We start from the raw sequence: 57,408 nt of genomic DNA on the forward strand, positions 1-57,408 counted from the left end.
GATGCTGGGGAGGACCTGGGCGGCGAAGGCCTCGTTCATCTCGACCAGGTCGACGTCGGCGACGGTCATGCCGGCGCGGGCGAGGGCCTGGCGGGAGGCTTCGACGGGGCCGAGTCCCATGATCTCGGGCGAGAGGGCGGAGACGCCGGAGGAGACGATCCGGGCCAGGGGGGTCAGGCCGAGCTCCTTGGCGCGGACGTCGCTCATCACGACGACGGCGGCGGCGCCGTCGTTGAGGGGGCAGCAGTTGGCGGCGGTGACGGTGCCGGTGGGGCGGAAGACCGGGGCCATGGCGGCGACCTTGTCCAGGGTGACGCCGCGGCGCGGACCGTCGTCGGTACGGACGACGGTGCCGTCGGGCAGCGTGACCGGGGTGATGTCCTTGTCCCAGAAGCCGCGGTCGGCGGCGGCCTCGGCGAGGTTCTGGGAGCGGACGGCGTACTCGTCCTGGGCCGCGCGCGAGACGCCGCACAGGTCCGCGACGTTCTCGGCGGTCTCGCCCATGGCGATGTAGATGTCGGGCAGCTCGCCGGCCTCGCGCGGGTCGATCCAGGGCTTGCCGGCCTCGGCGCGGGCGAGACCGCGCGCCGCCGCCTCGGCGTACGCCGGGTCCTTGGTGTCGGGCATGCCGTCGGCCTTGCCCTGGGCGAAGCGCGAGACGGTCTCGACGCCGGCGGCGACGAAGGCGTGGCCCTCGCCGGCGCGGATGGCGTGCATCGACATCCGGATCGCCTGGAGCGAGGACGCGCAGTAGCGGTGCACGGTGCTGCCCGGCAGGCCGTCGTACCCGAGCTGGAGGGCGGTCATCCGGCCGATGTTGTAGCCCTGCTCGCCGGCCGGCTGGGCGCAGCCCATGACCAGGTCGTCGAGCTCACCCGGGTCGAGCGCCGGTACGGCGTCGAGGGCGGCGCGCACCATCTGGGCGGCGAGGTGGTCGGGGCGCATGTCCTTGAGCGAGCCCTTGTAGGCACGGCCGATCGGAGAGCGGGCGACGGAGACGATCACGGCTTCAGGCACCCCGTCATCCTAGGCGAGAAACCAAGCAAGTGCTAGGTTAACTGGCATGGCGAGTGACACACGCGTCGCGGACGGCGGGGAGGGACTGCCGCTCCACACGACGACCTTCCGACTGAGCTACGCCGACACCGATCCGGCCGGGATCCTCTACTACGGGGCGTGGTTCCCGTGGATGGAGCGCATGCAGAGCGAGTGGTTCTGGCTCAACGACCTGCGCCAGGACCATCTCAAGGAGCGCTACGGCTTCTGGACCGTCACCGCGCACACCGCGTGCGACTACGTGCAGGCCGTGGGGCTCTTCGACGAGATCCGGATCGAGCTGCGGCTCGGCGCGATCGGGCGCCGCTCGTTCGAGATGCTGCACCGGATGGTCCGCACCAGCGACGGCGAGGTCGTCGCGCGCGCTCGCATCAAGATCGTCGCGGTCTCCCCCGAGCAGACCTCGGTAGGCATCCCCGACCTGCTCCGCCAGCACCTCGACTCCTGGGCGCAGGGCGCCCGGTACACCCCCACGGAGGCCCCCGCATGACCTACGGAACCACCCTCGTCACCGGCGCGACCGGCGGGCTCGGCGCGGAGATCTGCCGCCGGCTCGCCCAGGACGGCGCGGAGCTCCTGCTCCTGCACCGCCGTACGGCGCCCGACGCGCTCGTCGCCGAGCTGGGCGCGAGCGTGCGCGGCACCCGTGCCGTCGACCTCACCGACGCCGCGGGCGTCGCGACCGCGGTACGCGAGCTCGAGGCCGAGCACGGCCAGATCCGCACCGTCGTCCACGCGGCGGGTCCGCACGTCCCGATGGTCCACCTGTCCCGCGTCACGCCCGAGCAGTTCGCGACCCAGGTCGACCAGGACGTCGTCGCGTTCTTCAACCTCGCCCACGCGCTCCTGCCGTCGCTGCGCGCGACCCAGGGCTCGCTGACCGCGGTGACCACGGCCGCGACCGTGCGCTACCCGGTCCGCGACGGCCTGTCCTCGACGCCGAAGGCCGCGGTCGAGGCGCTCGCGCGTGGTCTCGCCGCGGAGGAGGGCCGGTTCGGCGTCCGGGTCAACTGCGTCGGCCCCGGCATGCTGACCGACGGCATGGCCGAGCGACTCATCGCCAACGGCGACCTGGACGAGCGCGCGCTCGACGTGGCGCGCACCAACATCCCGCTGCGCCGGTTCGGTACGGCGGTCGACATCGCCGAGGCGGTCGCCTTCCTCGCGAGCGACCGGGCCGGGTTCGTCACCGGCCAGAAGCTCGACATCGACGGCGGCTACGGCATCTAGGAGGCACCCATGGACCAGCTCACGCTCGGCTTCACCCCCGGCGACGGCATCGTCGTCACCGGCGCCGGCAGCGGCATCGGCCGCGCGGTCGCCCTCGGCGCCCTGGCGGCCGGCCTGCGGGTCAGCGCCTGGGACCTGCGTCCCGACGGCCTCACCGAGCTCGCCGACCAGGGCGTGCACACCGCGGTCTGCGACGTCGCCGACGCCGACGCGCGCGCCCAGGCCCTCGCCGTGACGCGCGATGCCCTCGGCGGCGTCCCGCGCTACCTCGTCAACAACGCAGGCCCGTCGTCCCAGGTCCCCCTGGACTTCGACGAGGCGGTGCGGATCAGCGTCGGCAGCGTCCGCGGCCTGACCCAGGACTGGCTCGACGCCGGTACGCCGGACGGCGCCGCGATGGTCGTCACCGCCTCGGTCGCCGGCAACAAGGTCGGCACCGAGAGCGACTGGTACTCCGCCTCCAAGGCCGCCGTCATGGGCTACGTGCGCCACCTCGCCGCGCACCACGCCGACCGGATCCGCGCCAACGGCATCGGCCCCGGCATGACCGACACGCCCCGCCTGGCCGGCTTCGCCGAGTCCGAGATGGGCCACCGGATCCTCGCCCGGGTGCCGTTGGGCCGGATGGGCCGGCCCGAGGAGATGGCCGGCCCGATCCTGTTCCTGCTCTCGCCGCTGGCGTCCTACGTCAACGGCGTCTTCCTGCCGGTCGACGGCGGCTGGACCGTCACGCAGTAGCGGCCGACCAGCCCGGGCGCTCCGGTCGGCGCAGGCCGACGAGCGTCCGGGCGCGCTCGTCGAAGAGCTGGGCGGTCCGCTCGGGGTCGGTGAAGCACCAGAACTCCCCGCGCGCCACGGCGTCGAGCAGCAGCGCGGCCGCCTCGTCGGGATCCATGCCCTGGGCCTGGATCGACTCCGCCATCCGCAGGAACGTCGCGCGGGCGTCGGGGTCGGCGGGGACCCCGCGGCGGCGTAGGTCATCGAAGATGCGGGTGCGCACCCAGTTGGGCAGCAGCGCCGACACCTGCACCGGTACGCCGGACGCGCGCACCTCGAGGTCGAGGCACTCGACCAGCGCGAGAGCGGCGTGCTTGCTGGCGACGTACGCCGATTGGTAGGGCAGCGAGGTCACCGCACCGGTCGACGCGACGACGGCCAGCACGCCCGGACGCCCCTGGTCGGTCATCCGCGGCACGGCCGAGCGCGCGCAGTGGAAGGCGCCGTCGGTGTTGACGCCCTGGACCTTGCGCCACTGCGCGGGGGTCAGGTCCCAGGTCCGCTCGCCGGACTCGATACCGGCATTGCTGACGACGAGGTCGACCGCGCCGTGCGCGGCCCAGGTCCGGGCGAAGAGGTCGTCGACCTGGTCGCCGTCGGCGACGTCGAGGTGGTGCGCCTCGGCCCGGCCGCCCGCGGCGACCAGTGCGTCGGCGACCGCGGTGGCCCGCTCGGCGTCGACGTCGGTGACGACGACATGGGCGCCCTGGGCGGCCAGGTGGGCTGCCATCGCCTCGCCGAGGCCGGCTCCGGCACCGGTCACCAGGGCGACGCCGCCGCCGAACCGGTCGGCCACTGCTGCATCGGTGCTCATCGGTCGCTCTCCTCGGGGGGATCGGGGTGCTCGGGGTCTTCGGGGTTCAGCTGCTCAGCGAGCAGCGCCCGCACGGAGGCGCGGGAGAGCTTGCCGGTGGCGGTGTGCGGCAGGTCGTCGGCCCAGACCAGGACGTCGGGCACCTCGTAGCGGGCCAGCGCCGCGCGGGCCGCGGCCAGCACGGCCGCGTCGTCGCGAGCCGCCCCCGCCGCCGGTACGACGACCGCCGCGAGCCGGTGCCCGCGCCGCGGGTCCGGCAGGCCGACCACCGCGGCCCGCGCGACGAGCGGCGAGTGCTCGAGGGCGATCTCGACCCGGGCCGGGTCGACGTTGAAGCCGGAGACGACGAGCTGGTCGTCGAGCCGTCCGGTCACGCAGAGCCGGCCGTCGTCGTGCAGGTGCCCCTCGTCGCCGGTCACGAACCAGCCCTCGGGATCGGCCACCGCGACGGCGACCTGGTAGCCGCGGGTCACCACGCGCCCGGGCACCCCGGTCGGGACCGGCGCGCCCGCGTCGTCGAGGATCCGCACCTCGACGCCGGACACCGGCACCATCGGCGCGTGCCCGCCGACACCGGTGCGCGCGATGTCGGGACAGACCGCGACGGTGCCGCAGGTCTGGGTGAGCCCGTAGCCCGCCGAGACCCGCGGGATGCCGGTCTCGCGGGCCAGCGGCAGCAGGACTTCGGGCCGGATCTCGGTCGCGCCCGTCATGAACAGCCGCACCCGCGGGCCGAGGTCGGCACCCTCGCGGACGGCGGCGGCGAGGTCGTGGAGCAACGTCGGCGGCCCGCAGACCACGCTCACCCCGGACTCCCGCACGATGCCCGGCAGCGCCGCACGGCTCCGGTCGGGCACCAGGCGCAGCGAGGCGCCCGTGAGCAGGGCGATGACGAGCAGCCCGTTGAAGCCGAACGAGTGCGCCAGCGGGACCACGCCGAGCAGCCGGTCGCGGTGGTCGATGTCGAGCACGTCGGCCACGTCGGCGTACAGGCGCAGGAGGACGTCGTGGTCCATCGGCACGGCGGTCCGGTGCCCCGCCGTCCCCGACGTCGCCAGCACCACCGCCGGTCCCCCGGCCCCGCGAGGTGCGGGGGTTGCTGCCCCGAGGTGCGGGGGTTGCTCCAGCGAGATCGGGAGCTCGCCCGCGCCGGGCGCCTCCGCGACGACGACCCGCGCCCCCACCCGCCGCCCGTACGACGCCCGCTCGGCCGCGGACTCCTCCTGCCCCAGCGGCGCGAGCGTGGCGCCCAGCAGGTGCGTCGCGGCCGCGACGACCACCCACTCGACGGTGTTGCGGCCCTGGAGCACGACGACATCGCCGGCGGCCACGCCGTGCTCGGCCAAGCGCGCCGCGGCGCCCTGGGCACGGCCGAGGGCCTCGCTCCAGGTCAGCCGGGTCGTGCCGTCGTCCACGGCGATCGCGTCGGGCTCCCGGAGTGCGCGTGCGGACCAGAGGTCGGCGAGCGAGGCGGCCACGGGCACCAGCCTGCCGAACCCGCAGCGCGAAGGCACCCGGGCGACCACACTGTGACCGAGACCGTCGGCCGGGCGCCGACGCCGCATCCCCGAGCGGGTGCGGCGGCGGGCCGGGACGGTGGTCGGCGACATGGGTCCTCACGGGTCGATGGCGTCATTTATGACTAACAGTCATAGTCCTAATAGCCAAGCAAGCGGTAGGATGTCTTCGTGCCGACCAATGGAACCGACGCGGCGTCCGACGCCGCGCCCTCACTCCCTCCGACCGGCTGGGCCGTGCTGGGTCTCCTCTCCTTCGGCGAGGAGCTCTCCGGGTACGACCTCAAGCGGTGGGCGGACTGGAGCCTGCGGTTCTTCTACTGGTCGCCGTCGTTCTCGCAGATCTACAGCGAGCTGCGCCGGCTCGAGAAGCTCGGCCTGGCCACCTCGCGGATCGAGACCCGCGACGACGTCCGCGGCAAGCGGATGTACCAGATCACCGACGCCGGACGCGACGCCCTGGGCGGCTGGGCGGCCGACGACCACGTCGACCCGGTCGTGCTCAAGCACGGCGTGATGCTGCGGCTGTGGCTCGGGCACCTCTCCGAGCCCGACAAGCTGCGCACCGTGCTCGCCGAGCACCGCGACCAGTCCGAGCGGATGCGGGTGCGCGCCGAGGTCGACCGCGAGGGCGCCACCGCCGAGGCGGGCTGGGCCTATCCCGAGCTCGTGCTGCGGTGGGCCGAGCGCTACTACGCCGACGAGCGCGACCGGGCCGAGCTGATGCTCGCCGAGCTCGACGAGGCCAGCCGCACCTGGAGCACGTCGCGCGGGGCCACCGAGGCCGCCCGGCGTACCTCCGAGGAGCTGCGGCAGCACCGGGCATGAGCCACCCGCCGACCCGGCTGGGGGTGCTCGAGCGGGCGACCATGATCCTCGACGCCTTCGAGGACGCGCCGGGCCCGCTCGGGCTCGACGACATCGCCGAGATCACCGAGCTGCCGCGCACGACGGTCTTCCGGCTGCTCACCACGCTCAAGGAGCTGGGCTGGGTCCACCACGACCGGCGCGGCTACTCCCCCGGACGCCGGCTCAGCGGCCCCGGCGGCGAGTCCGAGCACCTCGACGTCCGTGCCGCCGCCTCGGTGGCGCTCAACGAGCTGCAGCTCGCGACCGACGCGGTCGTGCACCTGTCGGTACTCGACGGCCCGATCGTGCAGTACCTCGACAAGGTCGGCGGCGCCCGCGCCACCACCATCCCCTCGCGGGTCGGCGGCCGGATCATCGCGACCGACTCGGTGAGCGGCCTGGCCATGCTCGCCGCGCTCGCCCCCGAGGAGGTCGACGCGCTCGTCGGTCACCTCGACCGCACCCCCGGCGGGCTGGAGTCCGTGCACCACGAGCTGGCCGCCGTACGACGGCGCCGCGGGATCGCGATCCTCGACGGCCTGCCCGGCACGGGGATCAGCTCGATGGCGGTCGCCGTCCCGGGGCCGCGCGGCCCCCTGGCCGCGATCTCCGTCGTCCGCCGCGGCCACCTGCCGCTGCCCGTGGTCGGTCCGCTGCTGCTCGCGGCCGCCCGGACCACGAGCCGCACCCTGCACCCCGACTGGGGTCCGCCACGACGCAGTCCGGCCCTGCGGCTCGCGTGAGCCACAGGGCCGGAGGCCGCGCAGGTGCGTCCTAGGACGCGGTCTTGCCGAAGTAGGCGTCCTGCAGCAGCGTCATGTCGCTGACCTCGCTGGCCGGCGACGACAGCATCGTCTTGCCCATGTCGAGGACGGTGACGTGGTCGGCGATCGCGAACGACGCCTCGACCGCCTGCTCGACGAGCAGGATGCCGATGCCGGTCTCCTTGAGCTGGTGGACGCGCTCCATCACCTCGTTGACGATGACCGGAGCCAGACCACCGGACGGCTCGTCGAGCATGAGCAGGCTGGGTTGGGACATGAGCGCCTGGCCGATGGCGAGCATCTGCTGCTGGCCACCGGACATGCTCGACGCGGGCAGCGCCCGCTTCTCGGCGAGGATCGGGAAGAGCTCGTAGATCCGCTCGACCTCCGAGCGCAGCTCGGCGCGCTTCATCTTGCGGGTGTAGCCGCCCAGCAGCAGGTTCTGCTCGATCGTCTGGGAGTGGAAGACGCGCTTGCCCTCCTGGACGTAGGCGATGCCCTGCCGGACCCGCTGGTGGGCGGGCACCTTGGCGAGCGACTCGCCTCGGTAGCGCACCTCGCCGGCAACGATCTTGTTGAGCCCGCTGATCGCGCGGATCGTCGTGGTCTTGCCGGCGCCGTTGCGGCCGAGCAGGACGGTGATCTCACCGGCCCGGACGTCGAAGGAGACGTCCCACACGACCCGCAGGTCGCCGTACCCGGTGCCGAGGCCGCGGACCTCGAGCAGCGGAGTGCTGTCGGACTGCGTCATCGGACTCCTCCCGCCTGCTTGTCGGGATCGATGCCGAGGTACTCGGCCATCACCCGCTCGTTGTTCTGGATCTCCTCGGGCGTGCCCTTGGCCATCAGCTCGCCGTGGGCGAGGGCGACGATCTCGTCGGCCAGCGAGAGGACCAGCTGGAAGTTGTGCTCCACCAGGACGACGGTCCCGCCGGCATCGCGCACCCGGCGGATCACCTCGGCCAGGCGGTCCACCTCGTGCTCGTCGAGCCCGGAGGCGGTCTCGTCGAGCAGCAGCACGCCGGGGTTGCTGATCAGGCAGCGCGCCACCTCGAGCAGCCGGCGCTGGCCGAGCGGGAGCGCGGTCGCCTCAGCGTCCTCGAGGTGCCGGATGCCGACGAGCTCGAGCACCCGGTCGGCCTCGCTGAGGTCGGCCTTGCGCACCTTGCGGTAGCGCGGCAGGCGCAGCACGGCCTCGAGCACGGTGGCGCGGTTTCCGGCGTACCGACCGGCCATGACGGCCTCGCGGACCGTGATGCCCTCGGGGATGTTGGGCGTCTGGAAGGTCCGCGCGACACCGGTCCGGGCGACCCGGTCGGGGCCCATCCGCTGCAGGTGCCGGTCGTCGAGGGCGATGACCCCCGCGTCGGTGCGGTAGAAGCCGCAGATCATGTTGAGCAGCGTGGTCTTGCCCGAGCCGTTGGGGCCGATGAGGGCGGTGACCCGGCCCGGCGAGGCGACCAGGTCGACGCCCTTGAGCGCCTGGTTGCCGCCGAACGACTTGGCGACGCCCTCGACCTTGAGCACCTTGCCGGGGACGGCGGGCACCTCGTCGTCGGGGCGGGCGTCCAGTCCGGCGGCGCCGGCCGCGACGGCCGGGTCCTCACCGAGCGTCTTCTTCCACAGCGAGCGGGCCAGACCGGACAGACCGCCGGTCAGGAGCACGCCGCCGATGATGAGGAAGGCGCCGGTGACGACCAGCGAGTAGCGCTGGAACTCGGTCGACTGGTTGAGCCCGAACTGCAGGATGAACGCGCCGAACACCGCGCCGTAGACGCTGGCCGAGCCGCCGAGCACCGAGGCCGCGAGAATCGTGGTGGCGACGGTGAACGAGAAGGCCTCGGGCGAGATGTAGAGGTCGAGGCTGGCGAAGAGCGCGCCGGCGAGGCCGGCCGGGACGGCGCCGAGGGCGTAGGCCATCAGCTTCATCCGGAACACGTTGATGCCCATGGACGCGGCCAGGACGGGGCTCTGCTTGAGCACCCGCAGCGCGGTGCCGTGCCGGGAGACGGCGATATTGCGCATCACCGCGAACCAGGCGACGGTCACCACCGCGATGACCATGAAGTAGTCCTCGGGCGTGAGCATCCGGCCGAAGAGCGTCGGCGACAGGATGCCGGTCAGGCCGTTGCGGCCGCCGGTGTCCTCGCGGAAGATCGCGAGCACGTCGGGCAGCAGCAGCACCAGGAAGAACGACGTCATCGCCAGCGACCAGCTGCCCAGGCGCAGACCCGGGATACCGGTGACGATGCCGACCAGCAGCGCCGCGACACCGGCCGCGACGAGCTGGAGCAGGATGTCGGTGTGCCCGCGCTGGGACAGCATGCCGGCGGTGTAGGCGCCGGCGGCGTACATCGCGACCTGGCCGAGAGCGAGCTCTCCGGCGAAGCCGAGGCTGAGGTTGAGGCCGCTGACGAGCAGCGACAGGATCATCGCCAGCTGGAGCTGGCGGACGATGGAGTACTCCAGGTTGAAGTACGGCACGAGGATCAGCAGGATCCCCAGCACCAGCGGGACGAGCCAGAGCGGTCCCGCGGCGATACGACGGGCGAGCGGCAGACCAGCCATGAGTCAGACCACCCTTTCCTTCGTCCGGACGAACAAGCCCGCAGGGCGCAGCATCAAGATGGTGACGAGGATGAGGAAGACCGCGAGGTTGGCGTACTCACCGCCCAGGTAGCGCGAGGCGAACGCCTCGGCCAGGCCGACGAGGGTGCCGCCGACCAGCGTGCCGGGCATCGAGCCGAAGCCGCCGATGGCCAGCACCACGAAGCCCTTGAGCGCGAGCGCCGCCCCCAGCGTCGAGACCGCGAACGTCTTGGAGCCGACGAAGAGGCCGACGAAGCCGGCGAGCGCACCCGCCGCGACGAACGCCATGAACGCCAGGCGGCGGACGTTGACGCCGCGCAGCAGGGCGGCCTCGCGGTCCTCGGCCATGCCGAGCAGGGCGAGACCGGTGAGCGAGCGACGGCTGTAGATGCCGAGCCCGACGACGAGCAGCACCGCGATCGCGATGAGGAAGATCTCGACCGGGTAGACCCGGCCGCCGAACAGCGAGATCGCCTTGTCGCCGGCGAAGAACGGCACGCTCAGCGGCTGGCTGCCCCAGGTCAGCTGGGCGAGGCCGTCGAGCAGGATCGAGGCGCCGAGCGTGGTCACCAGGATGTTGTGCATGTCGCCGACGGGACGGATCGCGATCCGCTCCTCGATCGCGGCGACCAGCGCGACCGCGGCGGCCGCGATCACCAGGACCAGCAGGGTCGGCAGGTGCCACTTGACCAGGCCGGTGTAGGCCACGAAGGCGCCGACCATGGTCAGCTGCGCGTGGGCGAAGTTGAAGGTCTTCGAGGAGATGAAGACGATGTTGTAGCCGATGGCCACGATCGCGTAGATCGCGCCCAGGGACAGGCCACCCCAGATCAGAGTCACGGTGCTTCCTCGGGTCGTCGAACGGGTGAAAGGCCGGTGGGGCGGGAGATTCCCGCCCCACCGGCACCTCAGGTGGTTACTGGAACTGGCCGTCCACGAGCGGGCCCGGGGCGATGAACGCGAACTCCTCGGGGCCGGGGTTCGCGGCGTGCGAGTCGGCGCTGAAGAGGTAGGTGCCGATCACGGCGGTGGTCGCGTCCTGCTGGACGGAGGAGTCCGTGAGCGCCTCGGCGAGCTTCTTCGGGTCGGTCGAGCCGGCCTTCTCGGCCGCGGCCTGGACGAGCGCCAGGGCGTCGTTGTTGTAGGCCACGATGAGGGTCGACTTGATCGGGTCGATGGCCTTCATCCGGGCGACGAGGTCGTTGACGTCGGTCGCGGCCGGGTCCTTGGCGGTGCTCTTGTAGACCTGCATGACCAGGTTCTTCACGGCCGGGGTGCCCAGGACGCCGGACGGCGGCTCGGTGGAGATCAGGCCGGTCGCGGCGACCGAGGTGTTGCCGACGATCGGGATGTCCCAACCGAGCTTCTCCACGCCCTTGAGGACGTAGCCGAGCGGGGCGCCGTACGCGTCGAGGACGAGCGCGTCGGGGTTCTTCGAGCGGATCGCCTCGAGCTGGGCGGTCATGTCGAGCGCCGCGACGTCGTACTCCTCGTTGGCGACGACGTCGAGGCCGGCCCCGTCGAAGGTCTTCTCGGCGGCGGCGCCGTAGACCTCGCCGTAGGAGCTGGAGCCGTGCAGGATGCCGACCTTCTTGTAGCCCTTCTCCGCGAAGTACGGCGGGAAGGCGTCGAGCTGGTTCTGCGCGCTCGCCGACAGGTCGAAGTTGAGCGGGAAGGCCTTCGGGTCGGCCGAGGTCTCCGTCGGGCCGATGTTGAAGGACAGGATGTTGTTCTGCTTGAGGATCGGCAGGGTCGCGTCGGCGACCGTCGACGGGCCCGAGTTCAGGACCAGGTCGGGCTTGCCCTTGGCGATCGCCTCGCGCAGCTTGGTGACGGCGACGGTCGGGTCGGCCTGGTCGTCGACGACCTTGATGGTGACCTTCTTGCCGTCGATGCCGCCGTTCTTGTTGACGAGCTCGACCCCGGCCTTGGCCGAGAGCACCGAGGTGGAGGCGTTGTCCGCCAGCACACCCTCGGCCGAGACGCCACCGAGCACCAGCACGTGGTACTCGTCGTCGCTTCCGCTCGAGTCCTCACCGGCACAGCCGGCGGCGACGAGAGCGAGGGCAGCGAGGCCACCGACCACCTTGAACAGACGTGTCTTCATCCCAGTTCCTTCTGATGACTTCCAGCAAACCAAGCGCTTGCTAGTTCGACGCTAGATGACCTCTGTCACAACGGTCAAGCAAGCGCTTGATTGTTTGAGGCGACAGACGTCGGCGATCCGCGAACCCGAGACGGCGCGGTCCGACCGAGGTACCCCGGGGGCGAGTGCCGGCGAGGGCCCGAGCTCCTCGCTGTTTCCTTCCGGGGTATTTCGAGTAGTCATAGTACGAGGGAAACCGAGCGAATGCTAGGTAGGGAATTTCGGGCGTCCGACGGGCGCGCGCGTGGCCTTCCGACCCGGGGCGTGCACCGGCAAGAAGTGCCCCGATCGCCAGTCCTGGAGGGCGATTCCTGACGATCCGGCCCTCGGGCGCCCCTCAAGGTCTTGACACATGTCTGACATGTGGGGAATCTCATGTCTGACAGATTCTCCGCCCTCAGGGAGGTCCCCCGTGACCGCTGAAACCACCGTGGCGTCGGCCAACCGCGATGTCGTCGTCCACAGCCTGACCAACTACGCCTCGCTCGCCGTCGTCGGCGGCGAGCACACCGTCGTCATCGACGAGCCGCGCGAGTTCGACGGCGACGGCACGGCGCCCAACCCGTTCGGCCTCGTGCTGTCCGCCCTCGGCGGCTGCATGGCCGGCACGCTGCGCGGCGTCGCCCGGCAGGGCGGCTTCGAGTACGACGACGCGACGATCCGGCTCTCGCTGCGGGTCAACCGCCCGACCTCCGGCCCGCTCGACCCGGGCGAGCGCGAGCTGCGGATCTCCCGGATCATCGCCGAGGTCACCGTGCGCGGCGACCTCACCGCCGAGCAGCAGGACGCGCTGCGCCAGGGCATCGAGACCTGCCCGGTCGGCAACACCCTGCGCCGGGCGCTCAACCTGCAGGAGAGCGTCGCGTTCGAGGTGGCGGCATGAGCGCCCCCGAGCAGGTCGACCTCCTCGTCACCGGCGCCCGGCTGACCGACGGCTCCGTCGTCGCGCTCGGTGTGCGCGACGGGCGCTACGTGTTCGTCGCGCCCGAGCCGCCGGCGGGCACCACCGCGACGACCACGATCGACGCCGAGGGTCGGCTCGTCACCCCGACCTTCGTCAACGGCCACCTGCACCTGGAGAAGGTGCACTCGCTCGACCGTGCGGGCGACGGCGCCCTGGCGGCGTACACGTCGGGGAACATGGGAGCCGCGCTGCGCTCCATCGTGCGCGAGGCCAGCCAGGTCAAGCGGCAGTACGACCGCTCGTGGCTGGTCCCCAACATCCGTCGCGCGCTCGACGCCGCCGTCGAGAACGGCACGCTGCACATGCAGACGTTCGTCGACGTCGACACGACCGCGCGCCTGGTCGGCATGGAGGCGGTGCTCGAGGTCCGCGAGGAGTACCGCGACCTGCTCGACCTCCAGGTCGTCGCCTTCCCCCAGGACGGGCTGATCCGCGACCCCGGCGCGGCCGAGCTGTGCGAGGAGGCGCTGCGGATGGGCGCCGACGTCGTCGGCGGCATCCCCTGGATCGAGATGACCGACGCCGACGCGCAGGCCCACGTCACGTGGGCGTGCCGGCTCGCGAGCGAGCAGGGCAAGCGCGTCGCGATGCTCGTCGACGACGCCGGCGACCCGAGCCTGCGCACCACCCAGATGCTCGCCCAGGCGATGCTCGACCACGGCCTCCAGGGCCGCGGCGTCGCGTGCCACGCCCGGGCCCTGGCGGAGTACCCCCAGCCCACGCTGCAGCGGCTGATGGACCTCGCCCAGGCGGCCGGCCTCGGCTTCGTCTCCGACCCGCACACCGGGCCGCTGCACCTGCCGGTGCGCGACTTCGCCGAGGACGGCATCGCCGTCGCGCTCGGGCAGGACGACGTCGAGGACGCGTACTACCCGTTCGGCCGCAACAACATGCTGGAGGTCGCCTTCCTGGCGGCGCACACCCTGCGCTTCCTCACCCACGAGGACCAGCGGCTGCTGCTCGAGCTCATCACCACCCGGGCGGCCGACGTGCTCGGCGTACCGGACCACGGGATCGCGGTCGGCCACACCGCCGACCTCTGCGTGCACCCGTACGAGTCGGTGCGCGACGTCCTCACCGAGCACGCCCGCCCGCGGTGGGTCGTGCGGCGCGGCCGCGTGATCGCGGAGTCCGAGACCCGGACCCGGATCCTGCGCTGAGCGCAGCGTGCGCCGCGCGGACTACCAGTCCGCGCGGCGCACCATCGCGTAGCGGAACGCCCCGCGCAGGTGCACCTCGCGGGTCCAGTAGCAGACCCGGCCGGTCCGGCTGATCCCCGTGGCGTCCAACGTCATCGCGGGCTCGCCGGCCGGCCGCCCGGTCAGCGCGGCCTCGTCGTCCGAGAGCCCGTCGGCGCCGGGGAACACCAGCTCCCACCCGACCCGCTCACCGGTCAGCGCGATCGCCAGGTCGACCATCGGCGTCGCGGGGTCGAGGCTCTCGGGATCGGTCCGGGTCAGCACCGGCACCACGTCGCGCGCGACGAGCACCGGCTCGCCGTCGGCCGACCACACCTTCGTCGTACGGAGGACGGTCTGGCGGGGCGACACGTCGTGCTCGTGGGCCTCGTCCAGCGTGACCTCCTCGACGCGCACGTCGACCACGTCGAGGGACGGCGTACGGCCCATCGCGGCGATCAGCTCAGAGCTGTCGAGCCGCTGCTCGAAGCGCGCCGGGATGCCGAGCAGCGAGCTGTTGACCGTCGTGTCGGCGCCCTTGCGCCGATGGATGAACCCGCGCTCCTCGAGCCGTACCAGCGCCTCGCGCACCGCCGGCCGGCTGACCTCGAGCGACGAGGCCAGCGCGATCTCGCTCGGCATCGCCGCGCCCCGCTCGGCGGCCTCGGTCCAGAGCCGCTGCAACCGGCGCTCGACCGGCTCCGGCAGCTCGGACCCCGTCATGGCGCCACCCTAGAGGAGGCGTGCCGTGCCGCCGCACGGTGTCCGAGGGAGTGGACCGGGCAACCCTGCGCCCTCGGTGCCGCAACCCTGCGACTTCGGGGTCGAACCGTGCCACTTCGGCGGGGGGTGGGGTCAGCCGAAGCGGGTCCAGCCCTCGAGGATGACGAGGGTCTTGGTGCTGGCGATGGGGCCGCTGGAGCGGAGCTGGCTGACCACGCGGCGCAGGTCCTCGACGCCGTCGACGCGGACCCGGACGAGGGCGTCGGGGTCGCCGGCGAGGGTGAGGACCTCCTCGACCTCGGGGATCTGGGCGACGTACTCCATGATCTGAGCGAGGTCGAGGTCGTCGGCGAACTGGAGCTCGGTGACGGCCTCGATGCCGGTGGCGATCCGGCCGTGGTTGACCTGGACGGTGTAGCGCTCGATGACGCCGACCTTCTCGAGGCGGGCGATGCGGCGCTGGACCGGGGCGACGGTCAGGCCGACGGCGGTGGCGATCTCGCGGAGGGGGCGCCGGGCGTTCTCGCGCAGGAGGTCGAGGATCGCGCGGTCGGTCTGGTCGAGGACGGCTTGCTCGCTCACGCAACGAAGCGTACGCCTGACAGCGCCTTTGTTGCGCCTCGGGCGCAGGCGCGGGAGCAGAGGTTGCGGATCGTCGCCAAAGTGCGGGATCGAGGTTGTGACCCGGCGCACCTGGGCGCCAGGCTCGTCCCTGCGACCCGCCCGCACTCCCCCTGCCCCCTGGAGAGCCTGATGACCATCACCGCCCCGTCCCCGTCCGCCGAGCTCGTCTTCGAGCGCACCGACGAGCTGAGCACCGCCGGCCACGAGCAGGTGGTCTTCTGCCGCGACGAGGCGAGCGGTCTGCGGGCGATCATCGCGCTCCACGACACCCGGCTCGGCCCGGCGCTGGGCGGCACCCGGTTCTACCCCTACGCCTCCGAGAGCGCCGCGCTGACCGACGTCCTGCGCCTCTCGCAGGGCATGACGCACAAGGCCGCGGCCGCGGGCATCGCGCTCGGCGGCGGCAAGGCCGTCATCATCGGCGACCCCGCGACGACCAAGACGCCCGACCTGCTGCGGGCCTACGGCCGCTTCGTCGACACGCTGTCCGGGCGCTACTTCACCGCCGCCGACGTCGGTACGACGGCCGAGGACCTCGACGTCGTCGCCACCACCACCTCGTACGTCGTGGGCACCAACAGCGGCTCCGGCGACAGCGGCTTCTCCACCGCCTACGGCGTCTTCTCCGCGATGCGCGCCGCCGCCGAGCACCGCTGGGGCCCCGAGGGCCTGCGCGGGCGCACCGTCGGCGTCGAGGGCATCGGCAAGGTCGGCACCCACCTGGTCTCGCTGCTCCTCGACGCGGGTGCCCGGGTGTCCGTGGCCGACCCGTCGGCCGACTCGGTCGCCCGCCTGGTCGGGCGCCACCCCGAGGTCGCCGTGCTGGCGTCGGTGCGCGACGCGGCGCTCGACGTCTACGCCCCCTGCGCGCTCGGCGCGACCCTGACGCCCGCCTCCGTCGCGGCGCTGCAGGCCGCCGTCGTGTGCGGCGCGGCCAACAACCAGCTGCTCGACTCCTCGGTCGCCGGCCTGCTCCAGGGCCGCGAGATCACCTGGGTCCCCGACTACGTCGCCAACGCCGGCGGCCTGATCCAGGTCGGCGGCGAGATCTGGAAGCGCTCGCCCGAGGAGGTCCGTGCCGAGGTCGGCACGATCGCCGACACGGTCCGCACGATCCTGGACCGCTCGGCGGCCGGCGGCCGGAGCCCGCTCGACGTCGCGGCCGAGGTGGTCGCGGAGCGACTGGCAGCGGCCCCGGCGCGGGAGGCGCGGGGATGACCGAGCTCATCGACCGGCCCACGACGAGCCCCGAGCCCGCGGCGTCGTACGACCTCGCGGACCGGTACCGCCCCGGCGGCCCGCCGATGCTGCTCACCGGCGTCCAGGCGATCGCCCGGCTCCTGGTCGAGCACCGCGCCCTCGACCGGCGCCGCGGCCTGCGCACGGCGTCGTTCATCTCCGGCTACCAGGGCAGCCCGCTCGGCGGTCTCGACAAGATGCTCGGCGAGATGCGCGACGTGCTCGACGAGAACGACATCCGCTTCGTGCCCGGCCTCAACGAGGAGCTCGCGGCCACCTCGATGTGGGGCAGCCAGATCGAGCTCCCGCTCGGCCGGCGCACCCACGACGGCGTGACCGGCTTCTGGTACGGCAAGGGCCCCGGCCTCGACCGCGCCACCGACGCCCTCCGCCACGCCAACATGTACGGCGTCCACCCGCTCGGCGGCGCGCTGCTGCTGGTCGGCGACGACCCGGCGTCGAAGTCGTCGACCGTGCCGGCCGTCAGCGAGCGCTCGCTGGCCGCGCTCGGCATCCCGGTGCTCTTCCCGCGCAACGCCGAGGAGATCGTCACCCTCGGCCTGCACGGCATCGAGATGTCGCGGACCTCGGGCTGCGTGGTCGCACTCAAGATCGTCGCTGACGTCGCCGACGGTGCCTGGGTCGTCGACCCGTCCGTGGGCGACCTCGCGCCGGTCATCCCCTCGATCGAGTGGAACGGCGCCCCCTACACCTACCGCCAGCAGCCCCTCGTGGTCAGCCCGACCGCGATCGTGGCCACCGAGGCCGAGCTCGTCGGCCCCCGCACCGAGCTGGCGCGCGCCTACGCCGCGGCCAACGGGATCGACCGCGTCGAGATCGACCCGCCGCACGCGACGACCGGCTTCGTCGCCACCGGCAGCTGCTACGACTCGATGCGCCAGGCGATGACCGACCTCGGCATCACCGACGAGGCGCTGCACGCGGCCGGCATCCGGGTGCTCCGGCTGGGCCTGATGAGCCCCGTCGAGCCCGGCGTCGTACGACGGTTCGCGGCGGGCCTCGACCGCCTCGTGGTGATCGAGGACAAGACGTCCTTCGTCGAGACCCAGATCCGCGACATCCTCTACGGCACGGCCGGTGCGCCCCAGGTGCTCGGCAAGAAGGACAGCACCGGCCTCACGCTGGTGCCCGCCGACGGCGAGCTCACCTCGGGTCGCCTGCTGGCGCCCATGCGCCACCTGCTCCAGGGCACCGTGGCGCTCCAGCCGCCGCCGGCCAAGCGGATCCCGCTGCCGCTGCTGTCGACCAGCCGGTCGGCGTACTTCTGCAGCGGCTGCCCGCACAACCGCTCCACCGCGATCCCCGACGGCTCGATGGGCGGCGGCGGCATCGGCTGCCACGCCATGGTCACGGTCTCCGACCGCGACGACAGCGCGGTCACCGGCCTGACCCAGATGGGCGGCGAGGGCGCGCAGTGGATCGGCCAGGCCTGGTTCACCGACGCCGGCCACGTCTTCCAGAACGTCGGCGACGGCACGTTCTTCCACTCCGCCCAGCTCGCCGTGCAGGCCTGCATCGCGGCCGGCGTCAACATCACCTACAAGGTGCTCTACAACGACGTCGTCGCGATGACCGGCGCCCAGGACGCCGAGGGCGCGCTCAGCGTCCCCCAGCTCACCCGCAAGCTGCACACCGAGGGTGTGCGCAAGATCGTCGTGTGCGCCGACGAGCCGAGCCGGCACAAGCGCCGCGACCTGGCTCCCGGCACCCTGCTGTGGGACCGCACCCGGCTCGACGAGGCGCAGAAGATGCTGCGCGAGGTCCCCGGCGTCACCGTGCTGATCTACGACCAGCACTGCGCCGCGGACGCCCGCCGCCAGCGCAAGCGGGGCGCCCTGCCCACCCGCACCAAGCGCGTCGTCATCAACGAGGCCGTGTGCGAGGGCTGCGGCGACTGCGGCGTCAAGAGCAACTGCCTCTCGGTGCAGCCCGTCGAGACCGAGTACGGCCGCAAGACCCGCATCGAGCAGACCTCCTGCAACACCGACTACAGCTGCCTCGAGGGCGACTGCCCGTCGTTCGTCACGGTCGAGACCGCCCCCCGCCGCCGGCGCAAGGCACCCCAGGCGGGCAAGGCGGCCAAGACCCCCAAGGCCAAGCGCTCGTACCCGACCCCGCCGAGCGCCGCCCCCAGCGTCGCCGAGCAGCGGGTCACCACGACCCAGAACGTCTTCATGGTCGGCATCGGCGGAACCGGCATCGTCACCGTCAACCAGGTGCTCGCCACCGCCGCCCTGCGCGCCGGCTACGGCGTCGAGTCGCTCGACCAGACCGGCCTGAGCCAGAAGGCGGGCCCGGTCACCGGTCACCTGCGGTTCGCCGACGGCGAGCTCGAGCCGGCCAACCGGCTCACCCCGGGCTCGGCCGACTGCTTCCTCGGCTTCGACCTGCTGACCCTCGCCGAGGACCGCAACCTCGCCTACGGCGCGACGGCGCTGACCCGCACGGTGGTCTCGACCAGCCGCACCCCCACGGGCGCCATGGTCTACGACCCGTCGGTGCAGCACCCCGACGACGGCGACCTCCTCACCCGGGTCCGCACGGCGAGCAAGGAGCTCTTCGACTTCGACGCGCTCGAGGCGGCGGACCGGATCTTCGGCAACACGGTCGCGGCCAACTTCCTGCTGGTCGGCGCCGCCTACCAGACCGGTGCGCTGCTGCTGCCGGCGGCGGCGATCGAGGAGGCCATCGAGATCAACGGCACCGCCGTCGCCGCCAACGTCGCCGCCTTCCGCTGGGGACGCGTCGCGGTCACCGACCCGGCCGCCTTCCACGCCGCCAACGCCGGCGCCGCTGCGGCCGCGCCGGTCGCGGCGAGCACGCCGGTCGTGCCCGCGTCGGTTGCCGCCTCGGGCCTGCAGGGCGAGGTCCTGCGGCTGGTCGAGCGCCGCGCCGCGGACCTCGTCGGCTACCAGGACGAGCGGCTCGCCGACGCCTACGTCGACGTGGTCGCCGCGATCGCCCGGGCCGAGCAGGCGGTGACGACGGAGACCCGCTTCAGCGAGGCCGTCGCGCGTCACCTGTTCAAGCTGACCGCCTACAAGGACGAGTACGAGGTCGCCCGGCTGCTCACCGACCCGGCGTTCGTCGCGTCGACCGGTGCGGCGTACCCCGGCGGCACGGTGTCCTTCCAGCTGCACCCGCCGGCGCTGCGCGCCCTGGGCCGCAAGAAGAAGGTCGGCTTCGGCCCGCGCTCGCACGTCACGCTGCGGGCCCTGGCCCGGATGAAGTTCCTGCGCGGCACCGCGGCCGACCCGTTCGGCTACGCCCACGTACGGCGGGTGGAGCGCGACCTGCGCGACCACTACCGCACGCTGGTCGCCGACCTGGCCCGGGAGCTCACGCCCGCCGGGTACGACCGGGCGGTGCGTCTGGCGGAGCTCCCGGACCTGGTCCGCGGCTACGAGGGCGTCAAGCTGCGCAACGTGGAGCGCTACGTGGCCGAGCTGGCCGAGCTGGGCGTGACGCCCCCGGCCGTGAAGCTCGCGTAGGCCCGCGCGAAGGTACGCGCCGCCGCGACCAGCTCGCCGACCTCGACCCACTCGTCGGCCGTGTGGGCCTGACGGATCGAGCCCGGACCGTAGATGACGGTCGGGATGGCGAGCTGGTTGCGGAGGAAGCGCCCGTCGGTGGCGAGCGAGAGCCCCACGAAGTCGTCGGCACCCGTCAGCCCCGCGACGAAGCGGGGGAACGGATGGTCGGCGGGCACCTCGGAGGGCTCCACCACGACGAGCGTCTCGAGGTCGTAGACCGCGCCGGGGCAGGCCGCGTCGATCACCCGGCGCAGCCCGGCGAGGACGTCGGCGACGCTCTCCCCCGGCGCCGTACGTCGGTCGAGCACGAACGTGCACCACGGCGCGATGACGTTGCGCGCCACCCCGCCCTCGACCAGCGCGACATTGCACGTCGGCGTACCGACGTAGGGGTGGGCGGCGGCGGAGACGGCGCCGTCGTGCAGGGCGGTGATCATCCGCGCCGCGTCGGCGATCGCCGACCGGGCGGCGCCCGGCTCGGAGCCGTGCCCGGCCTCGCCCTCGACCCGGACCCGCACCTGGACCGTGCCGCGCTCGGCGACGGAGATCGCGAGCTCGGTCGGCTCCGGGACGAGGCAGGCGTCGGCCTGGACCCGGCCGGCGGCGACGAGCGCCTCGGTGCCGTGGGCTCCCCCGGTCTCCTCGTCGGCGACCAGGTGCAGCACGATCGTGGCCGGTGGCTCGACGCCCGCGTCCCGGCAGGCGGCGAGACCCTCGATGGCGGCGGCGATCCCGCCCTTCATGTCGGCCGTGCCCCGGCCGTGGAGGCGGGTGCCGACCAGGGTCGGCTCGAACGGCGGGTGGGTCCAGTCCGCCGCGACCACCGGGACGACGTCGATGTGGCCGTTGACCAGGAGGGTCCCCGCCGAGCCGGCCCTGGGGCGGTAGGTCGCGAGGACCGACGGCCGCCCGGGGACGGGCTCGACGACCTCGACCGCGCAGCCGAGGCCCTCGAGGACGCCGACCAGGGCCGGGACGACGGAGGTCTCGCGGCCCGGCGGGTTCTGGGTGTCACACCGGACCAGGGCCTCGGTCAGCGCGACCACGCGCTCCGGGGAGACAGCGGCGGCGGCAGCATCGGCGCTCATCGGAGGTCCGCCGCGTCCAGGATGCCGACCTCGACCAGACCGTCGACGAACCCGCTCAGTGCGGGGCGCTCGCGGAGCAGGGCGGTCAGGACCTCGCGGCCGAGCGAGGTCCGCCCGGCGCGGAGGGCGACCACCGCACGCCACAGGGCGGCCTCGCGGTTGTCGCCCAGGAGGTCCTCGGCCGCGGCGAGCCGGTCGAGCATCGCGTCGGCCAGGGCCGGGTCGACGGCGGCGCGGGCACCGATCACCAGCGGGGCCGCGAAGAGCGCGGCGCCGACGGCTCCGAAGCCCTCGTGGAGCGGCAGCATCCGCTCCAGCTCGGCCACCGGGTCGGGATGGTCGTCGACCCGGAGGTCGGCGAGGACCTCGCGCCACGGCGTCGCCGTACGGCGGCCGCTGACGACGGAGACGACCGCCGACTGCGAGCCGCGGACGTCGCCGCCCGCGTCCTCGCCGGCGCGCAGGGCGGCGACGAGGCGGTGGGCGAGGGGCGGCGCGTCCGGGCCGGCCGGGGTTCCGAGCAGCAGCGCGGGCGCGACCTCGGCCGAGGCGAGCATGTTGCCGCCCGCGACCGAGGTCACGTCGGCCGCGCTGCTCACCGCCGGGGCGCAGGCCCGGCCGTGGTGGGCGGCGCTGCGTCCGGTGGCGTCCATGACGAGGAGCTGGCGGTGCTCCGCGAGGTCGTCGCCGGCGACGAGGAGGCGCACCACCTCGTCCGGCGAGCCGCCCTCGCGGAGCAGGCCGAGGCCCAGGTGCGGCCAGTCGGTGTTCGCGAACGCCTGGCTGACCACGGCGCCGACCCCGGCCTCGGCCCGGCCCACGACCGAGCCGACGCCGAAGAAGTGCGACTGCGAGGCGAAGCCGAGCGAGCCGTCGCGGGGGTCGAACCCGATCACCGAGAACGTCATCGGGCGCCCACCCTCCCGGCTCGCCGGGCCGGGCGCGGCGCGGCCGCCTCCCGGACCCGGAGGCCGACGAGCGCCAGGCTGGCCCCCGGGATGATCCCGGTCATCGCTCGCCCCGGACCCGCGGGAGCAGCTCGGTCGCGAGCCGCGCCACCTCGGCCTCGGCGTCGTCGCCGGGGACCAGGCAGAAGCTGACCGCCGTGGCCCCGGCCTCGCCCAGCCGCCGGATCTTGCGGGCGCAGGTGTCCGGGTCGCCGACGATCGCGAGGTCGTCGATCCAGGCGTCGGGGATCTTGGCGACCGCCTCCTCGAACGGCAGCGTGGCGAGGTGGGCCGCCTCGTCGGCGATCCCGTGCGCCTCGGTCATCGGGTTGCGCGGCCCCGCCAGCAGGTAGATGGCGAACAGCTCGCGCAGCCGCTCCCGGGCCTCCAGCGCGTCGTCGGCCATGCTCACGAAGGTGTAGGCGACGAGGTCGAAGTCCTCCCCCGCCCCGCCCTCGGCGACCGCGGCGGCCGCCCAGCGGACGTACTCCTCACCGGCGAGGACCGAGAGGATCGCGCCGTCGGCGATCCCGCCCGCGGTGCGCAGCGCCTTGGGGCCGCCGACACCCAGGAAGAGCGCGGGCGGGGTGGCCGGCGCGTGCTCCAGGCGTACGCCGGAGGCGACGAAGTCGTCGTTGGCCGTGGTGAGCTCGCCGCCCTCGAGCAGGAGGCGCAGTGCGCCGAGGGTGTTCTTGAGCGCGGTCAGCGGCTTGGCCGGGCCGATGCCCATCTGCTCCAGCCAGTCCGGCACGCCGACGCCGACACCGGCGGTGAGCCGGCCCGGGTAGATCTCGGCCATCGTCGCGAGCTCCATCGCCAGGAGCGCGGGATGGCGCGAGGTGGTCGGCAGGATGCCGATGCCGACCGGCAGGGTGGTGTGCGCGAGCGCGGCGCCGGCGGTGGCGATGCCGCCGGTGAAGAAGTAGTCCTCGCCGACCCACAGCTCGTCGAAGCCGCCCTGCTCGGCCGCGCGGGCCAGGGCGACGGTCTCACCCGGGGGCTGCGCGCTGCCGAGGACCAGGCCGATGCGGGGGCCGCGGCTGCTCGTCGTCCCCATCTCAGACCCCCTCGGGAAGCGGGTTCCACGGCACCCAGCCGAGGCCGCGCGACGCCGTCGAGCCGCCGAGGCCGGGACGCTCCTCGTCGAGCTCGGGCAGGGCGGTGATCTGGGTGTGCCACATCCGCCACTCGGGCGCGCCGGAGCCGTTGTCGCGGTGGTAGATCTCGGTGGCCCGCCCGACCGTCGCATCGACGTTGTCGGCGGTCCACTCGCCGCCGTCGCGCATCTCGGCCTCGATCGAGAACTCGCAGGCGAGCCAGGCCATGTCGCCCTTGATCTCCAGGCGCATGACCCGGGTGGTCATGCCGCCGGACTGGTCGATGAGGTCGCGGTAGAACTCCCAGAGGGCGACCTTCTCGCGCAGGCTGAAGTAGGGGTGCCCGTTGAAGTTGAACATGAGGTACTCCTCGCCGGGCTCCGGGAAGACCTTGCTCATGCGCGGGATGTCCCAGTCCAGGTTGGACTCCCACCACTCCCGGTGCAGGTGCAGGATCTGGTCGATGTCCTCCTGCGGTGCGGTACGGCGGGCGAAGGTCGGTGCGGTCATGCGGGTGGTTCCTCTCTGATGGGGGTGGAGCGGTCGGTCAGCGGCCGGTGACGTGGGCGCGGACCAGGTCCGCGACGTCGCCGGCGGCGCCGTAGAGGGGGAGGTGGCCCTGGCCCGCGAGCACCGCGAGCCGTCCTCCGGTACGCCGGGCGAGCTCGGCCGAGTCCGCGACCGGGCAGCCCTGGTCGTGCTCGCCGACGACGGCGAGCACCGGGCAGGTGATCCGGTCGGCGTGGTCGAGCGCGGCGCTCGCAGCCGCAGCCCGCCAGATCGCGGCGACCTGGGCGCGGACCGCGCCGGGCACGGTGTGCGCGACCGCGTCGGCGGCCTGCTCGGGGGTGAGCCCGGGCTCGCCGGCGACGATCGCGCGGAGCAGCTCGCCAGCGCCGAGGCGGTCGAGCTCGGCCAGGAACTCCGCGGTGTCGGCGGCGCTCGCGGCCCGGCAGGCGCCGCCCACGGTGGTGAGCGTGCGGACCCGGGCCGGGTCCGTCGCGGCGAGGGCGGCGAGCACCGCGGCGCCGACCGAGGCGCCGACGCCGTGGGCGGCGGGCCAGCCGAGCTCGTCGAGCACGTGCCGGCAGGACGCGGTCCAGGTCGCGAGGTCGTAGTCGGCGCGCGGGGCGGAGCGGCCGTGGCCGGGCAGGTCGACGGCGGCGCAGGACCAGTCGGCGGGGAGGCGCGCGACGACCCGGTCCCAGCTCGCCGCCTGCATGTTGGCCGGGTGCACGAGGAGCACCCGGGGGGCCGCGCGGCCGGCCGGAGCGGCCGCCTCGCGGAGCAGGACGGACACGCCGCCGCGCAGCTCGACGCGTCGCGGGAGGACCTCGGCGGGGGTGCGCATGGTTCGAGACTCTACATCTTTCTTGTAAGTTTGGTCCATGACGAGTCACCAGGAACCGGCCGATAGGGTGGCGCGATGACCGACCCCGCGGAGAGCTGGCGCACGATCGGTGACGTCGCCGCCGAGATCGGCGTGAGTCCCCAGACCCTGCGCGTGTGGGAGAAGCAGGAGCTCCTCGTCCCCGACCGCACCGGCGGCGGCCAGCGGCGCTACGCACCCGAGCACGTCGCCCGGGCCCGCCAGATCGCCGAGCTCCGGCGCCGGCACGGCTGGAACCCCGCGGCGATCCGGATCTCGCTGCCCGACGACGGCACCACCGACCCGGTCGAGCAGCAGCCCGCCGCGGCGCCCCAGCCCGACGGCGCCCGGCTGCGCCGCGCCCGGCTCGCCCGGGGGCTCTCCCTGGCCGCACTGGCCCGCGAGGCGGAGACCTCGACCGCGCACCTGTCGTCGATCGAGCGCGGCCTCGACCGGCCCTCCACCCAGCTCGTCGCCCGGCTCACCGACGCCCTGGGCATCCCGATGAGCGGCCTGGCGGACTTCCACGCGACCGACGCGACCGTCGTACGCGAGGAGGACCGGGCGCCCGTCGAGCTCGAGAACGGCGCCCACTGGGAGGAGCTCTCGATGCCCGGGCACCAGCTCGAGCCGGCGATGCTCACGATCGCGCCGAGCGGATCGAGCGGCGGCCCCTACTCCCGGCCGGGCGAGACCTTCGCGCACGTGCTCGTGGGCGAGGTCGAGTTCCGGCTCGGCGGGACCTCCCACGACCACGAGCAGGCAGCCGACACCGCGACCGTCGGGCCCGGCGACTCGATCACGGTGCCGCCCAACATCTTCCTGTCGTGGCGCAACCCCGGCGACATCCCGGCCCGGTGCCTGTGGATCGAGCTGCTCCCGCCGCACGCGTGGTCCGACCCGATGACCCAGCGCATCGTGCGGGCCGCCTCCGGCGTCACGCCGGTCGGCTGAGCGGCGCCTCGAACAGCTCGCGCGTACGGCGTCCCGCCGTCGCGCGGGCCATCCGGCGGCGCTCCTCGGGCGTGGTGCCACCCCACACCCCGAACTCGGCACCCAGCTCGAGCGCCATCCCCAGGCACTCCTCGCGCACCGGGCAGCGGGCGCACACCGTCCGCGCGATCGCCGCGAGGTTGCGCGCGGTGCGCCCCAGGCTGCCGTCGGGGAAGAAGAGCTCGGGGTCCTCCCACAGGCACTCGGCCGCGTCCCACCACACCGCTCAACGCCCCCGGCTCACGCCGAGGTCCCCGTCGAGCTGGTGCCGGCTGCGCGCCACGGCCGCCTCCTCGCGGGCCACGTCGTGGCCGCGGGTGAGCAGCCAGTAGACGAGTCCCGGCACGACGAGGCCGATCACGAAGGCGAGGTCGACCCCGCCCACGTCGTCCAGCAGCGGACCCTCGATCGTCCCGACCCGGACGAAGGGCGCCAGCGCGAGCAGACCGAGGACGTAGGCGAGGAGCCCGCGCCAGCCCCACAGGCCGTAGATCCCGTCGGGACGGAAGATCTCGGTCACCGCGTAGTGCCCGCGGCGCACGAAGTAGTAGTCGACCAGGTTGACCGCGGTCCACGGCACGAGCACGTAGAGCATGATCGTCACGAAGTCGTTGAAGCTCCCGAGGTACGACGCCGGCAGCCACTGCGCGACCGCGAACACCGCGACGGCGCCGCCCACGATGCCGAGCGCGCGGTTGCGGGCCGAGACCTGCAGGCTGGGGCGGAACGACTGGACGATGCTCAGCGAGGACAGCATGGCGCCGTACAGGTTGACGCCCATGAGCGCGATCGCGCCGGGGATGAGCACCAGCACCACCGCGAGCTCGCCGAAGCCGTCGAACCACTGGTCGCCGACGTACTGGAGGTTGGTCAGGGCGTCGGGCACCGGCACCGACGCCGCGATGAAGTTGCCCAGCGACATCAGCCACAGCGCGGACAGGCAGGCGCCGAGGTAGGTCCAGCCGATGACCGCGCGCTGCGAGGTGTCGGCCGGCAGGTAGCGCGAGTAGTCGGAGACGTAGACGGCGTACCCGAGCTGGTAGCCGGTCGCCGCCACGAACTGCGCGAGCAGCCCCGCCCACGAGAAGCCGTCGCCCACGGCCGGAGCGGCGGGCGTCAGGTTCGCGAGCGCGAGCACCGTGAGGATGCCGAAGACCGGCACCACGAGGTAGGGCAGCCAGCGGAGCACGACGTGGAGCAGGTCGTAGCCGAAGATCGCGAGCCCGGTCGCCAGCCCGACGATGACCACGCTCCAGCCGAGCGTCGTCCAGCCGAGGTACGACGCCAGGACCTGCGACCCGAGAAGCACGCCGAACGAGCTGAACCCGAGGTAGACGCCGATCACCGCGATCATCGGCACGCTCGCGCCGCGCAGGCCGAACTGCGCGCGGGACTGGATCATCTGGGGCAGGCCCATCGTGGGGCCCTGGTTGGCGTGGAACGCCATGAAGCAGGTGCCGAAGAGCACGCCCGCGATCGTCGCGACGAGCGACCAGGCGAGCGAGAGCCCCAGCACCGGACCGACGAAGCCGACGACCATGGTGGTCGGCACGAACTGGCCGGTGAACCAGAAGGGCGCCTGCTGCCAGGCCTTCCCGTGCCGCTCGGACTGCGGCACGTAGTCGATGGACCGGGTCTCCGGCTCCATCCTGCGTCCCGCAGCCGGCCGCGTCGTCCCTGCGTCGATGTCTTCGGTCGCCGCCATCGCTCCACCTCTCGCTCGGCCGTACCGTTCAGCCGTTCGGCGATAACCTACAACCTTCTTGTAACTTTGTCGCCAGGTTCGGGCCGCCGAATTCTCCGGCGCCCCGAGACCTGGCTCAGCCGATCACCAGCTGATCTCGATCTCCAGCTCGTTCTCGTCACCCACCTCGATCTCGACCTTGAGCTCGACCTCATCCGGCACGCTGACCGTGATCCGGCGGCCGTTCTTGTCGATCTCGAGGGAGTTGTGGCGCGAGAGCGCGTCGGCGATGGCCCGGAGGCGGTCGGCGGCGGCCTCACGGCTGAGGCGCTCGGCGTGGTCGGTCTCGAAGAGGTCCATGGGCTCACCCTCCCACGGGGCTGGTCACCGCGATCCTGCGAGCGCGCAGGGCTCCGGCGAGGGTCGGGACGAGGATCACCAGGCCGGCGACCAGCAGCGCGACACCGAGTCCCGCCTTGAGCAGCGCGGCGCCCACGAGCGCCCCGACCAGGATCAGCGCGACCGCCAGCACCCGCCGTCCCGAGCCCTTGCCGTCGCCGCTGCCGAAGACGGAGTCCGAGGCCAGCCCGGTGATCGTCGAGGTGACGACGACCGTCGTGACGTCCTTGACCGCGAGGAAGCGCGCGGTCGCGGCCTGCACCCCCATCGCCGTACCGAGGACGGTGGTGAGCACCACCTGGATCTCACGCCCCGGCTCGTCCCCGACCACCATCAGCACCACCGCGAGCCCCAGGACGACGACGCCCACCGCCGCGAACAGCGCCGTCGTACGCCCGCTCCAGCCGGCGGCGGCCGCCCGCAGCACCCGGCCGGCCAGCGCCGCGCCGACCATGAAGCCCACCAGGGCGAGCAGCGGGCCGACCACCGGCAGGTCGTCGGCGCCCGCCAGACCCATGCCGAGGATGACGACATTGCCCGTCATGTTGCCGGTGAAGACGCGGTCGAGGCCGAGGTAGCCGACGGCGTCGATGATCCCGGTCGAGAAGGTCAGCACGAGCAGGGCACCGAGGTGGAAGCGCTCGTGGGGGACGGCGGAGAGGCGGGCGATCACCGATCGAGGCTAGCGCCGGGCCCGGGGACGCCGAGGCCCCCACCGGATGGTTCCGGTGAGGGCCTCGTCCCGACGGCTGGGGATCAGCCGATCGGGGTCGCGATCACGACCTGGTTCTTCGTGTAGTGGAACCGGCCGTTGCTGTAGCGGACCTTGCCCGTGCAGGTCACCAACGTGAGCTGGTGGGCACCGGTGGTCGACACCGGTCCACCGGTGAAGCCCTTGGTCCGCTTCTGCGTGTAGACCTTGGTGATCCGGTACCTCTGCACCTTGCCGTCCGTGCCCCGCACGGTGACGACCTGACCCACCTTGGCCTTGTTCAGCTTCCCGAACGCACCCGGCCGGTCATGACGATCAGAGACGTGACCCGCGATCACGGTCGCACCGACCACCTCACCAGGAGCAGCCGACTGCTGCAGCCAGCCACCACGGCGCACGTTCTCCGGGATCACCATCGACCCCTTCGACACACCCACCACGTCCAACGGAGCCCGCATCCCGATCGCCGGGATCGACACACTCGCCGGACGCACCTTGCGACCCGCCACCACCGGACCGGTGAACCCGGTCTCGATCTTGACCTTGCCGACCTCCGCACGGTGCACCAGCGTCGTCTCCGCCGCCAACCCACACGCATGCGAAGCAGCGTCGTTGCGCCGGTCCTCACTGGTAGCGACCACCCAGGTGTAGTAGCCCGGCTTGCGGACCGTGATCGCCGGCGTACGCACCGTGCCGTTGCGCGGCACGAACGTCACCGAACCGACCTTGCGTCCCGGGGTGCACATCGCGGCCGAACGCTTGGCGACCGGTCCGTACAGCGTGGCCGTGCCCGTCGCGTCACCACCGGTGACGAAACCGCTGATCGTCACCACGTCGTGCAACCGCACCGCGTTCGGGACACCGCCCTTGCCGACACTCATCGCGACCTTGGCCGACGACGCCTTCGTGGTCAGCGTCGGCGCACCGATGCTGCCGGTCGGGGTGGTGACGGTGTTGGAGTCGTTCGTGACCGGAGCCGGCTGCTGGCCGCCGCGGACGGGGCCCCGGTAGGTCACCGACGCGGTGTTCTCGATCCCGCCCCGCTTCACGTCCGCCCGCTTCACCGTGTACGTCGCGGTGAACTCGGTCTCCGCGCCCGGGGCGAGCGTCGCCACCGAGGCCGGCGAGACCGCCGACAGACCCGGCAGGGCGTCCGCGACCGAGACGTCGAACGCGGTCGCCAGACCGTCGTTGCGCACCGTGAAGGTGTAGGTGACGACGTCGTCCACGTCGGCTTTGCCGGCCGTGGCCGCGTCCACCGTGATCTCCGCGGACTTCACGACACCCAGGTCCGGGTGGGCCTCGACGGTGTCGACGTCGTCGACGTCCTCGCTGGTCACGGTCGCGCCACCCGGCACCTTCGCCGAGGCGGCCGCGACGTTGTGCACGACGCCGTCGTCGACGTCACCCTGCGTCACCACGTAGGGATCGGCGGTGAACACCACGGTGTCGTCCGGGGCGATGGTCGCGCTGGCCGGCGTGATGCCGGTGACCTCGGGGTCGGTGACCGCGACGTCCGTCGCGGTCACGTTGCCGGTGTTCTCCACCTCGAACGTGTAGGCGATCTCCTCACCCACATCGGCCTTGCCGTTGCCGTTGGTGTCGTCGAGCACCGACTTCTTGTCCAGCACGATCCCCGGCGCACCGGGCACCAGGTTGGTGCTGGTCGTGTCGGGGACCGAGGTCACCGGGTCGTCGTTCGGCGCCTTCGCGGACGCGGTGGCGGAGTTGTCGATCGAGCCGCCGCGGTCCACGTCGCCCTGGGTCGTCGTGTACGACGCGGTGAACACCGCGTCCGCACCCGGGGCCAGCGTCGCGACGCTCCCCGGGCTGACGGCGCTCAGGCCGGGCAGCAGGTCGGTGACCTTCACGCCGCTGAGGGTGACATTGCCGGCGTTGTGCACCGTGAACGTGTAGGCGATCTCCTCGTCCTTGTCCGCGGCACCGTTGCCGTTCGTGTCGTCCAGCACGGCGGTCTTGTCGATCGACAGGTCCGGGTCGGCTGCCACCACGGAGGTGTCGGTCGTGTCCGGCGTCGAGCTCGACGTCGTGCCGTCCGGCGCCTTGCCCTGGGCGACGGCCGAGTTGTGCACCGGCGTACCGGCGTCCACGTCGGCCTGGGTCACCGTGTACGTCGCGGTGAACGTCGTGTCCGCACCCGGCGCCAGCGTGGCGACCTGCAGCGGCGACGTCGGCGAGAGACCCGGCAGGGCATCGGCGATCGCGACGTTCGTCATCGTCACGTTCCCGGTGTTCTCCACCACGAACGTGTAGGTGATGACGTCGTCCTTGTCCGCCTTGCCGGCCGCACCGTGATCGGTCGTCAGCGCCGCGGACTTGTCCACCGACAGACCCGGCGCACGGGCCACTGTGTCGGTCGACGTGGTGTCGTCCGGCGAGGTGACCTCGCCACCACCGGGCGCCGTACCGGAGGCCGAGGCCCGGTTCACGATCGGACCACCACTGTCGATGTCGGCCTGGGTCACCGTGTAGTCACCCGCGGTGAACACCTGCTGACCACCCGGCGCGATCGTCGCCGACGCCGGGCTGATCCCCGACACCATCGGGTCATCGACCGCGACACCGCTCACCGTCACGTTGCCGTTGTTGCGCACCGTGAACGAGTAGGCGATCTTCTCGCCCTTGTCGGCCTTCCCGTTGCCGTTCGTGTCGTCGAGCTCGGCCTCCTTGTCCGTCAGCAGGCTCGGCGCCGCCGTCACGACGTTGGTCGACGCGGAGTCGGGCGGCGAGACGACCGCACCGTCGTCCGGGTCCGTCGCCTCGGCGGTCGCGGTGTTGGTGATCGTCGTGCCGTTGTCGACGTCCGCCTGCGTCACCGTGTACGTCGCGGTGAACACCGCGTCCGCACCCGGAGCCAGCGTGGCCACGCTCGCCGGCGTGATCGCCGAGAGGCCCGCCTTGGGGTCGTCGATCGACACGTCGGACAGCGGGACGTTGCCGCTGTTGTCGGCGGTGAAGGTGTACGTGATCACGTCCCCCTTGTCGGCCACCCCCGGCGTGCCGTGGTCGGTGGTCAGCGCCGCGGTCTTGGCGAGCGTGAGGCCCGGCTCCCCCGCCGCGCGGATGACGCACACCGCGAGCGGCTCGGCCGGCAGCGTCTCGTTCGAGTCCGCGGCGACCGTGTTGCAGGCGGTCTTGTTGGTCGGCGAGCCCGGCGCCACGGCGGCCACGAGGACCACCTCGGCGGTCGCGCCGGCGGCGAGGTCGCCGTCGACGGTCATCCGGATCGCCTTCTTGCCGGCGGCACCGGCACCCCAGTCGTCGACCGTGCCGGCCGCACCCGGGTTGACCTGCGGGCGCGCCGGGTTGGTCGAGGCCGAGTAGGCGAGCTGGAGGTTCGGCGAGCTCGAGGCGATCGAGTCGACGAGCAGGTTGAACTGCGAGCCGCGGGCCGGCGGGTTGGCCAGCAGGCCGGTGTCGCCGACGTACGGCAGGACGTCGTACGCGATGACGTCGTGGAGGGTCGTGTTGCCCGCGTTGCGCAGCGTGATCCGGTACTTCACGGTCGACTCCGCGACCGGGATCTCGTGGACCTGCGACGGGTCGGCGACCCACGCGCAGCCGTCGGCCGCGTTCTCGTCCGGGATGCACAGCTCCTTGAGGACGCTCAGGCCGTCGGAGGCGCCGACAGCGAGGTTGAAGGTGTTGTTCTGGACCGCGTACTCCTCGGTCGTGTCCCCGTCGGCGTCGACGTCTCCGGAGTCGGCCGCCAGCGCGGTGACCCGGAACTGGTTCGGCCCGGACACGAAGCCCTGGCCGGTCGCGTCGCGCCAGGTACCGCTCTGGTCACCGGCCCAGACCGCGCCGATCGGCTGCACGCCCGGCACCGCCGCGAGGGTCGGCTTCGCCTTGACCGACAGCGTCGGCCAGTAGTCGTTGGTCGCGGCGCTCAGCGCGACCTGGCTCGGGTACGTCGCCACGGCGACCGAGCGCTGCTCGCCACCGATGGTGACGGTGCGGTAGTCGTACGTGACGCCGGCGGGCGCCGTCGCCGTCACGCCCGTGCCGTTCGCGGTGAACGACGCCGAGCCCGGGACGACCTCCCAGCCGACCGGCGCGACGAAGACCAGCTGCGGCTGGACCGACGTACCGGGCCAGACGTTGGAGGTCAGCGCGCGCATCGAGAAGGTCACCTCGGTGCCCGGCATCGGGTTACCACCGCCGGCCACGACGGGGGTGCCCACGAAGCCCGGGGTCAGCGTGGCCAGCGGCTGGGTGTAGCGGACCGTGCGCGAGCGCGACTGCTCGACCTTCCGCGTCGGCAGGGGCTGACCCTGCAGGTTGGTGTAGTCGTCCGGGGTGCCGTCGCCGTCGGCGTCGGCCGGGTAGGACATGGAGACGTCGGCGGTGTTGGTGCGCTCCTGGCCGGTCAGCGGGATGGCCCCGTCGTCGATCTTGAAGCGGTAGCCCATCTGCATCGTGGTCGCGGTGTTGTCGCTCGGCAGGATCCGCCCGGCCGGGAGCGGCGCGGTGGTCCTGGCGCTGACGAACCAACGGCCCGGCTGCGCGTCGACGAAGGCGGCGTTGCCCAGCTGGGCGGTGCCGGTCGCGCCGGTGTTGTCGACCCAGTCGACGCTCGCCTCCCAGCCCGCGGGCGCGCCCGCGTACTGGTACGCGATGATCCGCTGCACCTTGATGTGGTCCTGGTCGAGGTTCGGCTCGTCGATCACGGCCGTGGCGTCGACATTGCCGACGTTGCCGGCCGAGACCCGCCACTCGCGGTTGCCCGTGTCGGCCTCACCCGGAGCCGGGGTGTTGACGGCGAGGATGCCGCCGCCCAGGTCGCCGTCACCCTCGTTGGTGGTGACGCCGTTGGAGACCGTCTTGGCGGTCAGGATCCCGCCGAACGGGTTGGTGCAGGCGACCTTGGTGGTCAGGTCGCGGTTGAGCGTCCGCTGCGTGCGGGCGCTGTCGAGGTAGTTGACCGTGACCGCGAGGTTCGACGTCACGTCCTTGACGAAGTTGCAGCCGGTCGGGTCGGCCTCGGGGAAGTTGCTGCCCGGGAAGGTCACGCTCACGGTGCGCGGCCCCCAGGTGGCCGCGTCGGCCGGGCCGACCAGGCCGTTGTTCGTCGCCGCGCCGCCGCTGTTGAAGCCGCTGAGCGCGGCCAGACCCCAGCCGCCGCGAGCGCCGTACGACGGGCTCGCCGGCGCGCCCTTGGTCCAGGTGACCGTGTGGTTGACGTTGTCGATCACACCGTCGTCGCTGGCCTGGTCGATCACCGCCTCGGCCGGGACGGTGTAGACGATCTTGTAGTTGCCCGTGGCGACCAGCGACGCGTCACCCGCGACGTTGGAGCCCGGGTTGGTGCGCATGTTGCCGGGGTTGACGGCGATCCGGTACGACTCCTGGACGTCGGTGTCGAAGGTCGGGTTCGAGACACCGAGGCCGGCCGTCACCGCGGTCGGGGTGCCGATGTGCCAGGTGACGGCGCTGTTCGAGGTCTTCGGGCCGGTCGCGGAGTCGGAGCTGATCGTCGCGGACATCGGCACCGAGGTGCCCTCGGGGTAGAAGGAGCCGTTCGGGATCTCGCGGTTGCGCGAGGCCTGGTAGCCGTAGGTCACCGAGAAGGTGCCCGACGTACCGGCGGCGAGGTTGCCGAGGTCGACGACCTTGCCGGTCGCGTCGGTGCCGCCGATGGTGCCGCCCGCGCCGGGCTGGACCCACGAGCCGTACATCAGGATGAACTGACCGGCCGGCAGCAGCCCGTGGGGGTCGGTGGGCGGCGTGGAGAACTGCACCTGGGTGCCGTCGCACGCGGCGGTGGTGCAGGAGTACTGCACCCGGTAGGTGACCTTGTTGTCGTGCGTCCCGTCCTCGATGTCGGTGATGGTCGCGCCGTTGCTCAGGTCGACCGGCGTGATCACGATGTCGAGCACGCCGGACCCCGCGGCCGACGCGGCGGAGGGCCACAGCAGCCCCACGCCTGCGGTGACGACGGCGAGCACCATCGTCACGACGAGCGGGACGCGCGAGCGCGCCGCGGCGCGCCTCGCCGTCCCGCGTTCGGGCACGGACATCTTCATGGCAGGAGACCTTCCACCGGGGGGCATGAGAGCGCGGCGAGGCGGCCTCTCCCCTCGGACGGCCGTTCTCGTCGCAAGGTGAAGAATCGATCGGGAAGGTCTCAGGACACGGGCGAGGCGGGAACCTCATCCCGCATCTCACCCCCCTTTCGGGGGTCGCGGTGGTCCGGGACGGTGAGCCGGGCGAGGAGCACCAGCGCGACCAGCGAGAGCACGCTGCCGAACGCGAAGAAGGCGAAGTAGTTGCGCGACCGGTCCGCACCGAGCAGGTCCCCGGAGCCGAGCGCCAGGAAGAGTGGGCCGAGTGCCGGGACCACCGACTGCGGCAGGGTCCGGGCGATGTTGAAGTAGCCGAGGAACCGGCCGTTCGCGGTCGGCGGGAGCACGGTCAGCGCGACGGCGAGGTCGAGGGCGACGTAGGTGCCGAGGCCGGTGCCGGCGCAGAGGAGGGCGATCACGAACGCAGGGGTGCTGGCCGACAGCGCGAGCAGCACGTTGGCGCCGAGCAGGAGCAGGATGCCGGCGGCCATCACCGGGCGGTAGCCGATCCGGCGGGCCAGGGCCCGGGAGCCGCCGACCGCCATCACCATGCCGAGCGCGGCACCGATGGCCGTGACCAGGGCGACCGTAGCGGCCGCGTCGTGGGCTTCCTCGCCCGCACGGCGGATGAGGAAGAAGACGCCGTAGACCGTCAGGCAGCTGTAGGAGGCCTGGGCGAACAGGCGCTGCAGCCACAGCCACCAGTACGCCGAGCCGGCGCCCGCCAGCGGCGCGGCCACCGGCGCGGGCTCGGGCTCGGCGACGCGGGTCCGCGGCGTGAGGGTGCGCAGGTGCAGGCTCGCGACGATCGCCACCGGCACCGCGACGAACGCCAGGAGCACGAACGCCACGCGGGGCTCGCTGAGCGCGACGCCGAGGTGCCCGGTGAGCAGCGCGTAGCCGACCAGGCCGCCGAAGCTGATCGCTCCGGTCGCCGCAGCCGCGAACCAGCCGGACACGCGCGCCCGGTCTGCCGGGTGCACCACGTCGGAGAGGGTGCCGTAGAGCGCGGCGAAGGTCGCGCTGTAGGACATCTGCGCGCAGGCCCACACGAGGACCAGCGCGGGCAGGGTGGTCATGTAGGTCGCCGTCACGACCGCGGCGCAGCCGACGACGGTGCCACCCACGATCCACGGCGTGCGGTGGCCGCTGCGGCGCACGGTGCGGTCGCTGAGCCAGCCCCACACCGGGTTGAGCGACATCGCGGTCAGGGCGCCGGCCGTCTCGACCCAGCTGAGCCGGGTCTCCAGCGCGAGCCCGGACTCGACCCCGCGCACGAGCAGGCTCAGGCCCACCACGAGCGGGATGACGAGCGCGCCGAGGGCGCAGAACTCGGTGACGCAGAGGGCCGCGACGGTCGTCCGGCTCAGGCGTTGCTCGGTGTCCACGGCTCTCCTGACCAGGCGGGGGGCGACGGTCGCAGCCGCACGCTAGCGCCCGTCGGGGCGCCGCGCACGCGCATGTCCAGGGCCTCATCCCGGTCCAGACCATCGTCCAGAGTCCGAAAGTCACCGCGGGCGAGGGCGGTCCCGGACTACCCTGGACAGGCCCTTGTTCCGGTGGTGGGGAACCGCGGACATAAGGAGTGCACCCGTGCTCGAGGTCGACCTCGAACCCGCGATCCCGACGGAGACCCAACCGGTCGCCGCGCGGGAGCCTGCCGAGATCGCCGAGCTCGAGCAGCAGGCCGACCACCGCTTCCGGACCGGCACCGACGACTGCGGCCTCACCGCGGCCCACGCGCTCGGCGACCCGGACCGGATGGGCCGGATCATCGACCGGTGGGGCGTCGACCTGGCGCACAGCGCCCACGGCGCGCTGATGTTCGAGATCGCGGCCGAGCTGCCGCTCGACCTCGCGACGTCGCTGCCCGGCCTGGGCTTCCGGTTCGAGGACATCGGCCGGTTGCCGATCGGCACCACCCCGATCGGCCTGCCGCGCACCGCACGGGAGGCCGAGGCGGAGTTCGCCCGCCACGGCGACCTGCGGCTGCGCCAGGCCCTGCTGCCGCTGGTCACCCGGCGCCGCCTGGGCCGGTTCGACGAGGCGATGGCGATCGTGCGGGCCGCGGTGCCGCTGGCCGAGGCCAGCGTCTACCCCTGGTACGGCGAGCGCGGCCGGATCCTTCCCTACTGGCACCTCCAGGCGGGCATCACCGCCCAGGTCGCGGGCGACCTCGACGCCGCCCGCCGCTGGTTCCTCAGCGCCTGGACCCACCACACGCGGGACCCCTACGGCTTCGTCGCCCGGGCCATCGCCGGCAAGCTCGCCCTCGTGGACGCCGTCCGCGGCGACCACGTCGCGAGCGCGACCTGGCTGGAGCGGGCCGGGGAGCAGACCCGCCGTCCGGACCTGTGGATCGACCGCTTCGTCGAGTCGAACCTGACCGCGACCGCGGCCATCCGGGCCAGCGACGCCCTGGACCCGCAGGCCGAGAGCCGGCTCGGCGCGATGCCCCACCCGACCCAGCGCGGCGAGCAGTGGGCGGTGTTCCTGTGGATCCACGTCAGCCACGCGCTGGCCCGCGGGGACGCCGGCCGGGCGAGCCGGCACCTCGACGACGCCCTGGAGGCCCAGCGGGACGAGGTGTCCGGGAGCGGCCTGGCCGCCGGTCTCGTCCGCCTGCTGCGCGCCGACGTCCACCTCGCGCTGGGCCAGGCGAACCAGGCGCTCGCCGAGCTCGACGGGGCGCCCGACATCGCCGGTGCGGCGCGCGTCGTCCGGGCCCGGACCCTGCTGCTCAGCGGCGACCCGACGCCCGCGCTGCACGAGGCCGAGCTCGTCGTCCAGGACGACACCGCGAGTCCGCGGGCCGCCACCGAGGCGCTCCTCGTGGTGGCCGCCGCCCGGCACGCCGCGGGCGACCGGCCCGGTGCCGTGGCGGCCCTGCGCCGGGCCGTCGGGCGGGTGCAGGAGCAGGACCTCGCCCGCGCGCTCGCGACCGTGCCCCGTACGGCGCTCGACGACCTCGCCTCCGACGTCCCCGCGCTGGCGGCACTGCTGGCGGTCCTCGACGAGCGCGGGGTCGTCGACGTCTATCCCGCGGCGGTCTCCCTGATCACGGTGACCAAGCGCGAGCGCGACCTGCTGAGCGACCTGAGCTCGGGGATCTCCCTCACCGAGATCGCCAAGGCCAACTACGTCTCGATCAACACCACGCGCACCCACCTGGCCAACCTGCGCCGCAAGCTCGACGCCCGCTCCCGCGACGAGGTCGTCGTCCGGGCGCGCCACCTCGGCCTGCTCCAGCAGCCTCCACGCGACTGAGGCCCCCACCGGGCGAACCCGGCGGAGGCCTCGTCGTCGTGCCGTGCGGCTACTTCACCTTGACCTTGGCGGTGGTCCGCACCACCGGCGCGTAGCCCTTGAGCGTGTAGGTCACCCGGGCCTGCACCTTCTTGCCGCGGTAGAGCACGCTGCCGAGCTTGAGCGCCTTGCCGGTGGCCTTCGGGATCGCCTTGCCGCCCACCAGCCACTGGATCGTGACGGTCGCGCCGGCCGGCGCCGTCGTCCGGGGGACGACGACCTTGAGCTTCTTGCCGACCTTGGCGGTGCCGGTCAGGGTCGGGCGACCGGTGACCGTCAGGGTGCCGAGGGCGACCGGCTTGGTGGCCGCGCTCCACTCCCAGCCGATGGCGCCGGGGACGCTCGCGCCGACCAGGACCTGGATCACCTTGCCGGCCAGGGCCGGGGTCAGGGTGAGCCGGTTGCCGGTGACGTCCTGGAGCCGGACGCCGTTGGCGAACCACTGGTACCCGTGGGTGGTCGGGGTCGGCGACCAGGTGCCCGGGTTCACGGTGAGCGTCTTGCCGACCTGGACCTTGCCGGTGATGGTCGGCTTGACCGTGTTGACCGGCGGCTGGGCCGCGGGCACCGCCACCGAGAGCGGGTCCGAGCTCGCCGAGGCGTCGGTGTAGCCGGCCTTGGTCGCGGTCACCTCGACGCGCAGGGTCTTGCCCGCCGCGCCGCTCGGGATGACGAGCTGGCGGTCGGTGCTGATCGGGGCGCTCGCGCCGGACAGGAACCACTTGTAGGTGTAGCTGTCGGGCGTCTGCGACCAGGTGCCGTCGTTCGGCTGGACCGTGCCGCCCACCGCCACCGTGCCGGTGACGGTCGGCTTCGCGGTGTTGGCGAGCTGGCCCTTGGCGACCGCGGCGGTCGGCTCGGAGACGGCGGCGCTGTCGGCGTACCCGGCGGCGGAGGCGGTGACCTCGACCGTCAGCGTCTCGCCCGCGGCGGCGGCCGGGACGACGAGGTCCTTGCCGGTACCGATCGGGTCGGTGGCGCCGGAGCGGAACCAGCGGTAGGTGTGACCCTCGGCGGCCGGCGTCCAGGTGCCGGGCTCCGCGGTGACGGTCTTGCCCACCTGGACGGTGCCGGTGATCGTCGGCTCGGCCGAGCTGGCGAGCTCGCCCAGGGCGACGTCGTCGGTGGCGGCCGAGGAGGCCACGCCGTCGGCGTACCCGGCGGCGGTCGCGGTGACCTCGACCCGCACCTTCTTGCCCGCGGCGCCGGCCGGGACGACGAGGTCCTTGCCGGTGCCGATCGGGTCGGTGCTGCCGTCCTGGAACCAGCGGTAGGTGTGCCCCTCGGCAGCCGGCGTCCAGGTGCCGGGCTCCGCCGTGACGGTCTTGCCCACCTGGGCGGTGCCGGTGATCGTCGGCGCCGCGGTGTTGGCCAGGTCGCCCTTGGCGACGGCGGCCGACGGGTCGGACGACGCCACGCCGGCGGTGTAGCCGAGCTTGCGCGCCGTGACCTCGACGGTCAGCTTCTTGCCGAAGGCGCCGGCGGGGACCACGAGGGTCTTGGTCGTGCCGATCGGGTCGGTCGAGCCCTCCTGGAACCAGCGGTAGGTGTACGAGCCGGCGGTCGAGGACCAGGTGCCCTCGACCGCGGCGACCGTGCCACCGACCTTGACCGCGCCGGTGATGGTCGGCTTGGCCGTGCTGGTCAGCGTGCCGAACCCGACGGCCGCCGACGGGTCCGAGACCGCCGTGCTGTTTCCGTAGCCGGCCTTGGCCGCGGTGACCTCGACGGTGAGCGTCTTGCCGACCGCGCCGACCGGGATCACGAGGTCCTTGCCGGTGCCGATCGCGTCGGTGCTGCCGGCCTGGAACCAGCGGTAGGTAAAGCCGTCCGGAGCCGGGGCCCAGGTGCCGTCACCCGCCGTGACCGTGCTGCCGACCTTGAGGTCGCCGCTGATCGTGGGCTTCGCGCTGTTGACCAGGCCGCCGGGGGCGACCGCCGCCGTCGGGTCCGAGGTGGCGACACCGTCGGTGTGGCCGGCCCGCTTCGCGGTGACCTCGACGCTGAGGGTCTTGCCGACCGCGCCGACCGGGACCACGAGCTCCTTGCCGGTGCCGATCGGGGTCGCCGTACCGGACTGGAACCACCGGTACGTGTAGCTGTCGGGCGTCGCGGACCAGGTGCCCTCGAGAGCCTGGACCGTGCTGCCCACCGTCACCGCACCGGAGACCGTCGGCTTGGCCGAGCTGGTCAGCGTGCCGAGCGCGACCGCGGCGGACGGCGCGGAGGTCGCGACGCCGTCGGCGTGCGCGGCCTTCTTGGCCGTCACCTCGACGGTCAGCGTCTTGCCCAGGGCGCCCGCGGGGACGACCAGGGCCTGCTCGGTGCCGATCGGGGCGACCGTGCCGGACTGGAACCACTTGTAGGTGTAGCTGTCGGGCGTGACCGCCCAGGTGCCGTTGCCGGCGGTGATCGTCTCGCCGACCTGCGGGTCGGCGTCCGGGATCGTCGGCACCGCGGTGTTGACGACCTGCAGCCCGAGCGTGGCGTTGATGTTCGGCACGTCGGCGCCGGTGACGGCGATCGTGTCGGCACCGGCCAGGGTGCGGCTGTCGTCGTAGAACTCCTCGGTGAAGCGGGCGTCGGCGTCGGAGAAGCCCACGCGGACGTTGCCGCCTGCGACCAGGACGGCGTACCGGCCGTCGGCGCCGGACGTGACGCTGGTGAGCGGCTTCCAGGCTCCGGCCTGCTGGGTGTAGACGGTGACCTTGGCGCCGGCGACCGCGGCGTCGGCGGCACCGGTCAGCTTGCCGGAGACCAGCGCGCCCGCGGCCAGCTCGGCGTCGATGCCCGAGGTGGTGGCCCCGGGAGCGGTGATCGTGACACCGGCGCCGGTCTCGGCGGACGCCGCGTCGTCGTAGAACTCGCCGAGGTAGCGGCAGCCCGCGCCCGAGCAGGTCTCCGCGAACTCGATCTTGTGGGTGCCCGGCGCGGCCGGCAGCGTGTACTCGCCGTCGACGTCGGTCGTCGCGCGGCCGGCCACGACCCACTCGGTGCGGGTCTGGCCGCCGGCCTGGTAGGTCTTCTGGTCGAGTGCGGTGACGGCGATGCCGCGCAGCGGCGCGCCGCCGTCCGCCGCGGTCACGGTGCCCGTGATGTGGCCGTTGGCGGCCAGGGCCGCGTTGCGCTCGGGGTAGGTGCCCGAGCCGGCGACCACGACGTTGTCGGCGTCCTCGACGTCGGCGGCGTCGTTCCAGTACTCGGCCTGGTAGACGTCGGCACAGGCCGTCGGGTCGCACGGGTCGTCGAACGAGACCCGGTAGGTGCCCGGCGTGACGGCCAGCTGGTAGGCGCCGGCGCCGTCCGCGGTCGCCCACGCGACGGCGTCCCACACGGTGCGGGGCTGGCCGCCGACCTGCTTGGTCACCTGACGCAGCGCCGCGACCTGGGCGCCGGCGATCGGCGCGCCGCCGTCCTCGGCGGTCACCTTGCCGGTGATCCGGGCGTTGCGCGCGAGCAGCGGGCTGATGCCGGAGACGGTGGCGCCGTTGGCGACGACCACGTCGGTCGCGGTCTCGACGGTGGCCTTGTCGTTCCAGAACTCCGCCTGGTACGTCGCGCCGCCGTCGAAGGAGAACCGGTAGGTGCCGTTGGCGAGGTAGAGCTCGTAGCCGCCGGCCGCGTCCGCGGTCGCCGTGTGCGTCGGCTGCCAGGCCGAGCCGACGAGCTCGAAGGCCTTGACCTGCGCGCCGGGAACGGCGGCGTTGGTGCCCTGGACCCGGACCGAGCCGGTGACCTTGCCGTTGCCGACCATCTTGACGTTGATGCCGGTGCGCCCGGCGCTGGTGAGCGCCAGGTTGGTGGCCGCCGCGACCGTCGCCGCGTTGGGGTAGAACACCTCGCGCATCCGGTTGTCCGCGACCGAGAAGCCGACCCGGTAGGTGCCCGGCTTGGCCCACACCGTGTAGGTGCCGTCGGAGCGCGTCGTCGTCTTGGCCTCGGTGAGGCACTTCCACGAGGTCGTGCCGCCCGTGGTCACCTGGCCGTAGAGGCACACGTCGACGTTGGGGACCGCCGCGTTGAGCAGGCCCTGGCCGACCCGGCCCTTGACCGAGGCGTTGCGCGCCATCGCCAGGTCGATGTCGCTCGCCGGCGGGACGACGTCCGCGGCGTTCGCGCGCGTCGTACCTCCGAAGAAGGTCTCGGCGAACTGGTTGTCACCGCTGCTCGCCCCGATGCGGAACGTCCCGGCCGGCAGCGCGAGCGTGTACGCCCCACCCGCCCCGCTGGTCGTCTCCTCGCACCGGGCCCACGCCCCGCTCTCCTGGCAGTACGCCACCACGGTCATGCCGACCAGCGGCGCCCCCGTGTCCGCGGCCGTCACCGTGCCCCGCACGGTCCCCGCCGCGGCGTGCGCCGCCGGCGCGGTGGCGGTGGACAGCGCCACCAGCCCGGCCAGGGTCAGGGCGGTGGCCAGCACCGCGGTGAGCAGGCGGACCACCGGTCCGCGGGCGTACGTCAGCATCATGCGAGTCCCCATCGTCATCTGCGCCGTCCGAGGTGGAGCAGACGACTGCTCGCGGAGGCTAACCCTGCAACGAGCGTCGCTGTCCGAGGTTCCGCGCAATTGACAGAGGGGTCGACAAAATCAGTTGGGCTCCGGGCGGTGCGCCCGGCCGCTCCCCTACGGTGACGGCCATGCACACCATCGACGTGCCCGGGATCGGGCAGCTCACCTTCGACTCCGACCGCGAGGTGGCGGCGATCCTCCGCGCCGTGCACGCCGCGATCAAGGCCGGCGAGCCCGGCATCTGGCTGCGCGCCCCAGGCAACGCCATCCTGTGGCTCCCGGTCGGCACGCCGCTGGCGTTCGGGTTCGAGGTGCGAGGCGACTTCGCCCCCGAGGGCGAGAGCCTGCTCGTCTCCTACGAGTAACGCGCGTCGAAGCCCGCCAGGAACTCCTGGTACGGCGCGAGGTCGAGCTCCTGCTCGCGCAGCCACGCGTCGTTGTAGTAGGTGTGCGCATAGCGCTCGCCGCCGTCGCAGAGCAGCGTGACGATGCTGCCGGTCTGACCGGCGGCGCGCATCCGCTCCACCACCTGCAGGCTCGCCCACACGTTGGTGCCGGTGGAGCCGCCGACGGTGCGGCCCAGGACGCCGGAGATCCAGCGGGCCGCGGCGATGGAGGCGGCGTCCGGGACCCGGAGCATGTCGTCGACGACGCCGCCCACGAACGACGGCTCGACCCGCATCCGGCCGATGCCCTCGATGCGGGAGGGCACCGAGGTGGTCGCGTCCGGGGTGTCCCGGGTCCAGCCGTCGAGGAACGCCGAGTTCTCCGGGTCGGCCACGAGGACCTGGGTGTCGAAGCCGCGGTAGCGGACGAAGCGGCCGATGGTGGCCGACGTGCCGCCGGTGCCGGCGCCGACCACGATCCAGGACGGGCACGGGTGCCGCTCGGCGCGCATCTGCTCGAAGATCGACTCGGCGATGTTGTTGTTGCCGCGCCAGTCGGTCGCCCGCTCGGCATAGGTGAACTGGTCGAGGTAGTGACCGCCGGTCTCGGCCTCGAGACGGCGCGCCTCGTCGTACACGGTGGACGCGCGGTCGACGAGGTGGCAGCGGCCGCCGTAGAACTCGATCAGCGCGATCTTCTCGGGGCTCGTCGAGCGCGGCATCACCGCGACGAACGGCAGCCCGATCAGCCGGGCGAAGTAGGCCTCGCTCACGGCCGTCGAGCCGCTGGACGCCTCGATGATGGTGCTGTCGCGGTGGATCCAGCCGTTGCACAGCGCGTAGAGGAACAGCGAGCGCGCCAACCGGTGCTTCAGGCTGCCGGTCGGGTGGACCGACTCGTCCTTGAGGTAGAGGTCGATCCCCTCCACCGGCAGCGGTACGACGTGCAGGTGCGTGTCCGCGCTCCGGGTCGCGTCGGCGTCGAGCCGCCGGACCGCCTCGGCGATCCAGGCCCGCTGCTCGCTGCTCTCCCTAGCCATGAGGCATCGAGCCTACGGGGTCGGCCTGCCACCGGACGTTGCACACGAGGCCGTCGAGGAGCACGTGCGGCTCGGGCGGGGCGATCGCCCAGTCGACGGCGACGACGCCGGCGCTCCCCTCGCGCAGCCGGACGGTGAGGTCGCCGTCGGTCACCGCCGCGGTCCCGGGCACGCTCTCGTCGGGTGCGAGCCCGCAGCGGACGAGCACCTCCCGCAGCCAGGCCGGGTCGGGCACCTCCAGGTCCATCGAGCTGATCACCGGACCGCCGACCGGACCGAGCGGCATCCCCGACTTCCAGCGGATCAGGAAGGGGACGAACGGGTGCAGGGTGTGTCCGGCGATCTCGCAGGTCTCCCAGACGTAGGTCTCGCCGTCCGGGGCGACCCGGCTGCTCTCGACCGGCTCACCGGTCTCGAGGCCGAGCTCGAGGAGCCGCTCGCGGCAGACCTCCAGCTCGGGCACGCTGATCGCCCAGGTGAGCGGGCCCGGACGTGCGCGGACGGCGCGCGCCGTGGCGTGCTCGGAGTCCTCGACGACGACGTCGATCAGCTCCAGGTACGCGTCCCGCGGGCCGCGCACCAGGGCGTTCGCCGTACCGGTGGGGTGGGCGCCGCCCGGGACGGCGGGAAGGCCCGCCCGGCTCCAGCGTCCGATGGCGTCGTCGAGTCCGCGCACGGAGACGACGACGTGGTCGACCTTGCTCTGCCTGCCTGCGGCATCTGTGCGCCTCACCGGTCCGGAGCCACGACGATCTTGCCGAGGACCTGGCGCTGCTCGAGCAGGTCGAACGCCGTCCGGACCTCCGAGAGCGGCAGCACCCGGTCGACGGGCGGACGCAGCTTGCCGACCCGGACCAGCTCGATGAGGGCCTCCAGGTCCGAGCGGAGCCAGCCGTCGGAGCCACGGATGTCGAGCTCGTAGGACCAGACGTAGCGCAGGTCCGTCTCGACCGCGAAGCCCGCGGTCGCACCGCAGTTGAGCAGCCGGCCGCCCTTGCGCAGCGAGCGCAGCGAGGGACCCCAGGTGTCGCCACCGGTGAAGTTGACGACCACGTCGAGACCGCCGGTCCCCGAGACCCGCGGCTTGCCGTGGCGCTCGTGGACGACCTTCATGAAGTCGGCGTCCTTGTAGTTGATGCCCTCGTCGGCACCGAGCGCCGCGAGCTGCTCGAGCTTGGCGTCGGTCGACGCCGCCGCGATGACGTGCGCCCCGGCCAGGCTGGCGAGCTGCACGCAGCCCGTGCCGACGCCGCCGGACGCACCGAGGACCAGCACCTTGTCGCCGGGCCCGACCTCGCCGCGCGTCACCATCATCCGGTACGCCGTGCCGAAGGCCACCGGCAGCGCCGCGGCATCGGCGAACGAGACGTCGTCCGGCAGCCGGATCAGCGTCCGGGAGTGGACGGCGACGAGCTCGGCCAGTCCGCCGTCCATCATCTCGCCGACGAGCTTGTTCTCGACCGCGTCCCAGGGGTCGATGAGGACCCGGTCGCCGACCTTCCAGTCCGCGACCCCGGCCCCGACCTCGGCGATCTCGCCGGCGATGTCGATGCCCATGATCAGCGGGAAGGGGATGGTGATCCCGGGCATCCCGTGCAGGGTGAACAGGTCGTGGTAGTTCAGCGCACAGGCCCGGACCCGGACGACGACCTGGCCGTCCCCGGCGACCGGGTCCGCCCAGTCGTCGTGGACCGTGATCAGGTCCGAACCGCCGTGCTCGCTGATGACTGCAGCCCTCACGCTGCTTCCTTTCCGTGGATGGTGCAGATGCTGGGGTGGTGCGCGGGGGGCTAGCCGGTGGCGGTGCTCAACGTGGCCCGCCCGATGGCGGTCAGCCGGCCCTGCTCGTCGGTGACGTCGACGTCGGCGACGCCGACGCTGCGGCCCGCCCGTCGTACGGTCGCCGTGGCGATGAGCCGCGACCCGCTGGAGGGCCGCAGGTAGTCGACCCGCAGGTTCACCGTCGGCGGTACGACGCCGGTCGCCACGATCGTCGCGAACACAGCCGCGGTGTCGATCAGCGAGGCGACGGGGCCGCCGTGGAACTGCGGCTCGCCACCGATGCGCTCCAGCTCGGGGCGCAGCGGCATCTCCAGCACCAGCGTGCCCGCCTCGGGGTCGGCGGCCGTGCACCGCAGTCCCAGGAACTCGTTGTAGGGCGAGGTCCGGAGCAGTGCGTCCAGCCCGGCCGGGCTGCGGTCCAACGTCTCGGTGCTCGTCATGCCAACCATCCTTCGTTGCTCGTCTCCAGCTGCTCCGCGATCTCGTGGAGCCGCCGCTTGTCGATCTTGTTGGTCCCGGCCAGGGGCAGCTCGTCGACGATCGCGACGCGCCGCGGGTACAGGTACGCCGGCGCCTGCTCGATCACGAACGCCTTCACCGCGTCGGCGGTCAGGTGCGAGCCCGCGCTCGTCACGAGGAAGGCGACCGGGATCCGCCCGCGCTCGTCGTCCGGGAGGGACACGACGGCCGCATGGGCGATGGACGGGTGCCGCTCGAGGATCGTCTCGAGCTCACCCGGGTAGATGTTCTCGCCGCCGCACACGAACATGTCGTCGGCGCGGCCCACGAAGTAGTAGAAGCCCTGCTCGTCGCGGCGCATCACGTCGCCGCTGTAGTACCAGCCGCCCGCGAACGCGCGCTCCGTCAGCTGCGGCAGGCCGCGGTAGCCGCCGGTCACGGCGGGGTTGCGCATCGTCAGCACGCCGTGGTCGTCGTCCGGGCCGTCGACGAGGCGCACCTCGGAGCCGGGGAGCGGGTGACCGAGCGCGAGCGGCGGCCGTGGGATCCCGTCGGGGTGCGCGCCGAAGATCGCCGGTCCGGTCTCGGTCGTGCCGTAGGAGACCACGACCGCGGCGTCCGGGATCGCGTCGGCGATCCGGCCCACCTGCTCCTCGGTGATCGGCGCCGAGCCGAGCGACAGCGCCCGCACGGACCGCAGCGGGGACGGGTCGTCGCCGACCACGCGCAGCACCCGGATCCACATCGTCGGGACGGCGGCGACGGCGGTCACGCCGTACCGCTCGATGGCGTCGACATAGGCCGCGGCGTCGAACCGCGGGCAGATCACGGTCGTGAAGCCCAGCGCGAGACCCCGGCCCAGGGTGACGAGGCCGTTCATGTGGAACAGCGGCTGGGCGATGATCTGGGTCTCGATGCGGCGGGGCTGCTCGGCGGAGATGGTGCGGAGCGCCCACAGCTGACCCTCGTGGGTCAGCGGCACACCCTTGGGCAGTCCGCTCGACCCGGACGTGTAGAGGATCTCGGCGAGGCCGTCCGCGGGCAGGCCGACCCCGGCGAGGGCGGCGAGCGCCGCCTCGTGGGGGACGGCGGCCAGGTCGGCGAGGAGCGGTTCCTGCGGGTCGTCGAAGTCGATGCTCGGCGTCCGCCCGGCCAGTGCCTCGCGCCCGGCGGCGTCGACGAACGTCAGCACCAGGCCGGCGTCCTCGACGACGTGGTCGAGCACGTCGCTGCCGGCGCGCACGTTGATCGGGACGGCCACCAGGCCGGCCTTCATGATGGCGAGGTACGCCACGACGTACTCGAACCGGTTGGCCGACATGATCCCCACCCGGTCACCGCCGGCCCAGGGGCCGCCGGCGAGCCGCGAGGCGAGCGCCGTGACCATCCTGCTGAGCTCGGGGTAGGTGTAGCCCACCGGTGCGTCCGGGACCCGCAGGTCCACGAACGCGAGCCGGTCCGTTGATCCTGCGTGCACCTCGGCGAGATCGCCGAGGTTGGCAACCGTCTCCATCAACCCTCCTCCTGTGCTGGGTGACGCCGGTGTGCCGGTCCCCGCGCGGGGACCGGCACACCGACGCCTTGCTGCGATGCCTACTTGATGTAGAGCGGGTACGGCGAGCCCATCGCGTACTGCGAGAAGCCCTCGAACGACAGCTTCGGGTCGTGCGCGAACACGGCCTGCTGCGTGTAGATCGGGATGTACGCCGCCTCCGACGCGTTCGCCTTGAGCGCACCCACGACCGCGGCGAGCTGCTCCTTGCTCTGCGCCGTCGTCGTGCTGGCGGCCCGGACGAACCCGTCGAGCCCGGGCGCGTCGAGGTTGGCGTAGTTCGAGCCGCCCACCGGGATGCCGTCGGCACGCATGAGCGTGTTCGGGTAGAAGTTCGGGTCCGGCGAGAGGCTGGAGTACGTCGACACCGTCATCTCCGTCGTGTGGTTGCTCGAGTTGGTCAGCCACTCGGCACCGGGCAGGCCCTTGATCTCGATCTCGAGACCGATCTTGGCAGCCTCCTCCTTGAGGATCTCGGTCGACCGCACGAACGACGGGTAGGTCGAGATGACCTCGGCCACGACCTTGTCGCCCTTCTTGTACGACGACTGCTCCAGCTCGCTCTTGGCGGCGTCGAGGTCGTAGTCGTAGGTCTCGATCTGGTCGTAGGCCGCGGAGACCTCGTCCTTCGGCAGCTCGGTCCAGACCCGCTCGGAGACCATCTGCGTCGCCGGGTCACCGAAGCCCTTGAGGGCCGACTTGATGATCGCCTCGCGGTCGACCAGGTGGGCGATGGCGCGACGCACGTGCACGTCGGCCAGGGGGCCCTTGTCGGTCAGCAGCGTGATGTAGCCGAGGGTCTCGGTCGGCGCCTTGGTGAGCTTGACGTTCGAGCCCGAGAACGCCGTGCCGTCGCCACCGACGACACCGTCGACGTCGCCCGCACGGACGGCGGCCGCACCGGGGACGGCCGCGGCGAAGACGAGCTTGACCGTCTTCCACGACTCCTTGAAGTCGGTGCCGGCCTCGCCGGCACCCCACCACGCGTCGTTCTTGACGAACGTCATGCCGGCGCTGGAGTTGAAGTCCTTGGGCTGCCACGGGCCGGTGCCCATGGTCAGGACGCCCGGTCCACCGAGGTCCTTGTCATGGGCCTCGCCGAACTTCTTCTCGACGATCTGGCCGGCGTACGCCGGGGTGTACTGCCAGGACGAGTCGGCCTGCTTGAGCTTGACGGTGACCTCCATCGGTCCCGTCGCGGTGACCGAGGCGACCGACGCGTACTTGCTCGCGGTCTGGGCGGTCTCGTCGCGGTAGCGGTCGAGCGAGTAGACGACGTCCTCGGGGGTGACCTCGGCGCCGTTCCAGAACTTCACGCCCTCACGCAGGGTGTAGACGTAGGTCAGGGGGTCGGGGTTGTCGACCTTGGTCGCGAGCGCCGGCTGCACCTTGCCGGTGCTGTCGAGCTTGATCAGGCCCTCGAGCGCGAGCCCGTTGACCCAGAGCGCCGGCTGGTCGTACTGACGCGCGGGGTCCATGCTGCGGATGCCACTGGTGGCGATCGTCAGGGTGCCGTCGGAGTGGTCTCCGCCGGTGCTGTCGTCCGAGGACGAGCCACATGCACCTGCGATCAGGACGATCCCCAGGGCAGCGATACCCATGCGGAGCGTGCGGACGGATCTTTTCATGCCTTACCCATCTGTGAGCGCTTCCCCAGCCAGTCGGATGACGTTCTGGGCACTGCTTCGAGCAGCTGCTTCGTGTATCCCGAGGTCGGAGAGTCCAAGATCTCCGCGGACCCCGTCTCCACGACCCGGCCCTTTTCGAGCACGTAGACGGTGTCCGCAACCTGGCGCACCACGGCCAGGTCGTGCGTGATGAAGAGCAGGGCGATGCCTGTCTCCCGGCGGATGTCGTTGAGCAGGTTGAGCACCTGCGCCTGGACCGACACGTCCAGGGCGGAGACCGGCTCGTCGCAGATCAGCAGCTCGGGGTTGAGCGCCAGCGCGCGGCCGATCGCGACCCGCTGGCGCTCACCGCCGGAGAGCGCGGAGGGACGCCGGGCGGCGTACTGGGGCCGGAGCCCGACGCGCTCGAGCACCTCGGGCACCGACAGCACGTTCTCGTCGCCGAACAGCGCGGCCTGGCGGCCGGCCTCCGCGAGGGTCTGACCGATGGTCATCCGCGGGTTGAGCGAGGAGTAGGGGTCCTGGAAGACGTACTGCACCTTCGAGCGCCAGGCCCGGACGTCGGAGCGCGGCAGCCGGCTCCCCTGGGTGATGTCGATCCCGAACACCTCGGCCGCGCCGGTGGTCACGGTCTCGAGCCCGACCAGGCAGCGGCCCAGGGTGGTCTTGCCCGAGCCGGACTCGCCGACGAGGGCGACGGCCTGCCCCTTGCGGACCGTGAGCGAGACGTCCCGGAGGGCCGACACCGCGGTGTTGCCGTGGCCGTACTGCTTGGAGATGCCCTGGAGCGAGACGATGACGGGCGCGGACAGGTCCTGCGCGACGACCTCCTCCGCGCCGTGCTCGACCGTCGTGAACCGGGTGTCGAGCTCGGCACCGATCTCGCCGACCCGCAGGCAGGCCGACGCGCGGTCGTCGCCGATCGGCGCCAGCTGGACGCGCTCCTGCGAGCAGTCGGGGGTCGCCCACTCGCAGCGCTCGGCGAAGCGACAGCCGACCTGGCGCTCGCGCACGCTCGGCAGCTCGCCCTTGATCACGGGGAGCCGGGCGAGCCGGCGGTCCAGCGGGGGCTCCGAGGCCAGGAGGCCCAGTGTGTAGGGGTGTCGCGGCGAGCGGGAGAGCTCGTCGGAGGGACCGGCCTCCATCATGGCGCCGGCGTACATCACGTAGACGCGGTCGCAGGCGGCGAACGCGACCCGCAGGTCGTGGGTAATCATGATCATCGACATCCGGCGCTGCCGCTGGATCGAGATGAGCAGCTCGAGGATCTCCTGCTGCGTCACGGCGTCCAGCGCGGTGGTCGGCTCGTCGGCGATGATCATCGCCGGGTCGGTCGCCAGCGTCGCGGCGATGCCGACCCGCTGGCGCATGCCACCGGAGAGCTGGAACGGGTAGCGGCGCGCGACGGACGGGTCGGTGATCCCGACCTCCTCGAGCCGGCGCTGCACCTCGGCCTGGCGCTCCGGCTTCGACATCGCCTGGTACTCGGGCTTCTCGCGCAGCACCTCCTCGAGGTGCCGCCCCACCCGCATGAGCGGGTTCAGCATCGTGAACGGGTCCTGGAGGATCATGCTGGCCTCACGGCCGCGCACCACCTTGCGCATGTCGCGCTCGGACGCGGTGAGCACGTTGATCCCGCTCAGCTGCGCGGTTCCGGTCGCGGTGAACCCCGACGGCAGCAGCTGCAGGAGGGAGCGGACCGACAGCGACTTGCCGCTGCCGGACTCGCCGACGATGCCGATCGTCTCGCCGCGGTCGACGTGGAGGTCGACCCCGTCGACGAGGATCCGGTCCTCGTCGCCGGTGCGCAGGCTGATCGTCAGGCCGGCGACGTCGAGGAGGCGGGAGGCGGGCTCAGTCATTGCGGCCTTCCTTCGTGGAGAGGCGGTCGTAGACGTAGTCGCCCAGGACGTTCACGCTGACGGCGGCGAAGATGATCGCGAGGGCCGGGCCGATCGCGGTGAGCGGGTTGTCGAGCAGGACGGCCTGGCTCTCGGCCAGCATGGTTCCCCAGTCGGCGCTGCCCGGCGTCGAGCCGAGGCCGAGGAACGACAGCGCCGACAGGTTGATGAGGGCGAAGGCGAAGCTCAGGAACGCCTGCGAGATGGCCAGCGGCAGCACGTTGGGCAGCAGGTGGCGGAACATGATGCGCGTGCGGGACATGCCGAGCGTGCGGGCCGCTTCGACGTACGGGCGCGACTTCTGCTCGATCGCGGCCGCCCGCACCAGGCGGGTGTCGTACGGCGCGGAGAGGATCATGATCACCGCGACCGCGACCCAGTAGCCGCCGCCCAGGACACCGATCGCGACGATCGCGACGAGCACGCCGGGCAGGGCGTACATGAGGTCGACCCAGCGCATGATGATCCCGCCGGGCAGGCCGCCGACGTAGCCGGCGATCAGGCCCAGGACGCAGCCGATGACGAACGCGCCGATCGCGATGATGAGCGGTCCGTAGAGCGCGGTGCGCGCGCCGAGCACGACCCGCTCGAAGATGTCGCGACCCAGGTCGTCGGTGCCCAGCCAGTGCGCGCCGGACATCCCCTGGAGACCGTCGGTCAGGGACTGCACGTTGGCGTTCGGCACCAGCATCGAGCCGAACAGGCCGGCCACGACGATGCACGACAGGTAGACGATGCACAGCAGGACGCTGATCGACGGGAGCCGGCGGCGGGTACGCCGTACGGTCGGGGCCGGCGCGTCGGAACCGGCGGTCAGCTCGATGCTCATCGGCTCTCTCCGCTCACGGCGATGCGCGGGTCGACCGCGAGGTAGGCGAGGTCGGTGACCAGGTTGATGAGGAAGACGGTCGCCGCGATCACCAGCGTCACTCCTTGCACGATCGGGAGGTCCTTCTGCTGGACCGCGCTGACGAGCAGGCTGCCCAGGCCCGGCAGCGCGAAGGTGGCCTCGACCACGACGGCGCCGACCATCACGAAGCTCAGGACCACGCCCGCGGCGGTGATGACCGGGACCAGCGAGTTGCGCAGGACGTAGTTGAACAGCAGCCGCGACGGCTTCACCCCGCGCGCCCGGGCCGCGATGATGTAGTCCTGACCGGCCACCTCGATGACGGCGGTCCTCGTGTAGCGCACCACCAGCGCGATCGTCGCCGTGCTCAACGCGACCGCCGGCAGGATCAGGTGCCGCAGCCGGTCGCTCCCGGGGTCACCCGCACCGATCGCCGGCAGCCAGTTGAGCTGACCGGCGAACACGATGATCAGCAGGATGCCGACGGCGAACGACGGCGCGCTCACCGAGATCATCGACAGCTGCGAGACCAGCCGGTCGGCGAACCGCCCGCGCCGCAGACCGGCCACCATCCCGAGCGGGATGCCCAGCGCCATGGTGATCAGGAAGGTCAGCGCACCCAGCTGCACGGTGACCCCGGCCCGCTCCACGATCGCGGACGAGACGCCCTGGCCAGTGAGGACCGACTGCCCCAGGTCGAGGTGCACGGCGTCGGTGAGCCAGTTCCAGTACTGCAGGAGGAACGGGTCGTCGAGGTTGTAGCGCGCCCGGATGGCCTCCATCGTCTCCGGCGTCGCCGGGAGGTTGCCCAGCAGCAGACGCACCGGGTCGCCGGGCGCGAGCGCCAGCAGCGAGTAGATCCCGAAGGAGTAGACGACCAGCAGGATGGCCGCTCCAGCGAGACGTCCGAGGACGTATCGGAGTGTGGAGCGCAAGGTCATGGATCGATCGCTCTCTTCGTGGACGGGAGGGTGCTTCGCGCCGCGGCGGCGTCGTGTGAACGTACTAGCATGTTGATAAACATGTCAACGGATCCGACGACGAAAACCCCCATGAAAAGGGGGCGAACGGAGAGTCCGGTCAGCCTGCGAGGCTGACCGGTGCACCCGCAGGCGTCACTGGGGGCGTCGCGGCACCCAGACCAGGCCGTCGTCGACCGGCTCCGACGAGTCCTGCGCGGGCAGACCGCCCCACAGGATCAGCCGCTCGCCGGCCCACGCGACGACCTGGTACGCCGTGTGGCCGGGGCAGCGCGGGACCTCCAGCGCGTCGGGCGGGAGCGCGGAGACCAGCCGGTCGCCCGCGGTGATCCACGCAGGTCCGGCGGCAGCGGCTCCGAGGAGGCAGCCGGCGTCCGGCGCGTCGGGCAGCCCGGGGTGCCCGTGGTCGGCGGGCACGAACTCGCGCCACGTACCGGTCGCGGGGTCGTAGGCCTGGTTGCGTGCCGGAGGGTCGGAGTTCTCGGCAGCGACGAGCAGGTCCCCCTGCGGGATCAACCACTGCCCCTGGGTCAGGTCGGGCGTCGCCGGGTCCACGACCCGCCACCGGTCGCCCTCGAGCACGGCGAGCCGGGACGGCTTCCCGTCGTAGGCGCCGACGTGGTTCTCGGCCGCCATCGAGAGCAGCCACAGCCGCCCGTCGAACCAGGCCATGCTCCGGTCGTAGGACTCCCCGAACGGGTCGGCCGGCAGCGGCGCCCAGGTCCCGGTCGCGCCGTCGAAGCGGTAGTCGGGCGACGCGGTGCCGCGCTTGTCGTAGGAGAAGCGGACGGCATCGTCGGCGCCGTCCTTGCCGTCCTTGCTGGGGATGACGACCAGCCCGCCGTCGATCACGTGCCCGGGGACGTCCTGGACCTGCTCCCACGTCCCCGTCGCCGGGTCGAGGAGCAGGGTCACCCCCGAGGCCGCGCCGACGAGCAGGGCGCGGTCCCCGAGCCAGGCCCCGAACCCGGGCCCGAGCGGCTGCGACGCCGGCGGCAGCAGCCGCCAGGTGTCCGCGGCCGGGTCGTAGGCGGCGGCCTGCGCGGACGGCGTACCGGACCGGTAGCAGTCGGCGATCGGCGGGCACACGGGCCCTTCCTCCCCACCCGTGACGACCAGCTCGGTACCGGTCCACACCCCCACGGCGTTCGCACTGCCCGCCAGCGGCGAGGCCGCGATCGGCGCCCAGTCCCCGGTCGGCGCCACGTCCCGGCCGGAGGGGCCGGCCGGCCGGGTCTGGTCGTCGCGCCCGTCCGGCCCGACCACCCCCAGCACCGTCCCGGCCGCCACGATGACCAGCACCGCCGCCACCGCCCCCAGCACGGTCCTCCGCACCGAGCGCCGGTGCCGGGCCGCCGTCACCGCCGCCCGCATCCGCTCCCGGTCGGCGTCATCCACCCCACGCGGCGCGGCCGCGGCCCGCAACGCCTCGTGCAGCCGGTCATCCATGGTGATCCTCCTCGGAGAGCCCGGCCGCGGGGACGTGGGCGCGGAGCCGTTCCATGCCGCGCGAGAGGTGGCTCTTCGCCGTACCGGTCGAGCAGCTCATGACCTCGGCGATCGACGCGAGGTCCAGGTCGTCGAGGTGCCGCAGCAGCACGGCCGTGCGCTGGCGCGGGGTCAGCTCGGCCAGGGCCGCGAGCACCCACGCGTCGAGCCCGCCCACCGCCGCCTCGGCCGCCTCCACACCCACCACCTCGGGGACGGCGTCGGTCAGCACCTCACGACGGCGCCGCCGGCGACTGTCGATGTGGAGCCGCACCAGCGTGGTCCGGGCGGACGCCGCGGGGTTCCCGTCGCGGCGGATGCGCGACCATGCATCGAACTCGCGCTGCTGCATCGCTTCCTCTCCGCCCCCTGTCAGCCCTGATACGCGCGGAGAGCCGAAAAGGTTGAGACGGAGCGGCTAGGAGCTCTTGTTCCGGGCCGTCGCCGCGAGCCAGCGCGGGTCGTCGGTGACGTCCCACGGCGGGTCGATCGGCCCACCGGCCGGCTCGTCCGGGAACAGGGCGTCGAAGAGGTGGCGCAGGTTGTCCCGCAGGTGCCGTACGACGGACGCCCGGGCCCGGTCCGCGTCCTTGGCCGCGATCGCGTCGTAGGTCTCCTGGTGCTCGGGGTCGTTGAAGAACACGTAGGACTGGCTCAGGTAGCCGGGCACCAGCGCCCAGAACCGCTGCATCTCGTCCTGGAGCGTGCCGATCATCGCGGTCAGGCGGCGGTTGCCGGACATGCCCGCGACCATCTGGTGGAACTGCCGGTGCAGTCCACTCATCGTCTCGACGACCTCGGGGTCGTTGGGCGAGCGTCCTTCGAGGCGCTTGACCTCGGCCATGGCGTCGGCGTGGGCGGACTCGAAGGCCGCGGCGTCGGCCGGGGTGAAGGCGGCCGCGGCCAGCTCGGCGGCTAGGCACTCGAGGCGGACCCGGATCTGGAACAGGTCGCGGATCTCGTCGAGGTTGATCGGGGTGACGGTGTAGCCGATGCGGGGCTGTGCGACGAGGTAGCCCTCGGCGACCAGCCGCTTGAGCGCCTCGTGGGCGGGGGTGCGGCTGACCTCCATCTCCTGGGCGATCTGGTGGGCTGCCAGGACGTCGCCCGGGCGGACCTGTCCGGTCAGGATCCGGGCCTTGATGTCGGCGTAGACCATGGCGGCCAGACCACCGTGCGCGGCGTCCCTCATCGTGCCTTCTCCCACTTCCGACGTACGAGCGCGCCCATCATGACAGCGACGTCTTCAGGAAGTCGATCAATGCGCTCCACGCGTCGGCACGCGCCCGTGCGGTCCCGGGGCGGGTCCCGCCGTAGGCGTAGGCGACGTCGTTGACCGGGTGGACCGACCTCGTGACGACCGGTGTGAAGGGCAGACCGAGGTTGTGACCGGCGTCCGGGAACACCAGCCGGCGGGTCACCGCGGCGGTGCCCGCGGCGAGCCGGCGGCGCAGCAGGACGTCGCTCAGCTCGGCCGAGTCCCACATCAGGTCGGCGCCTCCGCAGAGCAGCAGCACCGGGCCGGCGAACCGCTCGATGGGGATGGTCGCCCGGTCCAGGTCGTCCGGTGCGGCCGCCGCGACCGCGGCCCGGAAGCCCGGTGCGGCGGCGATGCCGGTCGGTGTCCTCGTGGACCCGCCGGAGACCAGGCCGTCGTCGGGGACGGGCGGTACGGGGCGGCCGGCGAGCGTCCACGCGGCGCCGTCGCGGCCGTCGGAGGTGAACGAGCCCCAGACGTAGCCGGAGGGGACGACGGCGGCCGCGGCCCGGATGCCGGGGACGTGCGCGGCGACGAGCAGGCTGAGCTCGGCTCCGCGCGACTGACCCTTGACCGCGATCGCGTCCGCGCGCACCTCGTCGCGGGCCGCGAGCCAGGCGACGGCGTCGGCGACGTACTCGAGGGGGAGCTCGTAGAGGTCGTCGGGCCGGCCGGGGTAGTTGAAGCAGGCCAGGGCGAGGCAGACGAAGCCGCGGCTGGCGAGCAGCGCGGCCTCCTCCTCGTTGATGCCGCCGCCGGAGCCGGACAGGCTGATCACCGCGGGCCGCGGACCGGGCTCGGCCGCGAGGAACAGCCGCCCGGCCAGGGGGGACGGGAGGTCCTCGACGCGCACCCCGGGCCCGCGGAGCTCGCGGACGTAGTGCGCGACGGCGGAGCGGTCGCCCTGCTCCACACGGAGGGTCCAACCGAGCTCGTGCTCGGCGGGCGCCGGTCCGGCCGCCGAGCCCGGTCGCGCCTCCAGCGCCCACAGCAGGGCGGTGGGATCGGCGTCCGCGAACCCGTCGAGAGCGGTGGTCGCGAGGTCGACGACCCCGTGCTCGTCGGCCGTGGCGGTGAACCGGCCCGACCAGTCGGCCCCCTGGTACGACGGCAGGTCGACGACGAGGGCTACGGACTCCCCCGGCACCGCATCGGTGATCCGTACGTCGAAAGCCGTGTCGGCGAGCGAGCGCGCCGCCGGGCCGTCGATCACCAGGCTCATCCGGCGTCGCTCCGGCCGTTGCCACCAGGCTTCAGGGTCTCGTCGAACCACGCGATGATCGCGTCGAGGCGGGCCTGCCGGTGCCGCGGCAGCCCGCTGTCGTGGAACATGTGGCTGGCGCCCGGGAACGACAGCAGCTCGGTGCGCTTCCCCGCACGGTGCAGCGCCGAGAAGAACCGGCGGCCCTGGGCGGGCGGGCAGCGCAGGTCCTGCTCGGCGACCACCACCAGGACCGGGATCGCGACGTCCTCGGCGTAGGTCAGCGGCGACTTCAGCCGCTGCACCTCCGGGTCGGTCCCGATGTAGAGGTGCGTGTAGTCCACGTCGTCGTCGATGTCGGCGTCGTTCCACTCCACGGTGGCGCGGTCGACGATCGCCGAGGCGAAGCGGTCGGAGCGCGCGGCGAGCCAGGCGGCCATGAAGCCGCCGTACGACGCCCCGATCACGCCGACCCGGTCGGGGTCGCCGGCGAAGTCGTCGACGGCGAGGTCGACGAGCGCGGTCAGGTCCTGGACGTCGACGTCGCCGAAGGCGTGGCGCACCGCCCGGCCGTGCTCGGCGCCGTAGCCGGAGGAGCCGCGCGGGTTGCCCATCACCACGACGTAGCCCGCGTCGACGCAGGCCTGGGCCTGGTCGAGCAGCCGCCA

The 57,408-nt window shown here is 72.8% G+C and carries 47 protein-coding genes (2 of these 47 cut by a window edge); 12 read left to right on the forward strand and 35 right to left on the reverse strand.

Annotated features, from left to right (window positions below; genetic code table 11):
- A protein-coding gene (locus CCO04_RS09135; RefSeq protein ID WP_215813760.1) for an acetyl-CoA C-acetyltransferase crosses the window boundary here: on the reverse strand, window positions 1-1,017 show its 5' portion. Its footprint begins 201 nt before the window's first position; the window shows 1,017 of its 1,218 coding nt (coding positions 1-1,017); it begins with the start codon at window positions 1,015-1,017; its stop codon lies beyond the left edge, outside the window.
- Window positions 1,018-1,063: 46 nt separating this feature from the next.
- Here CCO04_RS09135 and CCO04_RS09140 point away from each other — a divergent pair, with 46 nt between their 5' ends.
- From CCO04_RS09140 to CCO04_RS09150, 3 genes are read left to right on the forward strand one after another with little or no spacing between them, the layout of a single operon-like run.
- Window positions 1,064-1,546, forward strand: coding sequence for a thioesterase family protein (locus CCO04_RS09140; protein WP_215813761.1), 483 nt, complete (start codon window positions 1,064-1,066; stop codon window positions 1,544-1,546).
- Window positions 1,543-2,286: an SDR family NAD(P)-dependent oxidoreductase gene (locus CCO04_RS09145; protein ID WP_215813762.1), complete on the forward strand. Its 744-nt coding sequence runs from the start codon at window positions 1,543-1,545 to the stop codon at window positions 2,284-2,286. Before CCO04_RS09140 ends, CCO04_RS09145 begins: the two co-directional genes overlap by 4 nt.
- Before the next feature lie 9 nt (window positions 2,287-2,295).
- Entirely contained in the window at window positions 2,296-3,024 is a 729-nt protein-coding gene (locus CCO04_RS09150; protein WP_215813763.1) for an SDR family NAD(P)-dependent oxidoreductase, read from the forward strand.
- Here CCO04_RS09150 and CCO04_RS09155 read toward each other — a convergent pair.
- A complete protein-coding gene (locus CCO04_RS09155; protein ID WP_215813764.1) occupies window positions 3,014-3,877 on the reverse strand; it encodes an SDR family NAD(P)-dependent oxidoreductase in 864 nt (287 codons plus the stop codon). The genes CCO04_RS09150 and CCO04_RS09155 overlap by 11 nt on opposite strands.
- Window positions 3,874-5,355, reverse strand: coding sequence for a class I adenylate-forming enzyme family protein (locus CCO04_RS09160; RefSeq protein WP_215813765.1), 1,482 nt, complete (start codon window positions 5,353-5,355; stop codon window positions 3,874-3,876). The genes CCO04_RS09155 and CCO04_RS09160 overlap by 4 nt, the downstream gene beginning before the upstream one ends.
- A gap of 210 nt (window positions 5,356-5,565) precedes the next feature.
- Between CCO04_RS09160 and CCO04_RS09165 the strand changes: the two genes are divergently transcribed.
- Together CCO04_RS09165 and CCO04_RS09170 are read left to right on the forward strand one after the other, a co-directional pair.
- Window positions 5,566-6,222 (forward strand): helix-turn-helix transcriptional regulator, encoded by a 657-nt coding sequence (locus CCO04_RS09165; protein WP_215813766.1) that lies wholly within the window; start codon window positions 5,566-5,568, stop codon window positions 6,220-6,222.
- The gene (locus CCO04_RS09170; RefSeq protein WP_215813767.1) at window positions 6,219-6,986 is read left to right on the forward strand and encodes an IclR family transcriptional regulator; all 768 of its coding nucleotides are present in this window, start codon (window positions 6,219-6,221) and stop codon (window positions 6,984-6,986) included. Before CCO04_RS09165 ends, CCO04_RS09170 begins: the two co-directional genes overlap by 4 nt.
- A gap of 31 nt (window positions 6,987-7,017) precedes the next feature.
- Here the strand turns inward: CCO04_RS09170 and CCO04_RS09175 are convergent, their stop codons facing one another.
- The 4 genes from CCO04_RS09175 to CCO04_RS09190 form a co-directional block, all read right to left on the reverse strand.
- Window positions 7,018-7,758, reverse strand: a complete 741-nt coding sequence (locus CCO04_RS09175; RefSeq protein ID WP_215813768.1) for an ABC transporter ATP-binding protein — start codon at window positions 7,756-7,758, stop codon at window positions 7,018-7,020.
- Window positions 7,755-9,575, reverse strand: coding sequence for an ATP-binding cassette domain-containing protein (locus CCO04_RS09180; RefSeq protein ID WP_215813769.1), 1,821 nt, complete (start codon window positions 9,573-9,575; stop codon window positions 7,755-7,757). Before CCO04_RS09180 ends, CCO04_RS09175 begins: the two co-directional genes overlap by 4 nt.
- A 3-nt stretch (window positions 9,576-9,578) precedes the next feature.
- Window positions 9,579-10,436, reverse strand: a complete 858-nt coding sequence (locus CCO04_RS09185; RefSeq protein ID WP_215813770.1) for a branched-chain amino acid ABC transporter permease — start codon at window positions 10,434-10,436, stop codon at window positions 9,579-9,581.
- 76 nt (window positions 10,437-10,512) lie between these two features.
- Window positions 10,513-11,703: an ABC transporter substrate-binding protein gene (locus CCO04_RS09190; RefSeq protein ID WP_215813771.1), complete on the reverse strand. Its 1,191-nt coding sequence runs from the start codon at window positions 11,701-11,703 to the stop codon at window positions 10,513-10,515.
- Window positions 11,704-12,154: 451 nt separating this feature from the next.
- Here CCO04_RS09190 and CCO04_RS29170 point away from each other — a divergent pair, with 451 nt between their 5' ends.
- Together CCO04_RS29170 and CCO04_RS09200 are read left to right on the forward strand one after the other, a co-directional pair.
- Window positions 12,155-12,625: an OsmC family protein gene (locus CCO04_RS29170; protein WP_215813772.1), complete on the forward strand. Its 471-nt coding sequence runs from the start codon at window positions 12,155-12,157 to the stop codon at window positions 12,623-12,625.
- The gene (locus CCO04_RS09200) at window positions 12,622-13,866 is read left to right on the forward strand and encodes an amidohydrolase family protein (protein ID WP_215813773.1); all 1,245 of its coding nucleotides are present in this window, start codon (window positions 12,622-12,624) and stop codon (window positions 13,864-13,866) included. Before CCO04_RS29170 ends, CCO04_RS09200 begins: the two co-directional genes overlap by 4 nt.
- A 21-nt stretch (window positions 13,867-13,887) precedes the next feature.
- Here the strand turns inward: CCO04_RS09200 and CCO04_RS09205 are convergent, their stop codons facing one another.
- Window positions 13,888-14,607: a GntR family transcriptional regulator gene (locus CCO04_RS09205; RefSeq protein ID WP_215813774.1), complete on the reverse strand. Its 720-nt coding sequence runs from the start codon at window positions 14,605-14,607 to the stop codon at window positions 13,888-13,890.
- A gap of 132 nt (window positions 14,608-14,739) precedes the next feature.
- Complete coding sequence (locus tag CCO04_RS09210; RefSeq protein ID WP_215813775.1) at window positions 14,740-15,189, reverse strand: Lrp/AsnC family transcriptional regulator; 450 nt, start codon at window positions 15,187-15,189, stop codon at window positions 14,740-14,742.
- A gap of 171 nt (window positions 15,190-15,360) precedes the next feature.
- Between CCO04_RS09210 and CCO04_RS09215 the strand changes: the two genes are divergently transcribed.
- Together CCO04_RS09215 and CCO04_RS09220 are read left to right on the forward strand one after the other, a co-directional pair.
- A complete protein-coding gene (locus tag CCO04_RS09215) occupies window positions 15,361-16,449 on the forward strand; it encodes a Glu/Leu/Phe/Val dehydrogenase dimerization domain-containing protein (protein WP_215813776.1) in 1,089 nt (362 codons plus the stop codon).
- On the forward strand, window positions 16,446-19,982 hold the full coding sequence (locus CCO04_RS09220; RefSeq protein WP_215813777.1) for an indolepyruvate ferredoxin oxidoreductase family protein: 3,537 nt from the start codon (window positions 16,446-16,448) through the stop codon (window positions 19,980-19,982). The genes CCO04_RS09215 and CCO04_RS09220 overlap by 4 nt, the downstream gene beginning before the upstream one ends.
- Here CCO04_RS09220 and CCO04_RS09225 read toward each other — a convergent pair.
- The 5 genes from CCO04_RS09225 to CCO04_RS09245 all read right to left on the reverse strand — a co-directional run bounded on the left by CCO04_RS09225 (window position 19,925) and on the right by CCO04_RS09245 (window position 24,507).
- Window positions 19,925-21,112 carry a M20 family metallopeptidase gene (locus tag CCO04_RS09225; protein WP_215813778.1) on the reverse strand — a complete coding sequence of 396 codons (1,188 nt, stop codon included), beginning with the start codon at window positions 21,110-21,112 and terminating at the stop codon, window positions 19,925-19,927. The two genes, CCO04_RS09220 and CCO04_RS09225, sit on opposite strands and share 58 nt — an antisense overlap.
- Window positions 21,109-22,020 (reverse strand): DUF1028 domain-containing protein, encoded by a 912-nt coding sequence (locus CCO04_RS09230; RefSeq protein ID WP_215813779.1) that lies wholly within the window; start codon window positions 22,018-22,020, stop codon window positions 21,109-21,111. The genes CCO04_RS09225 and CCO04_RS09230 overlap by 4 nt, the downstream gene beginning before the upstream one ends.
- A gap of 100 nt (window positions 22,021-22,120) precedes the next feature.
- Entirely contained in the window at window positions 22,121-23,116 is a 996-nt protein-coding gene (locus tag CCO04_RS09235; RefSeq protein WP_215813780.1) for an LLM class flavin-dependent oxidoreductase, read from the reverse strand.
- 1 nt (window position 23,117) lies between these two features.
- The gene (locus CCO04_RS09240) at window positions 23,118-23,666 is read right to left on the reverse strand and encodes a nuclear transport factor 2 family protein (RefSeq protein WP_215813781.1); all 549 of its coding nucleotides are present in this window, start codon (window positions 23,664-23,666) and stop codon (window positions 23,118-23,120) included.
- A gap of 37 nt (window positions 23,667-23,703) precedes the next feature.
- Window positions 23,704-24,507 carry an alpha/beta fold hydrolase gene (locus CCO04_RS09245; protein ID WP_215813782.1) on the reverse strand — a complete coding sequence of 268 codons (804 nt, stop codon included), beginning with the start codon at window positions 24,505-24,507 and terminating at the stop codon, window positions 23,704-23,706.
- 75 nt (window positions 24,508-24,582) lie between these two features.
- Between CCO04_RS09245 and CCO04_RS09250 the strand changes: the two genes are divergently transcribed.
- On the forward strand, window positions 24,583-25,479 hold the full coding sequence (locus CCO04_RS09250; RefSeq protein WP_215813783.1) for a MerR family transcriptional regulator: 897 nt from the start codon (window positions 24,583-24,585) through the stop codon (window positions 25,477-25,479).
- Here the strand turns inward: CCO04_RS09250 and CCO04_RS09255 are convergent.
- The 6 genes from CCO04_RS09255 to CCO04_RS09280 form a co-directional block, all read right to left on the reverse strand.
- Window positions 25,463-25,741 (reverse strand): WhiB family transcriptional regulator, encoded by a 279-nt coding sequence (locus CCO04_RS09255; protein ID WP_215813784.1) that lies wholly within the window; start codon window positions 25,739-25,741, stop codon window positions 25,463-25,465. The genes CCO04_RS09250 and CCO04_RS09255 overlap by 17 nt on opposite strands.
- Before the next feature lie 3 nt (window positions 25,742-25,744).
- Window positions 25,745-27,166 (reverse strand): cytosine permease, encoded by a 1,422-nt coding sequence (locus CCO04_RS09260; RefSeq protein WP_215813785.1) that lies wholly within the window; start codon window positions 27,164-27,166, stop codon window positions 25,745-25,747.
- 180 nt (window positions 27,167-27,346) lie between these two features.
- The gene (locus tag CCO04_RS09265) at window positions 27,347-27,562 is read right to left on the reverse strand and encodes an amphi-Trp domain-containing protein (RefSeq protein WP_215813786.1); all 216 of its coding nucleotides are present in this window, start codon (window positions 27,560-27,562) and stop codon (window positions 27,347-27,349) included.
- A 4-nt stretch (window positions 27,563-27,566) separates the two neighbouring features.
- On the reverse strand, window positions 27,567-28,274 hold the full coding sequence (locus CCO04_RS09270; protein ID WP_215813787.1) for a YoaK family protein: 708 nt from the start codon (window positions 28,272-28,274) through the stop codon (window positions 27,567-27,569).
- Window positions 28,275-28,357: 83 nt separating this feature from the next.
- Window positions 28,358-34,360, reverse strand: a complete 6,003-nt coding sequence (locus CCO04_RS09275) for a sortase domain-bontaining protein (protein ID WP_215813788.1) — start codon at window positions 34,358-34,360, stop codon at window positions 28,358-28,360.
- A 101-nt stretch (window positions 34,361-34,461) separates the two neighbouring features.
- Complete coding sequence (locus tag CCO04_RS09280; RefSeq protein WP_215813789.1) at window positions 34,462-35,787, reverse strand: MFS transporter; 1,326 nt, start codon at window positions 35,785-35,787, stop codon at window positions 34,462-34,464.
- A gap of 205 nt (window positions 35,788-35,992) precedes the next feature.
- Here CCO04_RS09280 and CCO04_RS29720 point away from each other — a divergent pair, with 205 nt between their 5' ends.
- Window positions 35,993-37,666: a LuxR C-terminal-related transcriptional regulator gene (locus CCO04_RS29720; RefSeq protein ID WP_215813790.1), complete on the forward strand. Its 1,674-nt coding sequence runs from the start codon at window positions 35,993-35,995 to the stop codon at window positions 37,664-37,666.
- A 49-nt stretch (window positions 37,667-37,715) separates the two neighbouring features.
- On the opposite strand, the gene CCO04_RS09290 is transcribed toward CCO04_RS29720, so the two are convergent.
- The gene (locus CCO04_RS09290; protein ID WP_215813791.1) at window positions 37,716-42,173 is read right to left on the reverse strand and encodes a hypothetical protein; all 4,458 of its coding nucleotides are present in this window, start codon (window positions 42,171-42,173) and stop codon (window positions 37,716-37,718) included.
- 170 nt (window positions 42,174-42,343) lie between these two features.
- Between CCO04_RS09290 and CCO04_RS09295 the strand changes: the two genes are divergently transcribed.
- Entirely contained in the window at window positions 42,344-42,580 is a 237-nt protein-coding gene (locus tag CCO04_RS09295; protein WP_215813792.1) for a hypothetical protein, read from the forward strand.
- Here CCO04_RS09295 and CCO04_RS09300 read toward each other — a convergent pair.
- From CCO04_RS09300 to CCO04_RS09365, 14 genes are all read right to left on the reverse strand, one after another.
- On the reverse strand, window positions 42,571-43,641 hold the full coding sequence (locus CCO04_RS09300; RefSeq protein WP_215813793.1) for a PLP-dependent cysteine synthase family protein: 1,071 nt from the start codon (window positions 43,639-43,641) through the stop codon (window positions 42,571-42,573). The genes CCO04_RS09295 and CCO04_RS09300 overlap by 10 nt on opposite strands.
- Window positions 43,634-44,374 (reverse strand): VOC family protein, encoded by a 741-nt coding sequence (locus CCO04_RS09305; protein WP_215813794.1) that lies wholly within the window; start codon window positions 44,372-44,374, stop codon window positions 43,634-43,636. Before CCO04_RS09305 ends, CCO04_RS09300 begins: the two co-directional genes overlap by 8 nt.
- Window positions 44,371-45,381: a zinc-binding dehydrogenase gene (locus CCO04_RS09310; RefSeq protein ID WP_215813795.1), complete on the reverse strand. Its 1,011-nt coding sequence runs from the start codon at window positions 45,379-45,381 to the stop codon at window positions 44,371-44,373. The genes CCO04_RS09305 and CCO04_RS09310 overlap by 4 nt, the downstream gene beginning before the upstream one ends.
- 50 nt (window positions 45,382-45,431) lie before the next feature.
- Complete coding sequence (locus CCO04_RS09315) at window positions 45,432-45,863, reverse strand: PaaI family thioesterase (protein WP_215813796.1); 432 nt, start codon at window positions 45,861-45,863, stop codon at window positions 45,432-45,434.
- A complete protein-coding gene (locus tag CCO04_RS09320; protein WP_215813797.1) occupies window positions 45,860-47,395 on the reverse strand; it encodes a class I adenylate-forming enzyme family protein in 1,536 nt (511 codons plus the stop codon). Before CCO04_RS09320 ends, CCO04_RS09315 begins: the two co-directional genes overlap by 4 nt.
- Window positions 47,396-47,475: 80 nt before the next feature.
- Complete coding sequence (locus CCO04_RS09325) at window positions 47,476-49,035, reverse strand: ABC transporter substrate-binding protein (protein WP_215813798.1); 1,560 nt, start codon at window positions 49,033-49,035, stop codon at window positions 47,476-47,478.
- A 23-nt stretch (window positions 49,036-49,058) separates the two neighbouring features.
- Window positions 49,059-50,924 (reverse strand): ABC transporter ATP-binding protein, encoded by a 1,866-nt coding sequence (locus tag CCO04_RS09330; RefSeq protein ID WP_215813799.1) that lies wholly within the window; start codon window positions 50,922-50,924, stop codon window positions 49,059-49,061.
- Window positions 50,917-51,792: an ABC transporter permease gene (locus tag CCO04_RS09335; RefSeq protein WP_215813800.1), complete on the reverse strand. Its 876-nt coding sequence runs from the start codon at window positions 51,790-51,792 to the stop codon at window positions 50,917-50,919. Before CCO04_RS09335 ends, CCO04_RS09330 begins: the two co-directional genes overlap by 8 nt.
- On the reverse strand, window positions 51,789-52,754 hold the full coding sequence (locus tag CCO04_RS09340; RefSeq protein ID WP_215813801.1) for an ABC transporter permease: 966 nt from the start codon (window positions 52,752-52,754) through the stop codon (window positions 51,789-51,791). Before CCO04_RS09340 ends, CCO04_RS09335 begins: the two co-directional genes overlap by 4 nt.
- Before the next feature lie 174 nt (window positions 52,755-52,928).
- Window positions 52,929-54,242 carry a hypothetical protein gene (locus CCO04_RS09345; RefSeq protein ID WP_215813802.1) on the reverse strand — a complete coding sequence of 438 codons (1,314 nt, stop codon included), beginning with the start codon at window positions 54,240-54,242 and terminating at the stop codon, window positions 52,929-52,931.
- Complete coding sequence (locus CCO04_RS09350; RefSeq protein ID WP_215813803.1) at window positions 54,235-54,633, reverse strand: sigma factor-like helix-turn-helix DNA-binding protein; 399 nt, start codon at window positions 54,631-54,633, stop codon at window positions 54,235-54,237. Before CCO04_RS09350 ends, CCO04_RS09345 begins: the two co-directional genes overlap by 8 nt.
- A gap of 66 nt (window positions 54,634-54,699) precedes the next feature.
- The gene (locus CCO04_RS09355; protein ID WP_215813804.1) at window positions 54,700-55,473 is read right to left on the reverse strand and encodes a GntR family transcriptional regulator; all 774 of its coding nucleotides are present in this window, start codon (window positions 55,471-55,473) and stop codon (window positions 54,700-54,702) included.
- 37 nt (window positions 55,474-55,510) lie between these two features.
- Window positions 55,511-56,761, reverse strand: a complete 1,251-nt coding sequence (locus tag CCO04_RS09360) for an acyl-CoA thioester hydrolase/BAAT C-terminal domain-containing protein (protein WP_215813805.1) — start codon at window positions 56,759-56,761, stop codon at window positions 55,511-55,513.
- Window positions 56,758-57,408, reverse strand: partial view of a S9 family peptidase gene (locus CCO04_RS09365; protein WP_215813806.1) — the 3' end only. The gene runs 1,281 nt beyond the window's last position; only the last 651 of its 1,932 coding nucleotides appear in the window; the start codon falls outside the window, past its right edge; it ends in the stop codon at window positions 56,758-56,760. Before CCO04_RS09365 ends, CCO04_RS09360 begins: the two co-directional genes overlap by 4 nt.

Origin of the sequence: Pimelobacter sp. 30-1 (assembly GCF_018831735.1) — a bacterium.
Taxonomy (GTDB): domain Bacteria; phylum Actinomycetota; class Actinomycetes; order Propionibacteriales; family Nocardioidaceae; genus Nocardioides.

Bases quoted from the DNA above. Each gene is read 5' to 3' on its own strand.
- CCO04_RS09140 (WP_215813761.1), top strand. From the start codon at position 1,064: ATGGCGAGTGACACACGCGTCGCGGACGGCGGGGAGGGACTGCCGCTC.
- CCO04_RS09145 (WP_215813762.1), top strand. From the start codon at position 1,543: ATGACCTACGGAACCACCCTCGTCACCGGCGCGACCGGCGGGCTCGGC.
- CCO04_RS09150 (WP_215813763.1), top strand. From the start codon at position 2,296: ATGGACCAGCTCACGCTCGGCTTCACCCCCGGCGACGGCATCGTCGTC.
- CCO04_RS09155 (WP_215813764.1), bottom strand. From the start codon at position 3,877: ATGAGCACCGATGCAGCAGTGGCCGACCGGTTCGGCGGCGGCGTCGCC.
- CCO04_RS09170 (WP_215813767.1), top strand. From the start codon at position 6,219: ATGAGCCACCCGCCGACCCGGCTGGGGGTGCTCGAGCGGGCGACCATG.
- CCO04_RS09175 (WP_215813768.1), bottom strand. From the start codon at position 7,758: ATGACGCAGTCCGACAGCACTCCGCTGCTCGAGGTCCGCGGCCTCGGC.
- CCO04_RS09180 (WP_215813769.1), bottom strand. From the start codon at position 9,575: ATGGCTGGTCTGCCGCTCGCCCGTCGTATCGCCGCGGGACCGCTCTGG.
- CCO04_RS09190 (WP_215813771.1), bottom strand. From the start codon at position 11,703: ATGAAGACACGTCTGTTCAAGGTGGTCGGTGGCCTCGCTGCCCTCGCT.
- CCO04_RS09200 (WP_215813773.1), top strand. From the start codon at position 12,622: ATGAGCGCCCCCGAGCAGGTCGACCTCCTCGTCACCGGCGCCCGGCTG.
- CCO04_RS09205 (WP_215813774.1), bottom strand. From the start codon at position 14,607: ATGACGGGGTCCGAGCTGCCGGAGCCGGTCGAGCGCCGGTTGCAGCGG.
- CCO04_RS09215 (WP_215813776.1), top strand. From the start codon at position 15,361: ATGACCATCACCGCCCCGTCCCCGTCCGCCGAGCTCGTCTTCGAGCGC.
- CCO04_RS09220 (WP_215813777.1), top strand. From the start codon at position 16,446: ATGACCGAGCTCATCGACCGGCCCACGACGAGCCCCGAGCCCGCGGCG.
- CCO04_RS09225 (WP_215813778.1), bottom strand. From the start codon at position 21,112: ATGAGCGCCGATGCTGCCGCCGCCGCTGTCTCCCCGGAGCGCGTGGTC.
- CCO04_RS09230 (WP_215813779.1), bottom strand. From the start codon at position 22,020: ATGACGTTCTCGGTGATCGGGTTCGACCCCCGCGACGGCTCGCTCGGC.
- CCO04_RS09235 (WP_215813780.1), bottom strand. From the start codon at position 23,116: ATGGGGACGACGAGCAGCCGCGGCCCCCGCATCGGCCTGGTCCTCGGC.
- CCO04_RS09240 (WP_215813781.1), bottom strand. From the start codon at position 23,666: ATGACCGCACCGACCTTCGCCCGCCGTACCGCACCGCAGGAGGACATC.
- CCO04_RS09245 (WP_215813782.1), bottom strand. From the start codon at position 24,507: ATGCGCACCCCCGCCGAGGTCCTCCCGCGACGCGTCGAGCTGCGCGGC.
- CCO04_RS09250 (WP_215813783.1), top strand. From the start codon at position 24,583: ATGACCGACCCCGCGGAGAGCTGGCGCACGATCGGTGACGTCGCCGCC.
- CCO04_RS09260 (WP_215813785.1), bottom strand. From the start codon at position 27,166: ATGGAGCCGGAGACCCGGTCCATCGACTACGTGCCGCAGTCCGAGCGG.
- CCO04_RS09265 (WP_215813786.1), bottom strand. From the start codon at position 27,562: ATGGACCTCTTCGAGACCGACCACGCCGAGCGCCTCAGCCGTGAGGCC.
- CCO04_RS09275 (WP_215813788.1), bottom strand. From the start codon at position 34,360: ATGAAGATGTCCGTGCCCGAACGCGGGACGGCGAGGCGCGCCGCGGCG.
- CCO04_RS09290 (WP_215813791.1), bottom strand. From the start codon at position 42,173: ATGATGCTGACGTACGCCCGCGGACCGGTGGTCCGCCTGCTCACCGCG.
- CCO04_RS09295 (WP_215813792.1), top strand. From the start codon at position 42,344: ATGCACACCATCGACGTGCCCGGGATCGGGCAGCTCACCTTCGACTCC.
- CCO04_RS09300 (WP_215813793.1), bottom strand. From the start codon at position 43,641: ATGGCTAGGGAGAGCAGCGAGCAGCGGGCCTGGATCGCCGAGGCGGTC.
- CCO04_RS09315 (WP_215813796.1), bottom strand. From the start codon at position 45,863: ATGACGAGCACCGAGACGTTGGACCGCAGCCCGGCCGGGCTGGACGCA.
- CCO04_RS09320 (WP_215813797.1), bottom strand. From the start codon at position 47,395: ATGGAGACGGTTGCCAACCTCGGCGATCTCGCCGAGGTGCACGCAGGA.
- CCO04_RS09325 (WP_215813798.1), bottom strand. From the start codon at position 49,035: ATGGGTATCGCTGCCCTGGGGATCGTCCTGATCGCAGGTGCATGTGGC.
- CCO04_RS09330 (WP_215813799.1), bottom strand. From the start codon at position 50,924: ATGACTGAGCCCGCCTCCCGCCTCCTCGACGTCGCCGGCCTGACGATC.
- CCO04_RS09335 (WP_215813800.1), bottom strand. From the start codon at position 51,792: ATGAGCATCGAGCTGACCGCCGGTTCCGACGCGCCGGCCCCGACCGTA.
- CCO04_RS09340 (WP_215813801.1), bottom strand. From the start codon at position 52,754: ATGACCTTGCGCTCCACACTCCGATACGTCCTCGGACGTCTCGCTGGA.
- CCO04_RS09345 (WP_215813802.1), bottom strand. From the start codon at position 54,242: ATGGATGACCGGCTGCACGAGGCGTTGCGGGCCGCGGCCGCGCCGCGT.
- CCO04_RS09350 (WP_215813803.1), bottom strand. From the start codon at position 54,633: ATGCAGCAGCGCGAGTTCGATGCATGGTCGCGCATCCGCCGCGACGGG.
- CCO04_RS09355 (WP_215813804.1), bottom strand. From the start codon at position 55,473: ATGAGGGACGCCGCGCACGGTGGTCTGGCCGCCATGGTCTACGCCGAC.
- CCO04_RS09360 (WP_215813805.1), bottom strand. From the start codon at position 56,761: ATGAGCCTGGTGATCGACGGCCCGGCGGCGCGCTCGCTCGCCGACACG.